Origin of the sequence: Bradyrhizobium sp. 17 (assembly GCF_023073515.1) — a bacterium.
In the GTDB taxonomy this organism is placed as follows: domain Bacteria; phylum Pseudomonadota; class Alphaproteobacteria; order Rhizobiales; family Xanthobacteraceae; genus Bradyrhizobium; species Bradyrhizobium canariense_D.
Map to the genome: position 1 here is coordinate 314209 of NZ_JADPJQ010000105.1, position 57671 is coordinate 371879.

The following is a 57671-nucleotide window of genomic DNA, read 5'->3' on the forward strand; positions in this document are numbered from 1 at the left end:
TCGCGCGCCACAACATGCTGATCTACAATCTCGCCAACGATCCCTATTCGCTGCGCCTGCGCAAGGGCAATGGCGCGCAGACTGTTCGCATCACGTCGACGCTCGACAGCAATGACGGCCAGGTCATCCGCGGCGCCGCGCTGGCGGGGCTCGGCATCCTCATCCAGCCGCTCTATATCGTGCAAAGCGACATCGCGGCGGGCCGCCTCGTCCCCGTTCTGATGGACTGGGAGCTGCCGCTGCTGACGATGAACATCGCCTACCAGAACCGTGCCGGACTGCCTGCCAAGATCAGGGTCTTTTCCGACTTCCTGGTCACCCACATCCGCGAGCATTCGCAGCCGGGGATCTGGATCGACGCGGCGAAGTGAGCGACATTTTCGAATTCAGGCGGCTTTGTAGAAGGCACATCCATTGAAAGCCAGGACATCCGGCACCGCATGGCGGCATGCCAACATCGGTCGGCTGCTCAACAACGCGGTGCGGCGCTTCGAAGGTCGTGTGCTCGAACTGATGAGCGAGAAGGGGCATGGCGAAACGAGGATCGCGCATGTCGGCCTCACACGTAATCTCGACGTGGAGGGGACCAGACTGACGGAGCTCGCCCGCCGCGCCTCCATGAGCAAGCAGGCGATGGGCGAGCTGGTCGATCAATGCGCCGAGCTCGGCCTGGTCGATCGGATCGCCGATCCGACCGATCGGCGCGCGCGCATCGTCATGTTCACGCCGGCCGGGCGCAAATGGCTCGATGCGTTCCGCGACGCCGTCGACGTTGCCGAGCAGGAGATGCGCGCCGAGCTCGGCAAGGCCACGATGGACGCGATCCTGAAGGGACTGGCGGTCTATGGCGCGACGTTCGATACGCTCGATACGCTCGACGACGCCAAGTAGTCAGGCTACTTGACGATATCGTCAGGCGAGCTTACCATGCGGAATAATGCTGGTAGGGAGAAGCGCCTTGGAAACATGTCTGACGGCCTCGGTGCTCATCGTGGGTGGGGGGCCCTGCGGCCTGATGCTCGCCAACGAGCTCGGCCGGCGCGGCGTGTCCGCGATCCTGGTCGATGAAAAGCCGGGCACAGCATTCAATCCGCAAGCCAATGCGACGCAAGCGCGCTCGATGGAGCACTATCGGCGGCTGGGTTTTGCCGACGAGATCCGACGCGAAGGTCTGCCTGCGGATTACCCGACCGACGTTGCGTATTTCACGCGCTACACCGGTTACGAGCTGGCCCGATTTCAGTTGCCGTCATCGTCACGCGCGGGCGAGCTCGTCAAGGGCATGTCGGGCTCCTGGAGCGCCGCCGAGCTGCCGCATCGGGTCTCGCAAAAATACGTCGAGGCGGTGCTGCGCCGCCACGCCGAACGGCTTCCCGGAATACGGCTCAGCTACGGTCATCGTCTGATCAGCTACGTCGAGAGCGATGACGGCGTTATCGCCGAGATCGAATGTCTCGATGACAACAGCCGCTTTCAGGTCCGGGCCGACTTCCTGGTCGGAGCCGACGGGCCGCGCTCGATGGTCCGGCAATCGCTCGGGATCGTCTACGGCGGCGAAACCGGAACGCAGCGCGATTTCATGGGCGGCCGCATGCTGGCGGTCTATCTCCGTTCGCCTGGCTTCTACGCGAGCATCCCGCATGCCAAGGCGTGGATGTACAATTGCTTCAACGGCGACCGCCGCGCCTTCATGGCATCGGTGAATGGGCGCGACGAATTTGCGTTTCACACGCAGCTTCGGCCCGGCGAAGACGAGAGTGCGATCACAATCAACGAGGCCAAAGCAGCGTTCCAGCGTGCTTGCGGCGCGCCGATCGACTGCGAAGTGCTGTCATTCGTGACCTGGACCGCCGGCCACGCGCTGGTCGCAAACGGAATGCAGCGGGGCAGAGTGTTCCTCGGCGGCGACGCGGCGCATCTGTTCACGCCGACCGGAGGCCTTGGCTACAACACCGCGATCGAGGATGCGGTCAACCTCGGCTGGAAGCTCGCAAGCGTCATCAATGGTGTGAGCCCGGCGGAGCTGCTCGACAGCTACGAGGTCGAGCGGCGTCCGGTGGCGCTGCGCAACACCGATTATGCGCGTCGCTTTGCCGACTCGCTCGGTCTGTTCGCGCCTGCGCCTGACATCGAGGACGCCACCGAGGCCGGCGACGAGGCGCGGCGGACGGCGGGCGTCTATCTCGAACAGCACGCCCGCGCGGAATTCAACATTCCCGGCGTCACCTTCGGTGGGCGCTACGACGGCTCGCCGATCATCGTCTCCGACGGCAGCCAGCCGCCGCCCGATGCCGCGAACGTCTACGTTCCGAGCGCCTGTCCCGGCGGCCGCGCCCCGCATACGTGGTTGGAGGACGGCGTCTCGCTGTACGACCTGTTCGGGTTCGAGTGGACGCTGCTCCAGTTCGGCGAGGTCATGACCTCTCATGCGTCAGTCGTCGAGACCATCCGTGCGATCGGGGTCGATGTGAAACTCGTCACGCTGCCGAAATCCCTGCGCGATCTCTATGAGGCGGATGTGGCTTTGATACGCCCCGACCAGATCGTGGCTTGGCGCGGCAGCGCGTCACAGGCTGGTACAATCGGGCGCGTCCTTGCCCGAGCACTCGGACACAACGCGAGCGACGGCGCACGGCTGGCAAGCTGATCGACTCTCGCCGTTGCATCCGACCAGCGGCTGCGGCGGCCAATAACAACAAGACAACAAAACGACAAATGACACCGGAGGAGGAAACCGTGACGACAAGAGCATTGGAGCACTACGACGACCATGCCGCCGCCGGCGCCACTGCCGAGCAGACGGCGAGCAGCCGCCGGCGTATCCTGATCGCCGGCACCATCGGCACCGCGATCGAATGGTACGACTTCTTCATCTACGGCCTGATCGCGCCGCTGGTGTTCGATCAATTGTTCTTTCCGAAGTTCGACCAGCTCACGGCGACGATTGCGGTGTTCGCGACGTTTGCCGTCGGATTTTTGGCGCGTCCGCTCGGCGGGCTTGTATTCGGCCATTTCGGTGACCGTCTCGGCCGAAAGTCCGTCTTGCTGTGTACGCTGCTCATGATGGGACTTGCGACCATGTCGATCGGGCTGTTGCCGACCTACGCCAGTGCAGGCGTGGCTGCGACCGTCGCGCTCGTGGCGTTGCGCTTCGTTCAGGGGTTTGCGCTCGGCGGCGAGTCGACCGCGGCGATCCTTATGGCGATCGAGACGGCGCCCGGGCACCGGCGCGGCTTCTCGGCCGCGGTGATCCAGGCCGCAGGACCCGTCGGTGTCGTGCTCGCCTCGTTTGCGGCGCTCACGATCGCGCGGCTGCCGGAAGCGGACCTGCTGTCATGGGGCTGGCGCGTGCCGTTCCTAATCAGCGCGGTTCTGGTCGCGCTCGGCGTCTATATGCGCCTGCGCATCGAGGAGAGCGCGACATTCCGAAAGGCGAAGGTGACGGAAGCAGCGCCTGTGGTCGAAGCGCTGCGGGAACATTGGCGGCCGATCCTCATCGTATTCTTCGCCGAGATGGCGCAGACGTCCTATTTCTATCTGACAGCCATCTTCACCATCTCCTTCGCGACCCGTCAGCTCGGCGTCCAGAAAGACGTCATCACGCAGGCCGTGCTGTTCGCCAATCTCGTCGGGCTCGTTGCGATGCCACTCATCGGAGCCTGGTCCGACCGTATCGGACGAAAGCGTCTGTTCTTGGCCGGCGTGGTGCTTGCAGCCATCTCGATGTTTGCATTCTACGGTGTGGTCGCGAGCCGCGACACGGTGCTGGTGACGGGCGCGGTGATCCTCGCCGCGGGGGTGATCCATCCGCTGATGTTCGGCAGCGAAGGAAGCTATTTTCCGGAATTGTTTCCGACCCGCATTCGCTTCACCGGCGTGTCGATCGGAAAGCAGCTCGGGACGGTGCTCGGCGGCGGCATTGCGCCGCTGGTCGCCACCAGCCTGTTTGCGCAGACGGGCTCCACCTACGCGATCACAGGATACTACGTTGCGCTCGCGCTCGCGGCGATGATTGCGCTCGGCTTTGCGCGTGAAACCGGAAAATCGCGGCTGCTCGGCTAGAGCGAGCGCCATTATCAACCCCAGGGAGGTTTTTCATGGACGTCAGTCTTCTCATCAACGGGCAGGATCAGGCCGCTTCCAGCGGCAAGGTGTTCGAGCGGCGCAATCCGCTGTCGCAGGAGGTCGCAAGCCGCGCGGCCGCCGCGACCGCTTCCGATGCCGACGCCGCGGTGGCGGCGGCCTCCGCCGCGTTTGCCGCATGGTCGGCGCTCGGCCCGAATGCGAGGCGAGCCCTGTTGCTGAAGGCCGCAGATGCGCTTGAGGCCAAGCGCCACGCCTTCGTCCGGATCATGATGGCCGAGATCGGCACGACGGAGATCTGGTCGGCCTTCAACGTCAAGCTCGCGACCGGCATGCTGCGCGAAGCGGCGTCGCTCACCACGCAGATCGCCGGCGAGGTGATCCCGTCGGACAAGCCGGGATGCCTCGCGATGTCCATTCGACAGCCCGCCGGCGTGTGCCTCGGCATCGCCCCGTGGAATGCGCCGATCATTCTCGGCGTTCGCGCCGTGGCGACGGCGCTCGCCTGCGGCAATTCCGTCGTGCTCAAGGCCTCCGAGATATGCCCGGGGACGCACCGGTTGATCGGCGAGGTCTTCAAGGACGCAGGCTTTCCGCCCGGTGTCGTAAATGTTCTGACCAACGCACCGGCCGATGCGCCCGCTCTGGTCGAGCGCCTGATCGCCAATCCGGCCGTGCGGCGGATCAATTTCACCGGCTCGACCCGCGTCGGGCGCGTCATCGCCGAGCTCGCCGGGCGCCACCTCAAACCGGTGCTGCTCGAGCTTGGCGGCAAGGCGCCTCTTGTCGTGCTCGACGATGCCGACCTCGATGCCGCCGTCGCGGCGGTCGCATTCGGCGCCTTCATCAATCAGGGCCAGGTCTGCATGCGACCGAGCGGGTGATCGTCGACGAGGCGGTAGCGGCGTCCTTTGTCGACAAGCTCGCGAAGAAGACAGCTGCGCTTCCGGCCGGCGACCCGCGCTCCGGTCCGGTCGTCATCGGCTCGATGATCGACGAAGCGCCGGCCAAGCATGTCGTTGCACTGATCGACGACGCGATCGCCAAAGGCGCCGTCAAGCTCGCGGGCGGCGACCGGGTTGGCACGGTCGTTCCGGCCACCGTGCTCGACCGCGTGGTGCCCGGCATGCGCATCTATACCGAGGAGAGCTTTGGTCCCGTCGTCTCGGTGATCCGGGCAAGTGGCGTGGATGACGCGGTGCGGCTCGCCAACGATACCGAGTACGGCCTCTCGGCCGCCGTGTTCGGCCGCGACGTCGCGCGCGCGCTGACGGTGGCGCAGCGGATCGAAAGCGGCATCTGCCACGTCAACGGCCCGACCGTGCATGACGAGGCGCAGATGCCGTTCGGCGGCATGAAGGGATCGGGCTACGGCCGCTTCGGAGGTCAGGCCGGGATCGCCGAGTTCACCGATCTGCGCTGGATCACCATCGAGACCCAGCCGCAGCACTATCCCTTCTGACCGCGCAACAAGCGAAGCCCATCAGGACGCTATTCATGAATTCGAAAGTTCTCACGGTTCGGGAAGCGACCCTCGGTGTGCTTCGCTCCTTTGGCGTCGATCGCGTTTTCGGCAACCCCGGCTCGACCGAGCTTGCCTTCCTTGGCGACTGGCCCGACGACATCGACTACGTGCTCGGATTGCAGGAAGCCTGCGTCGTCGGTATGGCAGACGGCTATGCGCAGGCCACGGGACGAGCGGCGTTCGTCAATCTGCACTCGGCGGCCGGGCTCGGTCATGCCCTCGGCAATCTCTTCACCGCATTCCGCAACAAGACACCGATGGTCGTGACAGCCGGGCAGCAGGCGCGCAGCCTATTGCGGATGCGACCCTATCTCTTCTCCGAGGACGCCGCACAGTTTCCAAAGCCCTATGTGAAATGGAGCGCCGAACCGGCGCGCGCCGAAGATGTTCCAGCGGCGATCGCGCAGGCCTTCCTCACCGCCATGCAGCATCCCCGCGGTCCGACATTCGTGTCGGTCCCGTCGGATGATTGGGCGCGGCCCGCAACCGCTCCACCGGTCCGCTGCATCGCGACGGAGTTTGCGCCCGATCCGGCGGCGATCGTTCGGCTCGGCGCGGCGATCCGAGCCGCCAAAAAACCTATCTTCGTTGTCGGACCCGAGATCGATCGCAGCGGCTGCGTCGACGCGATGGTCGCTGTGGCCGAGCAGGCGAGCGCGGCCGTTTGGGCAAGCCCGATGTCGAGCCGTTCGAGCTTTCCGGAATTGCATCCGCTGTTCGCCGGCTTCCTTCCGGCAGCACCGGGAGGGCTCGCCCGCGCATTGCGCGGCGCCGATCTGATCGTCGTGGTCGGCGCGCCGGTGTTTACTTTCCATGTCGAAGGACAATGTGAATTGCTCGACGACGGAACGCCGGTCTGGCAGATCACGGATGATCCGACGGAAGCCGCATCCGCTTCTGTCGGTGACACCATCATCAGCACGCTCCCAAAGGCGCTGGCTGGGCTGCTGTCGGCGATGCCAGGGATCGCGGAGGTGCCGGCCGCGCGGATGCGGCCTGCCGTTCCTGCCGCGCAAAATCCGCTTCCGCCCGCTTATGCGCTCGCCCGGCTCTCCGCGTTGATGCCGGCCGATGCGATCGTGGTCGAGGAGGCGCCGTCGCATCGTCCCGCCATCCAACAATTCCTACCACGGCCTGGCGCGGACAGCTTCTACACGATGGCGAGCGGCGGACTTGGTTATAGCCTGCCGGCCTCGGTCGGCGTGGCGCTGGCGCGGCCAGGCCGCCGCATCGTCGCCCTGATCGGTGACGGATCGGCGATGTATTGCATCCAGGCAATCTGGACCGCGGTGCAACGCCGCCTGCCGATCACTTTCGTGGCGCGCCTTCAGCCAGCTGATGCAGGCGCATCGCCCGCCCGGGATCGACCTGCCCGGGCTCGACTTCGTGGCGCTCGCAAGGGGAATGGGTTGTCCGGGGCAGCGCGTGACCGATGTCGGCGACGTCGACGCCATCTTGACCGAAGCGTTTGCATCAAGCGGTCCCGCGCTGGTCGATATCGCCGTCGACGACGCCACGACGGACCTGTTCAGCCATCCGCGCTAGCTGGCGGCAGAGGGGCTGGTCCGCGGCGACAAGACAGCCGATGGAAATTTGCCTCCGAAGGCACGGGTCTTGGGTTGGACACGCGACCCGTCGATCACCTCGAGTTGTCCGCAGCGATTCAAGGTATGCAACTTCCTGCCGGGCCATGCTGGCCCTGGCCGCAGAGAGTGGCGGATAATCTGCTTGAACGTCGTCGGCGACAGTTCGACGATTTCCGCCAGGGCGAGCGCTGCCCCATATCCGCCGGCACAATCCTGGACCGGGCGCCACAATTTGTCATTGATGGTGACGAAATTCCCCGCAGGCCGCGTGCTCGCGCGGTCGATCAGGACCGGGTTGCTGGCATGCGGCAACCACGGGCCCATGAGGTGCTCGGCGTGATAGATCGCCAACGAATCCGAATACCCGCCAGTGCCATCGCGCCAGGCTCCGAACAGATAGTGCAGGCCGTTGTGCCGCGTGATCGTCACATCGGCGAGTTCAAGTCCTGAAAGCAGCGTCGCGTGGCGCTCCCATTTGTCCGGGAACCGAACGCATTTATAGATGGCGACGTCCCCATTGGTCGAGCTCTCCGGGATCATCCACAATGCGCCATCGTCCTCGATCAGGAACGGATAGGAGAGGTGCCAGGGCTCGTCCAATACGGGCACGACCGCTCCGACCGGGCCCTTATCGTCGAACTCGATCGCGGAAATGATTCCTTTTCCAATCCGGTGATCGAGATCCTCAAAGAAGACGAATGTTCTTCCCTGCCATGTGATGGGGAAAGGATCGGCGTAGAAGTGGTTTCCGGGATCGGCAAGGACGTTCCAGCGAGGCCCTGACAGGTCTCCGGTCTGCCAGACGCCTGCGCCCTTGTTGATGCGCCATCCGACATGCCAATGCGGGGCATAGCAGCAGAGGCGATAGATCTCCTTGGCGATCGATATGGTGAGGCCGCGCGCGACATAAGCCGTTGGCGGGCGGCCGTTGTCCGCTCGGGCCGGTCGTGCCAGCTGCGGCACGATGCGCGGTCGTCCCGACAGGATGGCGGCCACCATGGTCAGGGTTCGCGCCATGACCGTTTCCAGGCCCCCGCTCAGACCGGCCGCGATTTCGGCGGAGGGATGGCCACGATCGAGGACTGCACCGTCGACCTCGTCGACGATTTCGATCACCGGCAGATCGCCGGCGAGAATGGCGGCAAGAGCTGCGTTTTCGCCTGCCACTCCATTGAACAGCGGGCGGAGATACTGCCGGGCGGAGCAGTTCGGATCCCGCGCGCCACCGGTGAAATCGACGATGACGTCTGCCGTGCCGGCGCGAGCCTGCATCCGGTCCGGACTGATCTTCAGCCTTTCGGTGCCGCTGTGTTTGCCCTTGTGCAACACCAAACGTTCGAGTTCGAACAGCATGTCGAGACCCGCCGGCCGCGGCTCCGCCGTTGCCGTCCACGCGATCTGGACCGGTACATCCCGCCCGTCGATCGACAGCGTCTCGCGGCCCATCCACCGCCGCGCATTCTCAATTTCACAGCGAAACTCGATGGTCATGTCGAGCCGATCCGTTTCCATGCGCCCCGATCAAATGACCTGGCCGAGAATTCGAACGTATTCCTCCACCATGGCGTCCACTGAATAGCGCAGCTTCAGGCCTTTGGCGTTTTGCCGCAGTTCGTCGCTCAGTTTTTGGTCCGTCAGGAGCCTGGAGACGGCGGCCGACAGCTTGGTATGATCGGAGGCATCGACGAACAGCGCTGTCGGCTTCCCTTCGACGGACAACACTTCGCGCAAGACCGGAAGATCGGTGACGACCGAGGGAACGCCGGCGTTTGCAGCCTCCACAGCGGCGAGGCCGAAGGTCTCCGCCTGCGTCGGAAATACGAACACGTCGAGAGCGGCGAGAAACTCCGCCATCTGGCGTGGGGTGATTTCGCCGAGCAGATGCAGCCTGTCCGATACTTTCAAGTCATCCGCCAACTGCCGCAGCCGGGCCTCGTCGGCTCCCTGCCCGGCCAGTGCGAGGTGCCAGGAGGGTTGATCCGGCAACAGACATATCGCCGCGTCGAGCCGCTTGTGCGGGTGTAATCTTGCTGCGCAGCCGAGCAGGGGGCTATCCGGCGGGAGATTGAACTTCTGTCGCGCAGCTTGCTTCGACAGGGTGAGCGCCTTGTCGTCGAAGCCGTGCGGGACATGCACCATGCGCGCGCGATAAGCCCTGGGGTAGCGCGAATACTCGCGCTGCATGTCCAGCGAGTTGAGCGTGATGCGGTCGAAGAAGCCGAGGCTGCCCATGACGATGTCGGCCGTACGGACCGGCCAGCTCATCGACAGCGCGGATGAAACCTGATTGGCGATGACAGGTGCGCGGCAGATCAGGCGCGCCACACCGGCGCCGATGACATTGCCGAAGTGCTGAAAGGTCAGAACGGCGTCAGGCCTGGTGGCCCTGATATGGCGGCCGAGCGTCCACAGCATTTGCAGCAGCGCCAGCGGATTTCCCGGCCGGCTCGACGCGCAATAGACCGTGTGGGGCGGCTCATCGAACGAATCCGACTTGCGGAAGAAGAAAAGATTGGTGACGCGATAGCCGCGGGCGGTCAGCCCGGCGCCAAGCAGGCGCGAGATCTCCTGCGCACCGGCGTTCTCAGCCTGGGTCTGTACGAGCAGCACGTGCGGCTTGCGTCCGCCACCGTTGGGCGACGGGAGTGCTGTCGCAGTCGTCTCGCCCAACGCCTTGTTTGGCTGGTAATGCAGCACGGATCCCGACCCATTAGAGAAGCGAATTTTTCACCTTCTTAACTCCGTATCTACCATGCGGGCATCGCGCGGACACCGACTAGCAACAAACGGAGTTAATGCGCCCTGCCAAGGGCATGAGGGAATTCCGCTGGTTCCCGACGAAGTGCAGAGGACGCGGGCAACCGCCGATTAACCATCGATATTTGGGTTGGAGCGGGCCCACTAAAGCATATGAAAACGACGCACATTCCGCCGGTGCGCCGACGGCTGCTGGTGCGCTCTCCTTCATGCGGGACACGCGCGACATATGCTGACGCTCTATTCGCCGGAGTCCGCGCCACGGACCGCGTAGGCGCTGGGCTTCGATGCGGAGAAGCGCAGAAGCCCTAGAATCGAAGGATCGACGCCGGTTCGCTGGCGACAGAGGATGTTGAGGACGATGGTCGCTAACGCGAGCGACACAGTGGCCGAGATCGCTGCGCCAAGAACGCCGAGCCAGGGAATGAGGACGAGAAATCCAACCAGCCGTAGCGCTACGTTCCCGGCAATCACGGGGACATACTCGCGCTCATGGCCGGTCAGTTGCAATATCGCCGCAGACGGACCGCCCGCCGCCTGGACCGCCGTTCCGATCGCGAGCACGATCAGGACCCAGTGCTGCGCAGCGAAATGTGGCCCGAACAAGTTGAGTAGATGGGGACCTCCAACCCAGATCAGGAGGAGTCCGCTGACCACGCACACCGCGGTCACTTCCGCCATGAGCCGCAACGTTCGCTCGAATTCCTGATGGTTCTTGCTGAAGTACAGCGAGGGGAGCCGACGTGCGCCAAAGCTGTACAATGCGGCCGACAGCATGGCGAAGATGTTGGCCAGGCGCGAAGCGGCAAAATAAATTCCGGCGGTTGCCGGGTCCAGCATCCAGTAGACCAGAATGACGTCGAAATACTGGTTCGCGGCTTCGAGAATGGATGCGACCCAGAAATGAAGCGCGCTCGATCTCCAGCGCGACGGCTCGGAACGCACCGCCGTGCCGCGGAAATCCGGTAGAACTCGCGCAATCGCGATGATCTGTGCGACCAGTCCGACCGACATGGCAATCGTCATCACGGCGATCAATTCGGCGGGATCAAGCTGCCGATGGCCGAACATGATTGCGAGCAGAAACAGCACCACGCTGACTCGCCAGAAGAACTCCCTGTTTCCTTCCCCCATGAGAATGCTGACCAGCGAGCGTGCGATCTGGCTGCCAAGCATCAGTCCGGCATTCACGGCTGTGTAGGCCGACACCGCGACAACCAGCAGCCACGAGGCGCCTTTGATGTTCGCGCCGATCGCGATTGCGCCGATCGCAATCAGCATCGCGACGGAGGAAATCTTGAAGCTCGATAGCAGCACGCCCTTGGTGAGATCAGGCTGATTTCCCACCCGATACTCGTTCAGAAATCGCACCAGCAGCGATTCCTGGCCCACCAGACCGACGACCGCTGCCATCTGGGCGACCGAAAGCCAGGTCGCAAAGATGCCAAACCCATCGGGCGACATCGTTCGTGCCGCAAGCGAGAACAACGCGAACGCAAGCGCGCCGCTACCAACCTTGAGAAGGATGGTTCCGGCAACACCGCGCGTCACGTCGCGCCGCATGAATTGGACGATGGATTCGATCATGGAGATTTAAGGGGCAACTTCCCCTGAAGAGACATTTTCCGATTACCTGCGACAGCCTAGCATGCCGAAAAACCGCGAGTGTTAATGGACGGCCTCCATGATCCCGCCCTCCGCGGCGACGTCGCGGCCATGCCTGTTGCTTCACTATGGAACATCGCTGACCCCATTGTCCCAGATAGAGCAAAGTGCGGCCCGGTCGCGTGGCGGCAGAGCGCCGCATCGACGGCCGATGAGGCGAGATGAGCCATTGGAATGCGGACCGGCTCAACGGGAATGGCCATCCCGAGCAAGGCGCGTGCCGGATCTCATCGGGCCGGGCAGGTCTCCGCTGCGTTAACCGAGATATCGAGAAATGATCGCGTTTGGTCCTACGATGCGACATCAGGCGAGAGAATTGCACGGGCAACCATCGTTGACCGTGGGAGCCTGAACCATGACGGCGGATAGCAACGTGACCGAGCCGAGCGCTGGATCTGCGACCGCGGCGATCGTCGTCGACATCGCGATCGTCGGCGGCGGCCTTGCGGGCTCGCTCGCGGCGGCCGTGCTCGCGCGGGCAGGGCATCGTGTCGCTCTCGTCGACAAGCGCGCGGTCCATCCGGACGAGTTTCGGGTCGAAAAAATAGGCGGCCGTCAGCTGGAGATGTTGCGCAAGCTGGGCTTCCTCGATGCGCTCGACAACGTGGCCTGTCGATATGATCAGGTGCTCAACATCAGGGAAGGCAAGGTGGTCGATGTCAGCGTCGGCCGGGCTTACGGGCTTCCATATGCCGATCTCGTCGCCATGGCGCGCAGCCAGCTGCCTGATCCGTCCAGCCTCATTGTCGATGAGGTCACTGCGGTCAATTGTCGCGACGATCTCCAACATGTCGAGCTCGCGTCAGGGGGGCGCATAACTGCGCGCCTCGTCGTGCTGGCCACGGGCATGGCGGGCGTGCTCGGCTACAAGCTCGCCATCAAGCGGCGCGTGCTGGCCGAGCGCCATTCGGTTTCGTTCGGCTTCACGATCGCCCGCCGCGACCACGCGCCGTTCGATTTCGAGGCGTTGACCTGTTATGGGGAGCGCACAGCGGACGGCATCGATTATCTCAGCCTGTTTCCCGTGCGTGCCGGCATGCGGGCAAATCTCTTCATGTTCCGAGACCCGACCGATCCGATCATGCGCGAGCTGCGCCGTGAACCGGAGGCGACGGTCTTGCGCCTGCTTCCGGGATTGCGGCCCTACCTTGGCGATTTCCACGTGATCGACCGGGTGCAGAATTGGGTGATGGACCTGTCCGTCGTGGAAGGACATCTCCAGCCCGGAGTCGTGCTCATCGGTGATGCGTTCCAAACGAATTGTCCGGCCGCCGGCACGGGCGTCGCCCGTCTGCTGGTCGACGTCGAGCGCCTCTGCACCGAATATGCGCCGCGTTGGCTCGGGACCGAGGGCATGGGCCGGGAGAAGATTTCTGAATTCTATTCCGATCCCGACAAGGTCGCGGCGGACCAGCAGTCACTGAAGATGGCGCGCTTCCGGCAGGCCCTGACGTCCCGCAACGATATTGGCTGGGACGTGCGGCGGCGGCTGCACTTCCTGCGACGCAGTATCACCCACCGGCTCGATCAGATGCGGCCCGGCTGGCTCGCCCAGGTTCGAAGCGCGCTACGCGCCTGAGAGCGGCACCCGGTCGGCCCCTCGCACCGGTCAGCGCGTCGGCGTTGAGGTCCGGGTCGGCAGGAACCTGAACTCCGACATCCGCTTGGCGGCCAGCTTGAGCCAAGGCGCCTGTTTCAGTGCGAACAAGGAGATGGCGCCCGTGGTGCTGCCCGCCTGCGTGACCGTCCACATCGGTGAAGGCTGAGCGCCGAACTGCTTCTTGTAGGGCTCGTCGCCGATGGTGAAATCGAGCATCTGATCCCCGCGCTCGATGCAATCCTTCGCCACCTGCTCGAACATCAGCGCGCCCAAGGACTGGCTTTTGTATCCGGCAATGTCGAAGGCGCCCATGATCACGAGGAAGCTGCCGTGATGGCTGAGTCCGAGCACGGCTGCGATGACCTCGCCGTTCATCTTCATCGCATAGAGCCGGACAAAGGAGCCGAGGCCGCGCTGCGCCACGTCGGAATAGAAGCCGTAATATTCGGGGCGCTGGAGCAGATCTCCGTCGCCATGTGCCTGAAAGCGCGGCCCGCGAAATTTCTTCATCACGTCCAGCACCTCCAAGACAGCGGCACTGTCGCGGCAGCATGAAAAACTCAAGTCCCCCTTCTTCTGGAGCTGCCGGGCTTTCTTTGCGAGCTCCTTCTGGTAGGAACGGTCCAGCGCACTGGCGCGCCATTGCTCGAAGGGCGCGACCAGAACGGTCGCATAGGCATTGGTGTCCATCGCTATGCGGCGGGGCGCAGCCAGCAGGTTCTCGATCGGAAGCCGTCCATCCGGCAGCTTGGTCATCCGGAGCAGATCGAACGGGCGGACGAGGCACCGGATTTCTGCGCAGGCACTCTCGTCCTTGAGCAGCTCGGAAAATACCTGCGGGCTGCATACGGGCGCGAGGTAGTCGGAAACGCGGAGGTCGGCGAATTCGACGGTCCGTATCGGGCCGCGCCGGATCCGCAGCAAGGGCAACACCATCGCAAGGGCGCCCGTCGCGCGGTGGCGGACCACGACAACCAGAGGAGTTGCGCCCACATGAGACGCGAGCCTGGTGTAGAGGGTGTCGAGCCAGAGCGGATGCTGGAACGCGGTGGCGGCCGAGTTGTCGAACAGCTCCGCGTAGTCCGGCGACAGGAAGTCGAATCCCTGCTCGATGGCGATGTCGAATGTGTTGCTAGGTCTGTTCATACGCAACCAAGAAAGCAGATGGCTCGGGACGAATTGATGGAGCCGGATCTACGCTCTATAGCAGGGTCGTTACGGGGGAGACACCGGCGGCGTATGATTTGCATTAATCCTTCGAGCGAGGCGCGTATGGTTACCAAACCGTTAATTCCTCATCGAGCGGCCTCGCAGCCGAAACAGCCACGACCGCGTCAACCCCCCTCGTCAAATATAATTCCGCTTTACCGAAATTCGGAAACGGCGTATGTGTCGTCCATCCCGGCTCATCCTTGAGGGGCGATCTTGTGGTCGTCATGTTCGCGAGCCGGGCTTGCGGTGGACGCGGCAGCGTTCGGGTGCGAGAGGCCAAGGGCAGGGCGGATTGCTCTCCGTGAGCCCAAGGCTGCGTTCCGACGAGCGGCGCTGCTAGGCTTCGTCTCGTCTGTAAGTTTCCGGCTCCGTCGACAGGGCTGGAAAAACTGCGGCGAAATGGCGAGCGCGTACGGCAAAACCGTGTGGTCCTGGCCGTCGTTGCTACGGTCAAGCTCTTGCGGATGCGGCAGTCGCGTCAACCGGCGCGGTGCCGGTGACTTTCGCAGGGGTGAGGGAGGCCAGCAGGAACTCGGCTCCCGGGAGAGCACGGCATAAGCCGTCCAACCATCGCGCAGGGAAGGCCGAGTGATTGGCTACACCTGTATGCTGCTGTGCGGTTCTCTCTGCGTGTGCTTTTCGCGCAGCGGACCGCGGGTGCCAGCCGGCACCCGGCCTTCCCTGCGCCCTCTTGGACAAGAGGGTGGAGCGATCAAGCAAAGCTCGGGCGAAATCAGCCGCGAGAACGCGACGGCGTGTCGGCCTACCTCGAGATTCCGGTTCGAGCACCGATGTCTTGTCCCTAACGCTAGGGACAGACACGTTGCCGCGATCCGCTTAGCATGATCCGCCCGCTTGCTCGGGACCGCAGGAGGGAACGCGTATGTCGGACGACATGCCTTCTGGGCAGCGTCGGTGCGTCCCGGAGAGCAGTGCAAGCTCGAGCCGGGGCGCCCGATGCAGCCGGCGGAGTCATCAAAGCGGACAGGGAGGAACGGGACATGAAGATCGGTTTCGCGCGAGCCTCGCTTCTTGTGGCATGCGTCCTTTTTGGAAATGCTGCTCACGCGGACATCAAAATTGGAATTGTGATTTCGGCAAGCGGCCCGGGATCCGCTCTGGGACAACCGCAGCTCAAGACGGTTGCAGCTCTTCCGAAAGAGATCGGTGGAGAGAAGGTGACCTATATCGTCCTGGACGACGAGTCGGATTCGACCAAAGGGGTCCAGAACGCACGCCGGCTGGTGATCCAGGACAAGGTCGACGTGCTGGTCGGCTCCTCTCTGACCCCGGTGACCATGCCGATGCTGGATGTTGCACTCGAATCGAAGACGCCGCTGCTGTCGCTCGCTGCCGCTACCGCCATCGTTCAACCGATGGATGAGAAGCGCGTCTGGGCTTTCAAGGTCGTTCCCAATGACGACCTCATGGCGGCCGCCATCCTCAAGCATATCGCGACATCAGGCGTGAAGACGCTCGGCTATATCGGCGTTTCGGATGGCTACGGCGAGGGCTACTACAAGGAGGTGAGCCGCATCGCGCCTGCGTTGGGGCTGACCGTAACCACACATGAGGTCTACGCGCGCGCCGACACCAGCGTCACCGGTCAGGCGCTGAAGGTGATGTCGACCAATCCCGATGCCGTCTTCATCGCGTCCGCAGGAACTCCGGCCGTCCTGCCGCAGCAGGCGCTCCGCGAGCGCGGATACGCCGGGAAGATATTTCAGACACACGGCGTGGCCAGTGAGGAGTTCATCAAGCTCGGCGGCGCGAACGTCGAAGGTGCGGTATTCGCGGGCGAAGCTTTTACCATTGCCGCCGATCTTCCCGCAGGAGATCCGTTCCGTCGTTCGACGGAGGAGTTCGTGACCGCGTATGAAGCGGCGAACGGACAAAAGCCCAACATGTTCGCTGCTCACCTCTGGGATGTCGTGGCACTGATCGGAAAAGCTGCACCGGATGCGCTGAAGACGGCAAAGCCTGGCACAATCGAATTTCGCGCGGCGCTGCGGGACGCACTCGAGCGTGGGCAGAACATCTATCTCAACAATGGGCTGTCGAACATGAGCAAGGCCGATCACAACGGCTATGATGAGCGCTCGGCCTTTCTCATCAAGGTCGAAGGCGGGAAGTTCCGCCTGGCAAAGTAGCGGCGCGCCGATGCACGATCTGGTCTGGTCCGCCTCAGACCCAGCCGCCATCGACGATGTAGTGCTGGGCTGTGCAGGCAGAAGCCTCGTCGGAAGCGAGGAAGATGGTGAACTTCGCGACCTCGTCGGGCATGAGCTTGCGCTTCAGGCATTGTCGTTGCATGAGCTCGACCTCGCCCTGGGGTGTCATCCATTTATCGAGCTGGCGCTCAGTCATGATCCATCCAGGCGCTATCGCGTTCACGCGGATATTGTAGGCGCCGTAATCGCGCGCCAGAGAGCGTGTGAGACCGATCACACCCGATTTGCTGGCGGTGTAGGCGGCCATGCCGCCTTGTCCGGCGATCCACGATACCGAGCCGAAATTGATGATAGCGCCGGCGTTCGCCGCCTTCATGTCCGGCAACACGGCCTGCGCAGCAAAGAACTGGTGCTTCAAGTTGACCCCGATGCGGTCGTCCCAATATTCCGGTGTCATTTCCTCGGTGCTGTGCCGCTCGTCATGCGCGGCATTGTTGACGAGGATGTTGATCGCGCCGCGCACATTGCGCGCCTCCGCGACACCGGCACGTAACGCGGCAATATCGGTCAAGTCGACACGCATGAAACGCGCGCTAAGACCTTGATCCGAGAGCTCGCGTGCCAGCGATTGGCCCGCGTCGACATTGATGTCGAAGAACACGACATTGGATTTCTGCTGTGCGAAGCGCCGCACGATCGCAGCGCCAATTCCCGATGCGCCTCCGGTGACGAGAACGACCTTGCCGGCGAGGTCGGAATAAACGGCAGCCATGGATATCCCTCGATTTGCGTTGGGGGCAGCGCGACGCGGCCCGACTCTCCCGCTCACCTTAGCGACCTCCCTCGTGAGGTGCATAGGTCAGAATTTCAGTTGCGTACCTCAAAAATCGAAGGCAGGATTGCATCAAAGAATAAGAGCCCTTGGGAGGAATGTGATGAGACTGCTCGGGAAACTGGGACTAGCCGTTGTCGCATGCCTGTTCGGAGCGAAACTCGCTGCGGCCGAAACGACGGTCAAGTGGCTGCACATCGAGGCCAACCCGGCCCAGGTCAAAATCTGGGAGGAGGTTGCGCGCGCCTATGAGGGGTCGCATCCCGGCGTCAAGGTCGAGATGCAGTTCCTCGAGAACGAGGCCTACAAGGCCAAGCTGCCGACCATCCTGCAATCCAAAGACCGGCCCAACATCATCTATAGCTGGGCCGGCGGTGTCCTGAAGACGCAGATCGAGGCCGGTGTGCTCGACGACATCACCGATTCTGTGAAGGGCTACAGCGACAGTCTCACACCGGCGGCGCTCGCCGCCTTCACCAGCAACGGCCGTGTTTATGGTCTGCCCACGGCGCTCTCGCAGGTCGGCTTCCTCTGCAACAAGGAGCTGATGGCCAAGGCGAAGGTCGACCCTGCCGGGATCAAGAGCTGGGACGATCTGCTTGCTGCCGTGAAGACGTTGAAATCCGCCGGCGTGACCCCGATCGTGGTCGGCGGCGCCGATAAGTGGCCACTGCACTTCTACTGGACGCATCTTGCTGTGCGCATCGGCGGCAAGGCGGCGTTCGATGCGGCGCTGCGTGGCGAGAACGGCGGCTTTGCCGGGGGAACCTTCCAGAAATCCGGCGAGCTGTTCAAGCAACTCGTGGATCTCCAACCGTTCCAGAATGGCTTCCTGGGTTTCAAGAACCCGCAGGCGGTCGGCTATTTCGGCGACGGCAAGGCGGCGATGACGCTCGCGATCAGCACGGTCTATCATCTGCAGCGCGCTCTCGCCGCCGACAAGATCGGATTGACCGAGGACAAGATGTGCTGGTTCGACTTCCCGGTCGTGACCGGCGGTAAGGGCGCGCCGACCGATACGCTCGGGGGCATCACCGGTTGGCTGATTACGAAAGGCTCGCCGAAGGAGGCTGTCGATTTCCTGAAGTACTTCGTCTCCAAAGAGGTGCAGACGCGGCTTGCCGCCGGCAACTTCATCATCCCGGTGGTGCAGGGCGCGGATGTCGGCCTCAACAACGGCTTCATGAAGCTGATCGCCGCCAATCTGGCGAAGTCGAACTACCACCAGAACTTCTATGACCAGAGCCTGGGTCCGTCCGTCGGCCGCGTCGTCAACGACGTCACGGCCGAGATCGCCGGCGGCAGCATGAGCCCGCAAGAGGCTGCCAAGGCGATCGAGGCGGCGTGGAAACAGGGCAACTGACGGTGACGCGGCGGACCGCGAGCGTGTCGGCGATCGGCGCTGCTGGCGAGATGGTCCCGCAGGTCACGGTCCGTGGCCCGAGTTGGGACGGCAGGCTGACGGTGCTCATCCTGTTCCTGCCGCCGGCGCTGCTGTTGTTCACGTTGTTCGTTGTGCTGCCGATCGGCGAAGCAGCTTGGTACTCGGGCTTCAATTGGAACGGATTCGGCAGGCCGACCAACTGGATTGGCCTGGACAATTACCGCTTTGTGCTGGAGACCCGCGCCTTCTGGCTCGCTCTGCGCAACAACGGCCTGATCATCGCTGTTTCGCTCGCCATCCAGCTGCCGCTTGCGCTCACCCTGGCCTTGATGCTCGCCGAACGCTTTCGAGGGGCGGTGGCGCTGCGCATGCTGTTCTTCATGCCCTATATCCTGGCGGAGATCGCAACCGGGCTGATCTTCAGCTTCGTCTATGATGGCGACTACGGCCTTGTGGCCTCGATCTGGCGCAGCTTCGGCGCCGAGCCGCCGCATCTGCTTGCATCGACGGATACGGCCATGCTGGCGGTGCTGATCGTGGTCGTCTGGAAGTACTTTGGCTTCCACATGATGCTATTCATCGCAGCGCTCCAGGGCCTCGACAAGAGCCTGGTCGAGGCGGCGCGTATCGACGGCGCGACCCGATCGCAAGCCTTGCGACATGTGGTCATCCCCTTGCTCTATCCGACGATAAGGCTATCCGTGTTCTTCGCCATCGTCGGCTCGCTGCAGCTGTTCGACCTCGTCATGCCGCTGACGCGCGGGGGGCCAGCGGACTCCTCGAACACGATGGTGAGCTTTCTCTACAACAACGGCATCTCGCGCATGCGGGTCGGCTACGGCAGTGCCATCGGCGTCATTTTGTTTGCGATCTGCGTGACCTTTGCCTTCACGTACAAGCGATGGTTCATGCGCGATGAGTAACGTCAGGACCATCCGAGCGCCGTTCGATCCCTCAGTATTGTTCAAGCTGGTGTTCCTGGCCGTTGTTGCCATCATCGTAATGGTGCCGCTGCTCGCGACCTTGTTCGGTGGTTTCAAGTCGCTCGGCGAACTGCGCGTCAATCCGTTCGGCCTGCCACGTCACTGGGAGTGGCAGAACTATGCCGACATCCTGTTCTCGGCACGCTACTGGCAGCTCTTGCGCAACTCGCTGATCATCTCGACCCTCACGGTAGCCTTGACCCTGATCGTCGCCTCGATGGCGGCGTTCACCTTCGCCCATATCAGGTTCTACGGCAGCTCGATGCTGCTGAGCTACCTGACGCTGGGCCTGCTGTTTCCGGCCGCGACGGCGGTGCTGCCGCTCTTCATCAAGGTACGCGATCTCGGGCTGCTCGATACATATTTTGGCGTTGCCCTGCCGCAGACGGCTTTCAGTCTCGCCATGAGCGTGCTGCTGCTGCGGCGTTTCTTCAAGGACATCCCGTACGAATTGCTGGAGGCCGCGCTGGTCGACGGCTGCAGCTATATCAAATTCTTCCGCTATGTGACCTTGCCTTTGTCCCGGCCGATCCTGGCGACCGTCGGTACCATCACCTTCGTCAACAGCTGGAACGCCTATCTGCTGCCGCTGGTGATGCTCAACACCGACGCGCTCTATCCCTGGCCGCTCGGTATCATGATTTATCAGGGCGAGTATTCGTCCGAGTGGCATCTGATCCTGGCCTTCATCACGTTGACCATCCTGCCGACGATCATTCTCTTCCTCCTGGCGCAGAAGCACATAGTCGCAGGCCTCACCGCCGGCGCGGTCAAGGGATGAACGGTACCTCACGGAGATCACAATGAGAAAAGTCGGCATCGGCATCATCGGCTGCGGCAATATCAGCACCGCTTATCTGAAGGCGGCCCAGCGCTTCGCGGTCATGGAAATCAAGGCGCTCGCCGATATGCGCAGCGATGCGGCAGAGCGGCAGGGCGCCGCCTTCGGGTTGCCGGCGATGCGGGTTGATCAGCTGCTCAAGCGAGACGACGTCGAGATCGTCATCAATCTCACTGTGCCACTCGCCCACACCGACGTCAGTCTCGCAGTGCTGAACGCCGGCAAGCACGTTCATTCCGAGAAGCCGCTCGGCATTAACGTCGCCGAAGCCCGCAAGGTGATGGAGCTCGCCGCGCAGAAGAATCTTCGCGTCGGTTGCGCGCCCGATACGTTCCTGGGCGGTGGGCACCAGACCGCGCGCAAGCTGATCGACGATGACGCGATCGGCACGCCCGTGGCCGGCAGCGCGTTCTTCGGCTGCCCCGGCCATGAGCGCTGGCATCCGGCGCCGGGTTTCTATTATTTGCGCGGCGGCGGCCCTATGCTTGACATGGGCCCGTACTACATCACCGATCTCGTGCAGCTGCTCGGCCCGGTGGCGAGCGTGATGGGCTCGACCGCGCGTCCGAAATCCGAGCGGCTGGTCACCAGCCAGCCGATGAACGGAACGCTGATCCCGGTCGAAGTTTCGACCCATGTCGCCGGCACGCTCGAATTCGAGGGCGGGGCGGTCGTCTCGATCGCGATGAGCTTTGACGTGCCCAAGCACCGGCACGCGCCGATCGAGATCTATGGCGACAAGGGCAGCATGCTCGTGCCCGATCCGAACCGCTTCGGTGGCGAGGTGCAGGTCGCCAAGACCGGCGGCGACTGGGAACCGGTGTCGCTGACCCACGGTCATGTCGATGGCGAGTTCCGTTCCATTGGCGCCGCCGATATGGCCTCCGCGATACTGAACAACCGGCCGCATCGTGCGAGCGGCGCGCTCGCTTTCCACGTGCTGGAGGTGATGGAGGCGTTCCAGATCTCTGCCGAGGAAGGCCGGCGCGTCAAGATCGAGAGCCGCGTCGAGCGGCCGGCGATGCTGCCGGCCGGGCGTGAAACCGGACAGATCGACTGAGGACAGAAACATGCGCAAGGCAATGATTGTATGGGGCGGTTGGCCCGGGCACGATCCCGATCTCTGTGCTTCGATGATCCGTGGTTGGCTGAAGGCTGAAGGCTTCGAGGTGCGGACTGAAACCACCACCGCCGCGTTCGCCGATCCCGCGATTCACGACCTGTCGCTGATCATCCCGATCTACACCATGTCGACAATCGAGAAGGCGGAAGCGCTCAATCTCTGCGCTGCGGTCCGGAGCGGCGTCGGGCTCGCCGGCCATCATGGCGGCATGGGCGACGCATTCCGCGATTCCGTCGACTACCAGTTCCTGTGCGGCGGGCAGTGGGTTGCGCATCCCGGCAACATCATCGACTACAAGGTCGACTTGACGAAGCCGGATGATCCCATCATGAAGGGCCTGAAGAGTTTCGAGCATCGTTCCGAGCAGTACTACATGCATGTCGACCCCGCCAACGAGGTGTTGGCGACGACGACCTTCACCGGCGAGCACGCGCCCTGGATCGAGGGCGTGGTAATGCCCGTGGTCTGGAAGAAGCGATACGGCGCGGGCAGGGTGTTCTATTCCTCGCTCGGCCACCGCGCTTACGAACTCGACGTACCGGAAATCCGAACGTTGATGACCCGCGGCATGCTGTGGGCGGCGCGCGAATGAATGCTGGTGCGAGCCAGCCGGTGATTCGTGCCACGCTTGAGGACGTTGCGCGCACGGCGGGTGTTTCGCTCGCCACGGTCGACCGCGTCGTCAACCGGCGCGAGGGCGTGCGCGCCAAGACCGTCGCGCGGGTCGAGGCCGCGGTGGCAAAACTCGGCTATCGAGCCGACGTCGCGGCCGCGCGGCTTGCCCGCGGGCAGACGTTCCGCTTTGCCTTTGTGCTGCCGACGGGCAGCAACAGCTTCATGACCAACCTGACCGAGCAGGTCCAGCGCACCGCAGACTGGCTCGCCGGCCAGCGCGGCTTCATTGATATCCTGCGTGTCGACGTGTTCGATCCGGACGTACTCGCCGCCGCGCTGGAAAATCTCTCGCCTGCCTATCAGGGCGTCGCCGTGATCGCGCTCGACCATCCCAGGGTGCGCGCCGCGATCGACGAACTCACTGCGCGCGGGGTCGCTGTGGTGACCCTCGTGTCGGACGCGCCGAGCTCGCGCCGGCTGCACTATGTCGGCATCGACAACCCGGCGGCAGGCCGCACCGCTGCAACGCTGATGGGACGGTTCCTCACTGGTCGCAAGGGGACGGTGGCCGTCATCGCGGGATCGTTGTCGCTGCGCGATCACACCGAACGGCAATTCGGCTTCCACCAGATCCTGTCCAGCGAGTATCCGAACCTGCACGCGCTGCCCGTGATCGAGGGCCGCGACGACAGCGAGCGCACCCGGGAGCTCACTGCGGCACTGCTCGCGCGCCAGCCCGATCTGCGCGGCATATACTGCTGCGGCGCCGGGAACCGTGGCATCGCCGACGCGCTCGAGGCCTCGGGACGGTCGCGCGAGGTGGTCTGGATTGCCCATGAGCTGACCCAATACACGCGGCGTTTCCTGGTCCGCGGCACGCTCGATGCCATCATCAACCAGGATCCCGGCCACGAGGCACGGTCTGCGGCGCGAGTCCTGCTCGCGCATTGTTCGGGTGAGCCGATCAGCCCCGACCAGGAGCGCATCCGCATCGACATTTTTCTGCGGGACAATCTGCCGTAGCCTCGACTGACCTGCGGGGCGCATCAGAAGCTCTCGGCCATTGCGGCCAGACGTTGGTGGGCTCTTTCGCGGGACGCCTCGATGGGCTGTTGTGGTCCAGTGGTTGGTCCGATCGGAATGAAACGGACATTGCTGATGCCGACAAAACGCAAAATTTCGCGCAGGTAAGGCGTTGCCATGTCGATGCGCCCGCGGTTCATTCCGGTGGCGAAATCGCTGCCACTGGCAATGATGACGATGGTCGGCCGGTCCTTCAGCAACGGGATATACCCCAGCGACGGATCGAACCGAAAGGTGAGCCCGGGCTGGACGATGATGTCGAACCATTGCTTGAGCTTATAGGGAATACCGAAGTTCCACATCGGCGTCGAAATCAGCACCCGCTCGGCGAGCGCTAAGCGCACCGCCATCCGCTCGGCTTCCGCGAAGCTGTCGCGCTGCGCGTCGTTGAAGGCCTGCGCCTTCATCCGTGCATATTTGGCTTCGACAATGGGGCCTGAAAATTCCGGCAAGCGCTCGCGCCAGAGATCCATAACGTCCACGTCCCAGTCGGGCCGAGCTTGGCGAAAGCCGTCGAGGAAAACGCGTGCGCCGGCGCCTGACCAGGAGTCGTCGCGGGGCGAGCAGGACAGGTGCAGGAGCTTCGCCACCGTTCATCCCAGCGCTTTGATGACCGCATCGGCCTTGGTCACGACGGCGACGTTCTGCATGGCGAAATTGATCGACGCGGCGTGCCAATCGGCGTTCATGGTCGAGCAGCAATCCTCGGGAACGATCATGAAGTAGCCCTTGTCGGCACCGGTCCGCGCCGTGTGCTCGACCGACATGTTGGTCCAGGCGCCGGTGTTGATGATCATGTCGCGGCCGGTGGCTTTCAGGATCGTTTCGAGCCTCGTGCCCTCCCAGGCGCTCATTCGTACCTTCTCGACCACGAAATCGCCGGGCCGTGGTTCGAGACCTGACACCGGTGCCGCCCCCCAGCTTCCGCGCACCATCGCCTTGCTGTCGACGAGACCCTCGAACAGCGGCGCATTCAGCGTCACGCCGGGCGCGCCGGGCTCGACGACGAACCAGACATGAATGATAGCGACGCCGCGCACCCGCGCCGATTCGGCCAGGCGGCGGACATTCTCGACGACGCGCTGCTGCTTCGCGTGACCTGGCGCGCCGGAATCGGCAAAGGCGCCGCCGTCCATGATGACGTCGTTCTGGAGATCCTGGATGATCATGGCGCAGCGTCGCGGGTCGAGCTGCATTTCGCCGTCGGCAAGGATGGGGGCAGCGGAAGCAGAGCCCGCGGCCGCCGTGCCGCTGCCTCGCTTGCCGCTCATATAGGGCTCGTGGCGCGGTCCGACCCTGGTGGGAATGGCATAGACCGAGTGCGTCGAAGTCAGATACAGCGTGCGGAAATCCGGCCCGCCCCAGGTAAGGTTGGCGACGAGTTCGGGCAAGCGGAGCTTGCCGAGCAGCTCGCTCCGCGGCGAATAGACCCAGACCCCGCCGGGTGCCGTAACCCAGACGTTGCCGTGCTGGTCGCACTTCATGCCGTCGGGCAAGCCGGGCTCGAGCTCGGAGCGGATACCGCTCGCGAACACACGCGCACTCGACAGCGAGCCGTCGCCGTTGACGTCGAATACACGGATGAGTGCCTGTACGGTGTCGTTGACATAGAGCAATTTCTCGTCGGGCGAGAAGCACAGCCCATTCGGCTGGTCGAACAGATTGCGATCCACGACCAGCTTCGGCTCGGCGCCGGGCACGACGCGATAGACGCCCTGGAAACCGAGCTGCCTCGGCCGCTCGACGCCATAGACCGGCATGCGGCCATACCAGGGGTCCGAGAAATAGATCGCGCCGGAGGAGTGCACGCAGACGTCGTTGGGGCTGTTGAGCTCCTGTCCCCCAAAGTGCGAGGCCAGCACCTCGCGCCGCCCGTCCGGCCGCTCGCGGATCAACGACGATGTCGCGTGCTCGCAAACGACCAAATTAAGTTCGGCGTCATAGGTCATGCCGTTGCATTTGTTCGACGGGCGTTTGACCTCGGCAATGCCGTGCCGCGAATCCCAGCGCCGGCGCACGTCGCCCGGCATGTCTGAGAACAGCAGATAATGATCGACCGGATGCCAGATCGGTCCCTCCGTGAAGTCAAAACCGGTGCCGATTTGCGCGACTGGTGCGTAGGGATCGATCAGGGTCTCGAATTCGGAGCGCAAGGTGACGTGGGTCATCGGTCGATCCTCTGGCGTCTAGGCCGGAAACCAGTTGCGCTGGGGCAGAGACTGCACGACCGGCCCAGGCACCTGGTCGTGCAGCCGGCCGACGACGTTGCCGCCTTCGATCTTGGCGGGGCGGTCGTGGACCGGCAGCAGATAGCGCGAATTGCTGAGCAGCTTTTTGATGGCGGCCTTCTCGGCCCGCTTGGTGGTGCCGTGGTTGCCAGTGGTGCGTGGCTCCCAGTCGTGGATCTCGTTGAAGGGCGTCACGATCTGATCGTTGAAATCGTAGATCACGTCGCCGCAGATGGTGGCGATGCCGTCGGCGGTTTCGACGATGATGTTCATCGAGCCCTCGGTATGCGCATTCGCAGCGTCGCAGTAGACGCCCGGCATCAGCTCGATGGGACCTGTAATCTCGAGGTCGAGAAAGCGCAGCGCACTCTTGGTGTGCAGACGGTCGATCAGATGCTTGATATCCGGCGCCGGATATTGCGGATGCATCAGGCCGGACACGGAATATTCAAGCTCCCGGCGGTTGAGGACGACGGTCGTGTTCATCGGAAACAGATCGTCCTTGCCGGCGTGGTCGATGTGCAGATGGGTGTGGCAGACGAAACGCACATCGCCCATCCGCACGCCGTGCCGCGCAAGCTGGTTCTCGATCATGTGCTCGTGATACTGCAGGCCGCGCATCCCCAGCGTTTCCATGATCTGGTTGGAACGGTAACCGGTGTCTACCACGACCGGATACTTGCCGCCGAGGATCAGGAAACCGAGGGTGAGGACGCGGCGGGTGCGGCCGCAATCGCGGCCGAGAACCAAAAAGCTCGATTCCAGCTCAATATCGCCATAGTCCAAAATCTTGATCTCCAGCGGCATTCCGTCCCTCCCTGTGTCCGTTCTCGTTGTTTCCTCGGCGCTCAGAGCCGATAGACGCGCATAGCGGTGGTCTTGAAAATGGCTTCGCGCTGATCATCGCGTAGCGGCGCCGCGGCGGCACGGAATGCATCGATCAACGCGCGATAGCTGGTCCACAATTTCTCGATCGGAAAATTCGAGCCGAACAGGCAGCGTTCGGCGCCGAAGATCGCAATCGTATCGGTCAGGACGGATGCGACATGCGCGGGGTCGTTGCGGTGGATGAAGGTTCCGAGCCCCGATAGTTTCGACACGACGTTCGGGCATGCGGCGAGGCGGGCCATCCCGGCGCGCCACGCGGCGCGGCCTGCCGGTGAAAGGTCCTCCAGCATGCCGGCGTGCTGGAGGATAAAGGTCACCTTAGGGCAGGATTCCGCAAGGCGCGCAGCGTCAGGCATCTGTGGCGTGAACACCTGAAGGTCAAAGCTCCAGCCATAATCCGCAAGGCGGGCGATATTGCGCTGGATCACGGGATCGGTGCAAAGGTCCGGCCGCGCGGCAAAGCGATAAAGCGGGTTCTCGTGCCAATGCAGTTGCATGCGAACGCCGCGTACGAGGGCATAGCGCTTCAGGCGGTCGAGCTGTGGACGCACGTCGTCCACCGAAAAGTCGGCGTAAGCTACGATGGCATGCGGCCAGCCGTGCTCCTCGGCGGTCTGCTGCACCCAAGCGGCCTCGTCCTCGAAGCGGTCATTGGCCCAGTTGGTCTGGACATAGACCGAGCGGGTAACGCCGCTGCCCTCGATGTCGCCGAGATATTCCTCGATCGGGTAATCGCGCCGGATCGGCTCGTATGGACCGAAGATGCGCGGCTGCATCGGACCCACCAGCCAGGGCAGGTCGGTCTGGCGCCAGATATGATGGTGTCCATCGACGACGTCGGTCACGCAACTCTCCTTTGTCCCAGCGCCAGCACGTGCGCGACGATCGACGCGCTCGAGCCACCATCGACGAGGTCGTCGACGAAGCGTTCGATCGCGACCAGCGCTTCGGTCTGCGGGCGAAAGTCGGGACCAGACGCGAGCGGCGTCAGCCAGCTCACGCGCCACGCACGGCGCGATAGTTTCGCGACCGCATCGCGCAGCGCATCGGGTTCGCCCCGTTCCAGGCCGTCGGAAACGATGATCACGGCAGCGCCCCGAGCGTATCCGCCGAAGCGGGGCACGGCGAGAAAGGCCTGAAGGGCGTCACCGATTCGGGTGCCGCCGTCCCAGTCGCTGACCGCATGGGCCGCCGCCCTGAGCGCCTGCTCTCGGCGTTTGAGTCGCAACGGGCGGGTGATGCGGGTCAGCCGCGTGCCGAAGGTGAAGACCTCGACGTTGGGCGCCGCCTGCACCAACGTGTGCGCGAACTTCATATTCTCTTCGGTGCGGGTCTTCATCGAGCCGGAGACGTCAATCAGAAGCAACACCTTGCGTGGGCGCTGCCGCCGCTTCAAACGCCCCATCCGGAGGATTTCGCCATCGCTGCGAACGGAGTCGCGCAGGGTGCGGCGCAAATCCGCGTAGGGTCCGCTGCGAGCCCGCATGCGGCGATGGCCGCGCCGCTTCGGCAGGCGCCTCGGCGCCTCGCGGGACAGCCGGCGCAGCGCATCGGTGGTCGAGAGCTGCGCAAAGCGGCGCTCGACCAGGGCTTCGGCGCGCGCAGCTGCGAGACCGGACTCGTTGGCCTCGTCCGACAACAGCGGCTCGTCGTTTCCACGGGCCTCCTCTTGCAGCCGAACAGTCTCGTCGTCCTCACCGTCATTGACGCGGTCGATTGCCTCGTTCCCGCGAAAATGCAGATCGAACAGCCGGTCGAACGTTGCGCGACGCTCTGGTGGAGGGGCTAGTGTTGCGAGGGCTGCCTGCCGAATGTCCTCCAGGCTGCGGGGACCGAGCAACTGGATTGCGGCCAGGAACGACGTCGTCTGTTCCGGTGCGACGGCAAATCCGTTCGTTCGCAACAATCCGACGAACGAGATGAATACACGCGCAGCGCGCGGCAATTCGGGTTCGGCGCTCATGCAGAGGCCTCCGCCAGCAGGGCATCGAGGCGCGGCGAAATGAAGTGCAGATCCTCCTCGTCTTTCAAGGCAACGCCGATCGAGCGCCTGAAGGCATCAGGCCACCGTGCGCCGCCCTTGTGCAGCAGCGTGGCGGCCTCGGCCCAGTCGACGGCCTCGGCGATCCCGGGCGCCTTGCTGAGTGGTTCGCGTCGCAGCTTCTCGACGGCGGCGACGACGGCCCGCGCGGTGCCCTCGGCGACGCTGGAGGCCCGCATCATCACGATGCGCGCTTCGCGCTCGGCGGAGGGATAGTCGATCCAGTGATAGACGCATCGCCTCCGCAACGCTTCATGAAGATCCCGCGTGCGGTTCGAGGTCAGGACGACAACCGGGCGCTCAGAGGCGCGAACCGTACCGCGCTCCGGAATCGAGATCTGGAAGTCGGACAGGAACTCGAGCAGGAAGGCTTCGAATTCTTGGTCGGCGCGGTCGATTTCGTCGATCAGCAGCACAGTTGAGTCAGGTGCGCGCAGCGTCGCCAGCATCGGTCGCTCGATTAAAAACGTTTCGCCGTAGATGTCGACGCTCTCATCGCCGGCCTGGCGGATTGCGAGCATCTGGCGCGGATAGTTCCATTCGTAGAGTGCGGCAGATGCGTCGATGCCTTCGTAGCATTGCAGGCGGATCAGGCGGCGGCCGAGGACCGCGGCAATGGCTTTGGCGGCCTCGGTCTTGCCGACGCCCGGCGCGCCCTCGAGCAGCAATGGCTTGCCGAGTGCCAGCCCGAGATAGGCTGCGGTCGCCAGTCCCTCGTCGGCAAGGTAATAGGCTGCCCGAAGCGCTTTCTCCAGTGCCTCTGGGCTGTCGATGCCGACGATGTTGCTGCGGACGGCCATCGAGACCTCAGCGCCGCGCCTGAGGGCGCGCGCCGCCCTCCTTGATCGCGCGCAGCACCTTCTCCGGCGTAATCGGCAGATCGTCGATGCGCACGCCGACGGCGTTGAAGATGGCGTTCGCAACCGCCGGCAATACGGGATTCGCGCACATTTCGCCGGGCCCCTTGGCGCCGAAGGGGCCATCGGGAGCGGGGCGTTCCAATACGGCGATGTCGTGCGGGCAGATATCGCCAGGACCGGGCATGACATATTCGACGAAGTCGCGAGGGCCGTGGACCGGGTCGGGATAATAGGGTTCTGGCGTCTCGTAGAGCGCGTGACTGACGCCCATCCAGGCGCCGCCGACGAGCTGTTGCTCGACCAGGCGCGGGTTGAGCGCACGGCCGAGCTCATAGGCAGAATCCATGCGGATCATCGTGACCTCGCCGGTCTCGTCGTCAACCTCGACCTCGGCGACGAGACAGGCATGGGCGTAACAGGTCGCCGGCGACATCTCGCCGGTTTCCGGATCGACATTGGACAGAGGAACCAGGAAGATGCCACGGCCGGCGATGGTCTTGCCTTGCTTGAACTGCGCGGCGATGGCGACGTCCTTGGTGGAGATCGAGCGGTGCGGCGCGCCCTTGACGTGGATGTTGCCACGCCCGTCGGTTTCAAGATCGGCGGCGTTGACCTCCAGTTCCTCCGCGGCGGCCTCCATCATCACGCCGCGGGCCTCGCGCGCCGCCGCCATCACGGCATTGCCGACGCGATGGGTGCCGCGCGAGGCGAACGAGCCCATGCAGTGCGGGCCGGTGTCGGAATCGGCGGTGTCGACATAGACGTCCTCGACGGGCACGCCGAGCGTCTCTGCGCAAATCTGCCGCGTTACCGACTTCATGCCCTGGCCGAGGTCGATCGAGGATAGCGCCACGGTGAACTTGCCGCTTGGATTGGAATGAACCAGGGCTTGGCTGGGATCGCCGCCGAGGTTCATGCCGATGGGATAGTTGACCGACGCGATGCCGCGTCCGCGATGTCGGGTCATCTCAACGTCTCCTGGTGCCGAACACGGATGAGAAGCGGCCCGCCCCATGCGAGGGCGATGCCGGCCGCGGTGGCTGCGGCGGGGGCGGAGCGGGTGGTGGGGGCTCGCGCGGCGGTTCCCGTAACCCGGCCGTCGGCAGGCGATCATAGCTCGTGCGCTGCTGCGCCGGCGCAGCTGTCCTCGCGGAGGTGTCGGAAGGCGTCCGCGGGATGGCGGCGCGGCTGCCGCCACCGTCCTTGCGCGAGGAGGCGCGCTTGAACTCGTCGCGGATCGGCCATTTGGCTTTCTCCGCGGCGACCTGGACGCACTCGATCAGCGCCGTGTTCTTGGCCTCGCGCCGATGCGCCTTCATGTCGCCGTCGCGATAGGCATTGAGAATGCGGAACTCCATCGGATCCATGCCAATGAGATTCGCGAGCTTGTCCATCTGGCACTCAATCGCAAAATCCATTGCGGTGACGCCGAAGCCGCGCATCGCGGTCGCCGGCGTACGGTTGGTGAAGACGCAGTAGACGTCGCCATAGACGTTCGGGATGGTGTAGGGCCCTGGCAGGTGGGCTGCGCATTTCACGGCTGCATAACTGGAGAGCCGCGTATATGCGCCGCTGTCGAAATATGCGCGGATCTTTCTCGCGACGACCCGGCCATCGCGCATCACGCCGTCCTTGATGTAGATGCGCTCGGCGCCGCGCGGCGGGCCGTATTGCATCTCTTCTTCGCGTCCGAACACGTAGCGCACGGGACGTCCCGTTAGCATCGCACCTAGGATGCATAAAGGTTCGGTCAGCGTGTCCACCTTGCCGCCAAAGCCGCCGCCGACGGTGCCGCCGATGAAATGGAAGGTGTTGGAGGGGACGTCGAGAATCTTGGCGCAGGTGTCAACCGAGAAGAACAGCGCCTGCGTCGACGTATAGACGACATAGCGACCGTTGGTGTCGGGCGCCGCGATCGACCCGTTGGTTTCAGTCGGCGCGTGCTCGATTGGTGACATCTGGTAGCGTTGTTCGAGCACGTGATCGGCAGTCGCGAGTGCGGCATCGGCATCGCCGAAGCGGAGCTTTTGGTGGTCGTATCTGTCGTGATAAATGAAGGCATTCTTCGGATAGGTATCGTTGACGACGGGCGCGCCCGCCTTCAGCGCATCTTCCACGTCGAACACGGCCGGCAGCGGCTCATAGTCGATCCGTACCTTCGCAATGGCCTCAAAAGCCTCGCGCTCGCTGTCGGCGACGATGGCTAGGATCGGCTCACCCTTGTAGCGGACCTTGTCGACGGCCAGCGACGGCTCGTCGTCCTTGCCGAAATTGATCAGGCTCAAAAGTGTGTTGAGGTTGCGGGGCACGTCCGAGCCGCGGATGATCCGGCGCACGCCGGCTGAGCGTTCAGCGTCGGTTGTGTCGATCCGCCGGATCCTTGCGTGCGAATGGGTCGAGCGAACGACTTTCAGGTGCAGCATGCCCTGGAGCTTGTGGTCGTTGAAATAGCTCGATGTGCCCGTGACATGGCCGAGCATGTCCTGGCGCTGTGTGCCCTTGCCGATCTCCTTGAGATCGTCGTCGCGCTCGTCGGCGAAAATGTCTTTGCGCAGTTCCAGCATGATCTGGTCCTTCAGGCGCTCACCCGGCCGCCGGAGGCAGCGAGGATGGCGTTGATGATCGGCTCGTAGCCGGTGCACCGGCAGATGTTGCCGGAGATCGCCTCGACGACTTCAGCGCGGCTCGGGGAGGGATTGCGATCGAGCAATGCCTTGGCAGCCATCAGCATGCCCGGCGTGCAATATCCGCACTGGGCAGCAAAATTCTCGGCAAAGGCGCGTTGCAGCGGATGGAGGTTCGGTCCCTGCTTCAGGCTATCCAGCGTCTCGACGGAGCGGCCCGCGACCGTCTCGGCCAGCGTCAGACAGGAGAGATGAAGCTCGCCATCGATCAGAACGCTGCACGTGCCGCAGCCGCCCTGGCCGCAACCGAATTTCGGCGTTATGTCGCCGATCAATTCGCGGAGGGCGACGAGCAGGTTGGTGCCGCCATCGACGAAAATGGCGACCTCGCTGCCGTTGTGACGAAATTGCAGGGCAGTCTTGGCCATACGATCTATTCCTGACCCAAGAGAAGACGACGCAGATGTACGCCGACGATCTCGCGGCGATACCAGGCGCTGCCGAGCGCGTTGTCGGATGGCGATGTTCCTTCCGCGGCTGCGGAGGCTGCGGCCGCAACGGTCGCGGCATCGAGCGATCGGCCTTCCAAAGCGCGTTCGGCCGCCCGCGCACGTATTTGCGTCGGCGCCATCGATCCCAATGCAATTCGTGCCCCGGCGATCCGTCCGCCACTGATTGGTAGATGTGCGGCGAGCGTGATGACCGAGCCGCCTTTGGGCTTGATCCGCGCGATCTTGCGGTAGCGGAAAGCCTCCGGGCTTGTCGGTCGCGTGCAGGACACCGACAGCACGAGCATGCCCGCCTGCCTTTCACGCGACTGCAAAAACTCCTCAATTGGAATGTCGCGCGATCCAAAGCCGCCTTGCAGGGCCACGGTGGCATCGAGCGCAAGCAGGGCGACGGTGAAATCGCCATAGGGATTAGGCGCAAACAGATTGCCGCCCACCGTACCCATGTTGCGCACCGCCGGGCCGCCAATCGAGCGGGCAGGGGCGTGCAGGAAAGCGAGGTCACGCTCGCCCAGAATCCGGGCGAAAGTTACGCCAGCACCCAAGGTGATCCGCGGACCAGATGGGTCGATGCGCGTCAAGGCTTGGTCATTGGCGCGCACGATGGTCGAGAGCGAGATATCGCCTTCGTTCAGAGCGCGCATCACGAGCGTGCCGCCACCGAGATAGCGAGCGGTGCGATCGGACGACAGCGCGGCGGCGGCCTCGCTCGAGCTTGCGAAGGTCTTCACCGTCACAGTCATGTTGACACAGCCTCCTTGAGGTGTCGGCGGATCGCTACGAATCCCGCTTGGTAGATATCTTCCGCGACCATGTGGGTGATACGATCCTTGTCCTCCGGCCGCGTCGAGAAGCGCGATTCCCAGTGCCAGAAGGTACGGTCGCCGTCCGTCACGGGCAGCAGGCGGACGTGGGCTACGTAGTTGAACATCGGGACCGGCGTATCGAGCAGGCAGTAGCTGAAGGTCTGCTCCAGATCCGACAGCGTCAGCAATTGCTCGCGCAGCTCCGAGCCGTCCTGCAGCTTGAACCGCCTGACGCAGCCGATCTTGTCCGAGGCCTGCGCCCGCTCGATGGTGGAGGCCGCGACCGCCGGATGCCAGCGATCGTGCCCGTTGAAATCGCGCAGCACCGCCCACACGGACCCGGTCGGCGCATCCAGGATCGTGCTCTTGACGATATGCGGCACTGCGCTCAGCCTCCGAACTGGCGTTTGAGGGCGTCGAAGCCGCCCTGGAACACGCCGCCGCCGATATTCGCGACAAGCTCCGCCTCCCGCTCGGGTGCGCATTCGAACTCAGCGGTCCATTCCATGAAGGTCTGGTCGCCATCCGTGACCGGCGTCAGCCGAAGCGTCGCGACGTAGTCCTCGACCCCCATCGGGGATTCGAGGATCGAGTAGGTGCAGAACATGTCGTAATCGGACAGGCCAAGCAGCTTTTCCCGGATGCGATCGCCGTTGCGGAGGCGAAAATCCCTGACGCAGCCGATCTTGTCGGAGGGCTCGCCACCCTCGATGCGGCTTTCCGCAATCGCGGGATGCCAGTTCGGCAGACCGTTGAAGTCGCGTACCCGCGCCCAGACGCGATCGTTGCGTGCGTTGACGACGGTTGAGACGTAGACGCGGGCCATGGTGCGACCTCAACTCTTCTTCCGGGGGCTGCGCTCGGCGGGCGGCTCGCCGTCGGCTGCAGGCGAGGGTGCAGCGGCTGGCTTCTCGCCACCGCCGCCGCTCTTGCGCGCGGAGTCCTTGATGCCCTGCATGTCGCGAGCTTCCCGGATCAGGCCTGGCATCTTGGCGAGGCTGCCGCCTTCGACGCCGATGTCCGCCAGGAGCGAGTCGATCAGCGGCGCCTGGACGCGGTAGCGCAGCGCCGAGTCGATCACCTCGTCGGTGGCGCTACGGCCGCCATTGCCGCCATGGCCGTTGCCGTTGAGACCATCGACTTGCAGGATGCGGATGCCCTCGATCTTCTCCATCGGCTTGACGCTCTCACGGACGATGCCCTCGATGCGGTCGAGCAGCTTTCTACGGAATAGCGAGTAGCGCGCCTGGTCGGTCAGCACGTTCTCGGCCTCGTTGAGCATACGCTGCGCCTCGGCCTCGACTGCAGCGCGGATCCGTTCGGCTTCCGCGGCAATTCGCGTCTCCTCGGCCTGCTTCTCGGCGATCAGGATCTCCACGGTCTTGCGACGCTTCGCGATCTCGCTCTCGCGCGCGGTTATGACGCGCTCGGTGGCTTCAGTGGCATGCACCCGCGCTTCCTCAGCCGAGGTCTTGGCCGCGGATTCCTCCAGCGACTTGAGGTGGATAGCAATCGCCTTTTCCATCAAGACGGTCTCGACCTCCTTCTCGCGATTGATTTCGAGCTTGCGCAACTCGCGCTCGCGGCCGATGCGGGCCTCGTCGAGGCCGCGATCGGAGGCGATGCGGGAGCGCTCAACCTCTTCCCGCGCGGCAATCTCGGCTTCCTGGAGCGACTGGACGCGAGCGACTTCGAGCTGTTCGATCGAACGGCGGCGCTCGATTCGCGCCGCCTCCAGCGCATGCTCGCGCGAGACGTCGGTGGTCTCGACCTCCTTGCGCGCGACAATCTCGGCCTGCCTGACCTGGCGGTCGGCGTCGATGCGCTCGGACTTCTTGGTCGAGAGCGCGATGACGCGGTCCTCATCCGCGATCTCGATCGCCTTCTTGTGCTCGATATTGAGGACTTCGCGCTTCTTGGAGGACGTGATCCGCTCGGCCTCGAGCGCGAGATCGACGCCGATGCGCTGGCGCTCGATGGCGTCGCGGCGCTTCAACTCGGCCGCCTCGAGCACGGCTGAGCGCTCGATCTCGAGCGCGCGTGTGTCACGCTCGGCCTGGATACGCTCGGCTGCAACGGACTTCTCCTGCGCGATCCGGGCGGCTTCGATGGCTTCCCGCGAGGCAATGTCGGCTTCCTCGACGGCGCGGTTGCGGGCGATTTCCAGCGACCGCACGCGCTCTTGCTGGGTGATGCGGGCAGCTTCGGTGGCTTCGCGCGCCGCGACCTCTGCGACTTCCAGCGTCTGATTTCGCTCGATTTCCAACTGCCGGGTATTCTGCTCGACCGCGATGCGCTCGACGGCGAGCCTGTGCTCCCGGTCGATTCGCGCCGCCTCGACCGCGCGCTGCGCCTCAATCTCGGCTTCCTGGATGTTACGCACCTGCTGGATCTCCAGCGCACGGGTGCGCTCATCGGATGCGATGCGCTCGACATTGACAATCATGGTCTGGGCGATGCGGGCCTTTTCGGTCGTCTCGCGGGCAGCAATCTCGGCTTCGTCCACGGCGCGGGTCCGGTCGATCTCGCGGCGCCGGGTCTCCTCTTCGTTAGCGATGCGGGCGTCGGTCACGACGCGGTCCTGCTGGATACGCGCTTTCTCGATCGCTTCGCGGGCGGTGATCTCGGCTTCCTCGACGGTCCGCATCCGCTCGATTTCGCGCTGGCGCACCTCGCGCTCGGAAGCGATGCGGCTGGTATCGATCGAGCGCTGGTTGGCGATCCGGGCTTTTTCGATTTCCTCCCGTGCGAGCAGTTCCTTCTCCTCGATGGTGCGGGTGCGCTCGATCTCCCGCTGGCGGGTCTCACGCTCCGAGGCGATACGGGCTTCGGCGATCGCCTGGTCGTTGGCGATTCGCGCCTTCTCGATGGTTTCACGGGCGGAAATCTGCGCCTGCTCAGCTTCGGTCTCGCGCAGGGCCCGTTCGCGTGCGACCTCGGTGCGTTGCAGGGCGCGGCGCATCTCGATGTCACGCTCCTGTTCGAGGCGCGCCGTCTCGCTTTCGCGTTCGATCTCGAGAGCCTGCCGCTCGGCCTCCAGGTTGCGGGAGCGGATCTTGATCATCGAATCCTGCTCGATGTCGTTGCGCAGTTTGCGCTTGGCCTCGATGTCCTCCATCAGGCGGGTCAGACCTTCGGCGTCGAAGCGGTTCGAGGGGTTGAAGAATTCGAGATCGGTCTGGTCGAGATCGGTGATCGCGACTGATTCCAGCTCGAGCCCGTTCTGGGCGAGGGCCTCTGCGGCGTTCGCCTTGAGGCGGGCGACGTACTCACCGCGCTGCTCGTGCATCTGCTCGAGGGTCATCTCCGAGGCAACGGAACGAATGGCCGAGATGAATTTGCCGGCGAGGAGGGCGTGGAGCTGTTCGGGCTCCATGGTGCGGCGGCCGAGTGTGGCGGCCGCGATAGACACGGCTTCGCGGGTCGCCTGCACGCGGACATAGAAATCGGCCTCGATGTCGACGCGCATGCGGTCACGGGTGATCACGGCGTCCTGGCGGGAGCGCACGATGCCCATCGGCTGCACGTTCATGTTGACGGGCGTGTAGTCGTGGATGAACGGCAGCACGAAGGCGCCGCCGTTGATCACAACGCGCTCGCCGAGCAGGCCGGTCCGGACGAATGAGGTCTCCTTGGACGAGCGGTGATAGAGCCAGTTCACGATGTAGACGCCGACCACGATCACCACGACGGCGACGATCAGCCAGAGGATCAATTCACCGACCAGAGTCCCTGACATGTTTCTCTCCCTCGACCTTTCGGCGTTATCGCGCGCCGATCGCCTTGAATTTGCGAACCTGATCCGTCAGCGCCCGCTCGACCGGCAGCCGTTCCATTGAGGAGGCGCCGTAGAAGCCGTGGCAGTTGCGTGTGTTCCTCATGATGAAATCGGCATCGTCCGGATCGGAGATTGGTCCGCCGTGAGCGAGCACCAGAATGTCCGGATTGACGCCGAGCGCGGCGGAGGCCCAGGTGTCGATGTGCGCTGGGCAATCGGTCAGCTTGAGTGCGGTCTGCGCGCCGATGCTGCCCCCGGTCGTCAGGCCCAGATGACAGACGATGATATCCGCGCCTGCGATCGCCATCGCGGCAGCTTCCTTCTCGCTAAAGACGTAGGGCGTCGTCAGCAGGTCCTTCTCGCGCGCCTTTGCGATCATGTCGATCTCGAGGGCATAGGACATACCGGTCTCTTCGAGATTGGCGCGGAACACGCCGTCGATTAGGCCGACGGTCGGAAAGTTTTGTACGCCAGCGAATCCGAGCGCTTTCAATTGGTCCAGGAAAAGATCCATGTCGCGGAACGGATCCGTGCCATTGACGCCGGCGAGCACTGGCGTCCTGGTCACCACGGGCAGCACTTCGCCGGCCATCTCCAGCACGATGGCGTTGGCGTCGCCGTAAGCCATCAATCCCGCGAGCGAGCCTCGGCCGGCCATGCGGTAGCGGCCGGAATTGTAGACGACGATGAGGTCGACACCGCCGGCCTCCTCGCACTTGGCCGACAGGCCGGTGCCGGCGCCGCCGCCGACGATGGGCTCGCCGCGCCTTGCCATCTCGCGGAAGCGATTCAACAGTGCAGCGCGTTCAAACCGGGCCATCGGTCACCTCGCTAGTCTCCGGCGCGCCCCAATGCGGCCGAACAATGTTCGGAACGCGCTGACGATGGTGGAGGCGAACTCGGGGTCATTGATATTCTTGGGAATGCGGATGAGCTGACGGTTGGCGGTCTGCCGCACGTTGCGCTCCAGCGTGCGGAACAGCGCCGCATCGGCGTCCGGATCCCAGAATGGCTGTCCTCGCGCGTCGAGCGCGGAGACACCGCCCTCAGGCAGGAAGAAGCGCACCGGGCCGTCCATCCGGTTGAGCCGGTCGGCGATCCAGTGCCCCATGCGCTCGTTCTCCTCTGCAGTGGTGCGCATCAGCGTGACCTGCGGGTTGTGGACGTGGAATTTCCTGCCGCGGTAGCGCTCCGGGATGGTCTCGGGGGCGCCGAAATTCACCATGTCCAGAGCGCCCACCGAGCCGACATAAGGCACCCGGCTGCGGATGATGGCGCCAAAGCGGTCGTCGATGGCCGGGAACACGCCGCCCATCAGGAGATCGCCGACCTCCGTGGTCGTGAGGTCGATGACGCCTGCGAGCTGTCCGGAATCGACGAGCTTCTCCATTGAGCGTCCTCCGACGCCGGTGGCGTGGAAGACCAGGCACTCGAAATCCTCGCGCAAGTCGGCCGCGATTTTCTGCCCCGCCGGCGTGGTGACACCAAACATGGTGATGCCGACCGACGGCAATCCGCTGTCGCCGCGATCCTTCCGCGAATGCTGATCAAGGCGCGCCTTGACCATGCCGGCCAGCGCGTTGGCGCCGTTGGCCAGCACGGCGCGCGAGATCGAGTTGAGGCCCTGAACGTCGGTAACCGAATGCATCATGGTGATGTCCGCGGGGCCGACATAGGGCCCGACGTCGCCAGAGGCGACGGACGAGACGATGAGCTTCGGCACCCCGACAGGAAGCATCCGCATACCGGGCGCGACCAGCGACGCTGCGCCCGAGCCACCGGCAGAAATCACGCCGGCAACATTGTTCTGGCGTCGCAACCAGCTGGCGAAGGCCTCGGCCATCGCGGCGACGGCGGCGCCGCGGTCGGGTCCGAGTACCGCCGATCCGCCGCGACCATGGTTCAAGGCAATCTCCTGGGCGGAGACGTCGCTGGCCGCGTGCCTGCCGCTGGTGGAGACATCGACCAATCGGGTTCGCAGGCCGGTCCCGGCGATGATGTCGCGGATGAAGCGGAGCTCCGTGCCCTTGGTGTCCAGCGTACCGACGACGAGGACGACCGGAGGGCCCTGCGTTTGTGCGGCGACCGGTTCGCGCCGTCGCCGTGCCGTCTCGTCGAGTCGCATCACCTGTGTCGAGAACATGCGGGCCGCAGCCTCGATGCGGGCGATCGGCACAGGTTGCGACCACCGTGTCGGCGGCGTCGGGTTTGACATGTAGATGCGGATCGCGCCGCCTGGACGCGTCTGCTGCGGAGGAGGCTTCGCTTCCGTATCCGCCGGTGGCACGTCGAGGTCGAGCTCGAGTCCGGCGTGCATTCCGACACCGAGCAGGCGCTGCTGCAGTTCGCGATCGGCGGCAAGCCGCACCGAATCGATGATGCGGTTGACGCGGCCGTTGACCACGATCGCGACATTGCGCGACACGGCGGTCGCCACGCCGATATTCTGCTCGATCACGAGCACGGACATGTCGCCGTCCTCGCCAAGTCGTAGCAGCATCTCCTCGACCTGGGCCACGATGACGGGCGCGAGCCCCTCAGTGGGCTCGTCCATGATCAGGAGCCGCGGGTTGGTGAGCAACGCGCGCGAGATCGCAAGCATCTGTTGCTCGCCGCCGGAGAGCTGGCCGCCGCCGTGATCCTTGCGCTCGGCCAACCGCGGAAACGTCTTGTAGATGCGCTCGACCGTCCAGGCGCCGCGGCGCAAGCCGGCGGCAAGCCGCAGATGCTCATCGACGCTGAGTGAACGCCACAGCCGCCGTCCCTGCGGAACGTAGCCGACGCCGAGTCGGGCTATGTGGGCAGGCGGCTGTCGGGTGATCTCATCCCCGCGGATGCGGATCGAGCCGCCGCTGACCGGCACCAGCCCCATGATGGCCTTGCATAGCGTGGTCTTGCCCATGCCGTTGCGGCCAACGACCGAGAACACGCCGGCCTCGAGCGTCAGATCCACGCCCTGCAGCGCATGCGAATGGCCGTAATAGACGTCCAGGCCGCGGACTTCGAGCGCGGCGGCGGTACGGCGGACCTCATTCATGGCCGCCTCCGAGGTAAAGCTCCTGCACTTCGGGATCGGACTCGATCTCTTGCGGACGGCCTTCCTTGAAGATCCGCCCGTTGTGCATCATCGTGACGCTCTCGACGACGCGCAGGGCGACGTCCATGTCGTGCTCGATGATGATGTAGCCGATATGCGCGGGCAGGGAGGTCAATATCTCGATCAGCTCGGCACGCTCGGTCGGCGACAGCCCCGCGGCGGGTTCATCGAACAGGACGAATCGCGGCGCGCCGGCAAGCGCAAGTGCGATCTCGAGCTGGCGCTGCTGGCCATGCGCGAGCTCGGCAACGCGCTGATCCTTCACGCCCGAGAGATGGACGGCCTGCACGAGATTTTCGGCCGCGTGCATCAACGCATCGTTCTGACCGGGGCGGAGAAACGAGAAGCGTCCCCGTGAGACGCCACGGCAGGCGAGGTAGACATTGTCCTGGACGGTAAGGCCCGGAAACAGCGCGGAGATCTGGTAAGTCCGGCGCAGGCCACGGCGGATGCGCTCATAGGGCGGGAAGTGCGTGACGTCCTCGCCGAAGAAGCGGATGGTGCCGGAAGAAGGTGGGAAGTCGCCGGTGATGCAGTTGAACAGCGTAGTCTTGCCGGCGCCGTTAGAGCCAAGCACGGCGCGCCGTTCGCCGGGGCGGACGGTAATGGTGATGTCGGTGAGTGCCGCCAGCGCGCCGAACAGACGTGTCACGCCGCGCAGCTCCAGCGCCGCGCCGGCGCCCACGACAGAGAGGCGTTGCGCGACGCTATCCATGGTGGGATCCTTGGCTGGATCCTTGGTCAGATTCTCGGCCACGTCGTCCGCTTGAACTTGCCGCGCCGGAGCGTTGGCGGCGCCGCCAGCTCTGCCAGAGTCCGATGACGCCGTCCGAGGACCAGAACACGATAGCGAGGAAGCCGAGGCCGATCAGGAGCCGAAAGCGGTTGCCGTCGAGCCCCAGCTTGACCAGGAAGTCGAGTGCGAAGGTCCGCAGCAGTACGAAGATCAGCGCGCCGATAAAGGGTCCGATGGGACGCGTGATGCCGCCGACGACTGCGATGATGAGGATATCGATGCAGGCCCCAACGCTCACGGATCCCGGCGAAATCTGCCGGTAATTCCAGACCTGGAGTACCCCTGCCAGCGCCGCGACGAAGGACGCGAAGACGTAGGCCGCGACGCGATGCGCATTGACGTTGAAGCCGAGTGCCGCCATGCGGCGGGGATTGTCGCGGACACCTTGCAACGCGAGGCCGAACGGTGCGCGGGAGATGTAGTCGACGGCGAAGTAGCACAGCGCGGCTACTGCGAGGACGATATAGTAGAATGGAATGTCGGCGCGCCAGTTGACGCCCCAGAAATGCGGTGTGGCAACGGTATTGATGCCGGTATGACCGTTGAAGATCGCCCAGTTCTGGTTAGTGAAATAATAGAACGCCGCGCCGATCGCGAGCGTGATCATGATGGTGTAGATGCCCTCGGTGCGCACCGCCAGCGCGCCGCCGAGCGTGCCGAATATGGTCGCGAGCGCGAGCGCCATTGGGACCGCAAGCCACCACGGCCAGCCCAGGCTGATATTGGCGTTGCCGCTGACGCCAAACACCGCGACCATATAGGCGGAGAAACCCGCGATGGTGAGCTGCATCAGGCTGACCATGCCGCCATAGCCGGCAAGAAACATCAGACTCAGCGCCATGGTTCCGAGGATCAGCGTGGTCGCAAAGATCTCGATCAGGAAGAAGCCGTTGGCGATCAGGGGCATGATTAGGAGAATGGCCGCGACGGCCCAGGCCGCCGGATTGTCGATCTCCGGCCATCCGCGCAATTTCGAGCGCTGCACCGCAGTGGCGGGACGAACCGGGACGCGGGCGTCGTGGGCGAGGGACATGTCAGCGCCTCGCCAACAGGCCCTGCGGCCGAATTGCCAACACCAAAACCATGATCAGGAAGGTCACGACGATGGCGTAGGTCGGGATGTAGACCGAGCCGAGCTGTTCGGCGAGGCCGATGATGAGCGCGCCCAGCGCAGCCCCTGGGATCGAGCCCATGCCACCGACGATCACAACGACGAGGGAGGCGAGCAGGAAGCGGATATCCTCGCCGGGTGAGAGCGACTGGAACGTTCCGCCGACAACGCCCGCAACGCCAGCGAGGCCGGCGCCGAGCGCAAACACCACCACGAAAACGAGTTGGATCCGTACTCCGGTCGCAGCCAGGATGTCGCGATCGTCGACCCCGGCGCGGATGATCATGCCGATGCGCGTGCGGTTGAGCGCCAGCCACATCGCCACGCCGATCACGACGGAGGCGACGAAGATCACGAGTCGGACCAGGGGATAGCGGAGATAGACCGGCTCACCTGAGGACTTGACCGCAGTGACCAGCGGCAGCTCCACAGGTCCGATCAGCCAGTTCGGGGTCTGGATCTGATAGAAATCGCCACCGCATGCCCACAGCATCAAATCGGCGAACACGATCGAGAGTCCGATCGTCACCATGGTCTGGCGCAGGTCCTGGCCTTCCATGCGGCGGAAGACGAGGACCTGGAGCAGGACGCCGACCAGTGCCGTCAGGATGAAAGCGACGATGAAGCTGAGGACCCATGAACCGGTCGCGACGCTGATGGCGTAGCCGACATAGCCGCCGAACAAATAGAGCGAGCCGTGCGCGAGGTTGACGTTACGCATTAAGCCGAAGATCAGCGTAAAGCCGCTGGCGACAAGGAAATAGAGACCGCCGAGCGTGATGCCGTTGAAGAGCGCGTTGAGGAAGACCCGCTTGCGGCCGAACGCATCTTCGACGCTCTGCGGCCACACTGCGAAAATCAGCCAGAGTGCTACCGCGATTGCGATGATGACAATCAGTGCCCAGGCGGGATGGCGTTCGACAAAGCGGGTCATTATCGCCGCTCCGTCTTCGCGTCACCCCATCTCTCACCCCGCAAGCGGGGCGGAGGGGCACGCAGACCGTCGCCGGCCGCAAGCCCTGCCATGAACGTGCGCTCCCTATCGCGCGCGATCCTCGTTTCGGGATCGCGTTTGTCGCATCCTAATGCGGCTGTAACGGAGGCGCTTGATCGTGAGTATCTTTTCGCGTGACCTCAGGCGCGCAAAACCTTGGCCGCGCGGCGATAATCGGTCGGCGCCATGCCGACATTGGCAGCGAAGAAGCGGGTGAATCCGCTCTGCGACGAGAAGCCGAGATCGAAGCCGATATCGGCGATCGGCGCTTCGCTCGCCACCAGCGCCTCCAGCGCCTGCTCCATCATCAGCGTGTTGAGATAGAGGTGTGGCGTGACGCCGGTCTGGATGCGGAAGAGCCGGTAGAAATGCGGCCGGGAAAGGCCAGATTCGCGCGCGATGGTATCGAGCTCGATCTCGGCGCCAGGACTCTCCGACATCATCTTGATGCACTTGCGCACGCGAAAATCCGTGACGGAACCGTTTGCGCGCGGATCGCGCGCGGTTGCCGCCTGTTGCCAGCTTTCGTCATAACAGATGTCGATCAGGCTTCTCAGCTCGCCATCGAGGCTGTTGAGCGAGGGAGCGCCGCACACGAGGGCGGCTGCGTGCCTGATGTGCTTGTCCAGCGCAACGGACCGCGTGAACTGGGTGCGGCCGAAGCGCAGGCGGTCGGCGCCGGGCGCGTCGGGCGCAAACCACTCCGCATTGACGTAGAGCACGAAGAAAACGGCGCCGCCTTCGAGATCGGACGGCAGGAAATTATGCGGCTCCCACGGATTGACCGCGACGACGGAACCTTCGGTGAGCTCGTAACGTCCGTCACTGACATCGATGCATGCGGAACGCCCGCCGACATGGAAGATCAAATGACCTTCGCGATGTGCGTGGATGTTGAAAGGGCGGTTCAACTGATAGACCGTCGCCCGACCAAAGCGGCCGTGGAAGACGGCGAGCGCCCGGCTCATGCCTCTCCTCCCAAAAGCTCTTGGTATTTTTTGGTAGCGTTCAACAACCGAGGAGAGAATGCAAGGGCGCACGTGTCGCGCTTCTGGCAAATCTCTCCCCGGCCGGTCATCGCTCGCGAATGAGACTAGGTCAGTATTTCTTACATTCCGGTACTGTGCGGCTCGGCAAACCGATCTTGGCGAACACCGCGGGATCGTAGCCCAGCGTTTGGTTGACGTCCGGGATCACCTTCACGACCTTTGAGAACAGCGCGCCCTTGCCGTCGTCGACGACCTCGGTGACAAAGTTGGTGCCGATCGCCTGGCGGTTGGAGTCCAGCTTGATCTTGCCGTTGGGTGCGTCGATCTCGATCTTGGCAAGGGCCTCCTTGTACTTGGCCTGATTGTTGGAGAGATCGCCATTGACTTGGCGGAGCGCCTGGATCAGCGCCATGGTCGAGCCGTAATAGTTGGTGGCGAGCAGCGATGGGCTCGGGAAGCGCTTGTTGGGCGGGAAGGCGTCCTGATAGTCCTTCACGAACTTCTGCCAACTTGGGTTCTCCCAAGTGTCGGCCTGGCCGCTCGCGGCCAGCGTGCCGATCAGGGCATTCTTGGCGTTTCCCTTGGACGACAGGATGGTCTGGTCGATCATGATCGAGCCGCCCATCAGATGCGCCTTGCCGCCGGCCTGCTGGTACTGATTCAGGAAGTTGACGGCGTCGGCGCCGCCGAGGCCGAGATAGATTGCGTCGACGTCGTCGGGCAGTGCGGCGATGACCGAGGCAAAGTCCTTGGTGCCGAGCGGCACCCATTGCCGGTTGGTGACCTGTCCGCCGGCACCGCAGAACTCGAGCACGAGGCCGAACACCTGCGTATAGATGAAGGAGTAGTCTTCGCCGACGGTCGCGATCTTGCGATACTTCTTTTCGTCATAAGCATATTTGCCGAGGCCCACCTGCCACTGCGCACCGTCCATGTTGTAGCGGAAAAAGTTCGGAGCCGGATCGACATAGGTCGTTTCCTGGGCCCCGGAGGCGGCGTTGATGAAGGTCAGTTCGGGATGGGTCTTTGCAAAATTTTTGACCGCGATGCCTTCGTCACCAGAGAGCGGCGACAGCAGGATCTGTACCTTGTCCTGCTCGATCAGCTTGCGCACGGCTCGTACGGCGGAGTCCGGCGTCGCGTCGGTCGAGGCGATGACAAATTCGAGTTCCTTGTCGCCGACCTTCTTGCCGAGGACGTTGAGGGCCGTCTGGAAGCCGCGGATGCCGTCCTCGCCGAGTACGGTGTAGGTGCCTTCGAGCGTCGCGGTGACGCCGACCTTGATCTTCTCCTGTGCGAAGGCGGTGCCCGAAAGTAACAGGCTGCTCAACGCGATCAGTCCTAGACTGCCTTTCAACATTGCTCTCCTCCCTGGGCGTTCTTGTCACTGTTTTTCACCGCGCCTTGACGCGCCCGCCGCGCGGTGCGGCGTTCGGACAAGGCTAACGGTTCTTGAAACGGAGGCTAACCGAACTCCGATGCAGCGCACGTGCTGGAGCCGTGCGCGGCTTAACGGGCAGTCTCATTTTGAATGTTGCGTCGCGATTAACATCGCGGTGCAACAGGCGTCAGGCTTCCCGATTTGCACCCGCCAGCCGCATGGCGGCCGCCGCTTGAATTGGATCGCTCGAATAGAGGAGAAATCAATCGTAGGCGTTGCGTCATTTCGCGGCGCGCCGCACTCGCTGGTTATACGTTGTGGCAGGCGATCGTCCGACCGTCCGCACCGACAGATCGAAGTTGTGGCACATCGACGAGACAGCGATCGCTGGCCATAGGGCAGCGGGGCGCATATGCACAGCCGTGCGGTCGCGTGAAGAGGCTTGGCGGTTCACCCATTTCGATCGCGCCCTGGATCCGTTTCGATGGATCGGGCTTCGGAATTGCCGCCACCAACGCGCGCGTATAGGGATGGAGCGGATGATCCAGGACCGTCCGCGTCCCGGCCTGCTCCACGATGCGGCCCATATACATGACAGCAACGCGGCTGCTGATCTGCCCGATCACGCCAAGGTCGTGCGAGATGAAGAGCATCGACAGTCTCAATTGGTCACGCAGATCCATCATCAGATTGAGCACTTGGGCCTGCACGGACACGTCGAGGGCCGAGACCGGCTCGTCGGCGACGATGATGCACGGCGTGGGAAGAATGGCGCGTGCGATTCCGACCCGTTGCCGTTGCCCGCCACTCAGTTCGTAGGGGTAGCGAGCGGCGAAAGACGGGTTCAACCCGACGGCCGTCAAGGTGGCAGCTATGGCCGCGCTGCGCTCGGCGCGGTTCTTGAAGAAGCCGCTGATGTCGGCCGCCTCCACCACCGAATCTCCAATTGCGCGCCGCGGGTTGAGCGATGCATTGGGGTCCTGGAAAACCATCCGGACGCTCAGACGCATCTCGCGGAGGCCGGAGCCGCGGGCTCCGATCATTTCGGTTCCCTTCAAATTGAAGTTGCCGCTGTCGGGCTGGACCAGCCCGACGAGGGCTCGGCCCAGCGTGGTCTTGCCGCAGCCGGACTCGCCCACGATCCCGAGGACCTCGCCTTCGGCCAGCGACAGCGATACACCATCCACCGCCTGCACCCGGTATTTCCGACCGGCCCGCCTGGCACTGAACGAGACCATCATGTCCCGGACCTCGAGGATTACATTGCCGCTCATGGCAGCTCTCCGCCGGCCAGCGGAAACGCGCAGAGCACCTCGTGCCCTTGGGAAGCCTCCAGGCGGGGCGGGGTCGCCACGCGGCACTCATCGCGCACCGCTGCGCAACGCAAGGCAAACACGCAGCCAGCGGCGACCGAACCTGGCAGCGGCGGCTGACCAGAAATGGTCGGCAGCCGGCGCGCGCCGGAATTTCGCGACGGCATGCAATCCATCAGTCCGCGGGTGTAATGATGACGGGGTGCGCCGAACAGCGCATCGACTGAAGCGGTTTCCACGATCTGGCCGGCGTACATGACAGCGACACGATCGGCGAGCTGCGCAATGACTCCCATGTCGTGAGTGATGAACAATATCGCCATATCGAGCCGATTGCAGAGCTCGCGCAAGAGCCCGAGAATCTGAACCTGTATGGTGACATCCAGCGCAGTGGTCGGTTCGTCGGCGACCAGCACCTGTGGCCTGCAGGCCAGCGCAATCGCGATCATGACCCGCTGGCGTTGGCCTCCGGACAACTGATGGGGATACGCGGACAGCTGCATTTTGGGGTCGGGCATACGTACCAGTTCGAGCAGTTCGCGCGCACGGACCAGCGCCGCTGCGCCCGAAATTCCCTCATGCACGCGTACGGCTTCGGCGATCTGATCGCCGATCCGACGAACAGGGTTCAGTGAGGTCATCGGCTCCTGAAAGATCATTGCCATGCGGCCGTGGCCCGCTTCGACACGTTGCCAGGGCTGCAGCTGCGTTACGTCGCAGCCCTCCAACAGGACGCGCCCGGCCCGGACTCGGGGACCGGGCTGCGGCAGCAATCCCATGACCGCAAGCGAGGTCATGCTCTTTCCGCAGCCGGACTCGCCGACGAGGCCGAGGATTTCGCCCTTGGCCAAGCCGAAGGACACGCCCGCGACGATGTCGACCGGCGCGGTTTCCGGCCCCACTGACACCGTAAGGTCGCAAACTGTCAGCACGGCCTAACCCTTCTCACCAAAGACTTGACGGAACCGCGGATCGAGTCGATCGCGCAATGCATCGCCGACCAGGTTCAGAGAAAATGCCGTCGCCACGATCATCATGCCCGGGAAGAAGAGCAGCCACGGCGCGCGGATGATGAAGGTCCGTGACTCCGCCAGCATATTGCCCCAGCTCGGAATGTCGGGAGGGGCGCCGAGGCCCAGGAAATCGAGTGAAGCCGCGCCGAGCTGCGCGAACGCGAAGACGAAGCTGGCCTGCACGAGAAGTGGTGAGACCAGGTTCGGCAAGATGTGCCGACTGATGAGCCATGCCGCTCCGGCGCCCATGCTGCGGGACGCCTCGACATAGGTTTCCGCGCGCAAGCGCAGCGTCAGTCCGTAGACGATGCGGGTCGTCGTCGTCATGTAGCCGATCCCAATGGCCAGAATGACGGTGGCCACACTCGGGCTCAAGATGACAATCAGGCCAAGTGCGAGAAGCAGAGTCGGGAAGGCCATCAGCACGTCGACCATGCGCATCAGCAGGTGACCCAGCCGCGGGAACAGTGCGGAAAGTACGCCGGCCGGAACGCCTGTCGCGAGAGCGAAGACGACCACGCCCGAGCCGATCAAAAGTGCCATGCGTGCTGAATGAATGGTGCGCGACAGGGTATCCCGGCCGAATTGGTCGGTGCCGAACCAGTGGGTCATGTTCGGGGGCGTCAGGCGGATCAGGGGATCGATGGCATACGGATCGTAAGGCGACAGCCAGGGTGCGAAGACCGCGGCGAGCACAGTCGCCAGAAGGACGCCGAGCCCGGCCAGCGCGATCGGGCGGGCGATGAACGGCTTGAGCCACAATGTCACGCTGTTGCTGCTCATTGAAGTTCAACCCGCGAATCGAGCAGACGATAGCTCAGATCGACGATCAGATTGATCAGGAGATAAACCACCACGATGACCAGGATGACGCCCTGGATCACAGGGTAGTCTCGGCGAAGGATCGACTGAACGACGAGGCGTCCGATGCCGGGCAGGGCAAACACGGTTTCGGTCACCACCGCCTCGGACAGCAGCGCGGCGAAGGTGAAGCCGAAGGCCGAGACGACCGCCAGGAGTGCATTGCGCCAGATGTGGCGGCGCACGACCTGCCACGGCCGGATTCCCTTTGCCCGCGCCGTGCGCACGTAGTCCTCCCGGGAGACGTCGAGCATGCTGGCGCGCGTCAGCCGCAGGATCAAAGCAGCATTCGGAGCCGCAAGCGCCAGGCTGGGGAGGACGAGATAGCGGAGATTGACGACACCGCCTTCGAAGATCGACGGATAGCCGGAGCTCGGAAACCAGCCGAGCCACGCGGCGAAGATCAGGATCAGATAGAGCCCGACCCAGAACGTGGGTATCGAGGCCATCAGCATCGCCCCACCGGACAATCCCTGATCGAGCCACGTGCCGTGCCGGACCGCCGCAATCATTCCGATCGGCACGCCGATGACGGCAACCCAGATCATCGTCATGGTGGCGAGCAAGGTGCTGGTCTCGGCGCCATCGGCAATCACCGACAGCACGGGCGCCTGGAAGAAGATCGACCGCCCGAGGTCGCCCTCGAGCACATGGCCGGCCCAAGTGAGATATTGCAGGATGATCGGCTGGTCGAGACCGAGCTGGTGTCGCAAGGCGTCGATCTGGTCGGGAGTCGCGGTATCACCGAGCAAAACATAGATCGGGTCACCCGGCACGATATGGATGAACGCGAAGATGATGATGGACGCTGCCAGCAGCGTCACCGCCGTCGTTCCTGCGCGCTTGAATGCGTAAGACCACATGTGATTGGGCGCCTGTCAGCGGCAACGATGCGCGCCGGCGCCGGCGCTCGACAGTCCTCGCGGCCTCATTGCCCGTCCTTATTTCGTGGACACATTCCAGAACACCGGACCGTTTGGGTTGAGCCCCTTGAGCTTGGGAGAAGCAATGTCGTAGGTGTAGGCATCGCCTACTTTCATCACCGGTACCTGCTCATAGATCAGCGACTGGATCTTGTCCCATGTCGACTTGCGCGCGGCTGGATCGGTCGTGTTGATCAACTCGGCCCGAAGCGAGCCGATCTCGGGGCTGTCCCACCAGCCGGGATAGCTCGCATTCAGGAACGTGAGCAGCAGCGGGTCCGGCGCGAAGGAATGGTGCGTGACGAAGATGTCCCACTGTTCCGGCTGGCCGCGCATCTTCAGAAGGGTCGCCCAATCGACGACCATCATCTGAACATTGATTCCGGCGTCGGCCAGCTGACGGGTGAAGACGGAGGCTTCGTCATAGTGTGCCTGATAGTTCGTCGAGACCAGCAGGCGAATCGGCGTCCCCGTGTAGTCCGCCTCCTTTGCGAGCTCCTTGGCCTTCTTCGGATCGTGCGCACTATAATTTGAGGCGCCTTCCGTCGAGTACCAGGGGGTGCCATTGGGAAAGATCGATCCTTCGGCATTCCACAGGTCTTTGGGACCGAAGGCGACGCGCAGCGCCTGCGACTTGTCCAGCGCGGTCTGGATGGCGCGGCGGAGCTTGTAATTGTCCTTCAGGATTCCCTGCTTCGAGTTCATGAAGAAAAGGCCGAAGATCGGCGCGTTGGTACGCTGCACCTGGACCGATGGATCTTTGCTCAGGGACTCGTACAGATCGCCGGAGATCATTTCCGCATAGTCGTAGTCACCCGCCTGCACGCCGCTCACGCGCGTGCCGACGTCAGGCACCGGAATGAACCGGATCTTGTCGAAGCTCGCAACGCGGGCGCCGGCGAAGCCGTCACCCTTTTCCTTCACCGGCTTGTAGCCCTCGAACCTCTCCACCTCGACATAGCGGTTCGGCCGCCACTCCACGAACTTGTAGGGCCCGGTGCCGATATAGTCCTTCTGCTCGATCGGCCGGTTCCCCGCTTTGGCGGCTATGTCTTCCGGATAGATCGCAAGACCGCCATTGACGTCCGCAATGAGAGCCTTCCAGGCGCCGTTCGGCGCGGACAATTTCAGCGTGACTTCATACTTTCCGGTCGCCTCGACCGACGTAGCCGCCGCCATCAGGAGCTTGCCGCGTGCACCGAAACTGCCCCATCGCGTCATCGAGGCGACTACGTCCTTGGCGGTCATCTCCTTGCCGTTGTGGAAGAGGACTCCTTCGCGGAGCTTGATGACGATGGTCCGACCGCCGTCTTCCGTGCGATCGCTCTCGGCCAGCATCGGACGCGGCGTATAGGTCGAGTCTAGCGCATACAGGGTCTCGAAGATGTGGCGGCCGATGACCGATGCGACGTCGGCGGTCGTCAGCATGACATCGAGCGGCGGCGGTTCTCCGATGGTGGCTTCGCGTAGCAGGGTGGCGGCACTGGCCTGCGCAATCAAAAATGACGCGGTGGCCAGCCGCACGACGCCACGCATCAAGACACTTGGACCGTATCTCATGATCGCCCTCCCGCCTTGTTGAGCCGCCTGCTTCCCGGTGCAGGGATGTGCCTTTCAGCTGTTGGGCTGACGGCACGCTATTGCTTGTTTGAAAGTTACATACACAATTTGGCAATTATCAAGCAGAAAATGCTGTTATTGATGTGGCATGCCGATATACGTTTGGTCGATGCTGAAGGTTTCTTACGGCAGCTTCTTGCCAAGGGCGCAGGTTGATCTGACCTGGGAAAGGGCGGGCAATGGCGCGTGCAAAGCGAAATCACCCGGCGAGAGCCGTTGGTGCAGCAATCTCGAAGCCGCCCGGCGACGACAATGTCGTGGCCGGCGACATCATCTCCCTCATCAGGCAGAGCGCTCTAAGCCTCAGCCCGTCCGAGCAACGCGTTGCCACGGTGCTGCTGGCCGATATGGAGTTTGCCGTTCACGCCAGCAATTCCGAGTTGGCCCGTCGGGCGCGCGTCAGCGAGCCGACGGTAACCCGGTTCAGCCGCTCCGTCGGTTGCCGGGGCGTCCGCGACCTCAAGGTGAGGCTGGCTCAAGCAATGGCGGTCGGGCGGATTTACGTTGAGCTTCCCCCGCATGTCGGGACCGATCTGGCGCGCCCCGCGCTCTGGCGGTCGGTGTTTCAGGAAATTCGCCGTGCAATTGCCGCTGCCGAGGAGGGACTTCGCAAGGAGGACATCGAGCGGGCTGCCGAAGCTATCTCCCGCTGTTCGAAGCTTGCAGCGTTCGGGGTGGGGGGCGGTTCCACTCTTGCGGCGGCGGAGGTTCAGAACCGGTTCTTTCGTCTTGGGATTGCCGTCTCGCATGCCTCCGATCCGAGCTTGATGCGCATGATTGCCGCGACCTTCGGACGGGATGATGTCGTCGTTGCCATCTCGACCACCGGTGCAGCGAACGAGGTGATCGAGGCAGCCAGTATCGCCAAGCAATACGGCGCCTTGGTCGTCGCAATTACCAAGCCGCAAAGCAGGCTGGCCTCAATCGCCGATATTGCGCTTGGCGTACACGTGCCCGAAGCGCCCGACGCGCTCAAGCCGACGGCGTCGCGCTATGCATTTCTCGCCACCATCGATCTGCTTGCGGCGTCAACTGCCTATTGCAAACCGCTCGAAGCCCAGGCGCGCATGCGGCGGATCAAATACGAGTTGCTGAAGGGGAGCGACGGGGACGCCAAAGGGCCGCTGGGAGACTGAGCGGGCAATTAGCCCACCGCCCGCCTCTCGGGATTATGTTCGCAATATGGCCTCGATCTCTTGCGCTGCTTCAAGCAGCGTGCGGTCTTGTCCGCGCGCGGCGATGACCTGAAGGCCGAATGGAAGTTCGCACCGATCCGTTCCGCACGGCAGCGAAATCGCCGGCAGACGAGCATGATTGACAAAGGGCGTTAACGCCGCGTGCGCGCGCGGGCTCGCCGCGCGGCCACCAATCATGTCGGGTCCGAGCTGGGTGAATGGCCAGGCGACACAGGGAACGGTTGGCGCCAGCAGCAGATCAACCTCGGTGAAGAATGCCGCGAAAGCATTGGCGATTGCGGCGCTTGCCAGCAGCGCACCGGCAACGTCGGCGCCCGACCACGACAGCCCTCGCTCGATCTGTCTGGCGATGTCAGAATCGAACACGGTCGGATCCTCGCGGAAGGCATCTCGATAGAGTGCGGCGAGGCCGGCCTGCTGAAGCGGCATGATAGCCTCTTCCGTCGCGCCCGCCGGCCAGACGGGATCGCGCTGCGCGATGCTGAGGCCAGCGGCGGAGAGACGCGCGATGGCGAAAGCGAGCCCTTCAGCGACAACATCGTCGACGGCGACGTCGAGCCCAAGGCGCGGCGAGAACGCGATGCGCAGACCGGCGATGTTTTTGGCCTCTTGAGCGATGCCGGCTGAATCCGGATCGCGCGGATCGACGGCGGCCATGGCCTCGAACGCCAGCGCGATATCGGCAACGTCAGTGGCGATCGGCGCGATGACGGAGAGGCCGAAAAACGGTTCGGCGAAGCCTGGCCCATAGGGGATCGCGCCATAGGACGGTTTGAACCCCGCGACGCCGACATGGGCCGGCGGCCTGCGGCTCGAGCCGCCCGCATCGGTGCCGATCGCTAGCGGCACGAGGCCGGCCGCAACCGCCGTGGCAGGGCCGCCCGACGAGCCGCCGGGCGTCAACGTGGGATCCAGCGGATGCCGCGTTGGCCCATACAGCGGCGAGGTGGTCACGCCCTTGCAGGCGAATTCCGACGTTGCGCCGATGCCGACGACGACGGCGCCGGCCTTGCGCAGCTGCTCGATCGCAATCGCATCCTGCGGCGCGACGAATTCGGCGAACAGGCGCGAGCCCTGTGTCACACGCCAGTCACGGACCCAGATGTTGTCCTTGACGACGACGGGGACACCGGCGAGCGGCATCGTCTCGCCGGCACGCAGGCGATCATCGACCGCTGCGGCGTCGGCAAGCGTACGCGCAGGAGCGGTCGTCACCACTGCGTTCAGCGCCTTGGCGGCCTCGATGCGCGCAAGCGCGGCCTTGGCGGTCTCGACCGCACTCGTTCGTCCGGCGGAGACGTCGGCCGCAATCTCGCACGCGCTACTTCTTCCCTTTGTCATGGCCTCCCCAGACCAGTGCCAATGTGCCGCAGAGGGCGAGGCAAGCCAAGGCGAAGAAGGCGGCACCGAGACTGGCTGCGCTGTCCAGGAAGGACACCAGCGCCGGTGCTGCCAAGAGGCCGGCGTAGGATGCGGTCAGCACCGCGCCGGTGGTTTCGCCAATCCTGTCCTGCGGGGCGAGGCGTGCGATCTCGGCGACGAAGACACCGTTCCACCCGGAGGCCGTCAGGCCGAACAGAGTTGCAATCGCGAACTGGCCGGTCCGCCCGAGCGATACGCCATCGAGACCCAGCAGCGCGGCGCAGAACGTCATACCGAGGCCGATGACGACGAGAACTCCGCGCGAGGCATTGAGGCGCGTTGCGACGAAGCCCCAGCCGAGCCGGCCGATCAGGCCGCCGGCCTGGGCGCAGGCAAGCGCCATGCCGGCCTCGACATGGCTGAGGCCGAGCTCGCGGGTGCCGAGCGTGACGAAGACCGTATTGAGCGACACCTGCATCGCGCTGAAGGGCATCGAGGCCAGCGCCAGCATTGCGATGCGCCGGTCCGCGGTCACCAGTGCCAGCCGCGTGCGAAGGCTAAGCTCCGGCAGTGGCACGACCTTGACGGCGTAGGCGGGCCGCAGGCGCTCGAACCACGCTATCGCCAGCAGCGCACAGGCGCCCACGGCGGCATAGCACCAGGCGGGCCCGAGCGAGATTGCGATCGCGGGCAGAACCAGCGAGCCGCAGACGGCGCCGATCTGGTTTCCGGTCTGGCGAACCGAGAACACGAACGCGCGCCGCTCGGCCGTCACGAGCCGCGCCAGCAGCACCGCGCTTGCGGGCGTCTCCGGTCCGAAGGCGAGGCCAAGACAGAGGCCGGCTGCGAGCAGGGCCGCCGTCGAGCCGAGCGAAGCCAGCGCCATGCTGGCGATGATCGCCGCCGCGCAGAGGCTCGCGATCCGCATCGAGCCCAGGCGGGCGATGAAGCCGCCGCCCCAGAACGAGGCGGGAATGCCGACCGCGAACACGGCGCAGGAGAACATCGAGAGCTGCCAGACCTCGATATGGGCGCGCGGTGCCACCACGCCGGCGCGAACAGAGCCAGAGCCACCAGCGCCTGCAATGAGGTCGTGGCGCCAAGCGCGGGCAGCAATGCGGGCGCTGGTCGAACGGCCGTGTTTGCGTCTACCATGGTGCAGCGCTCTCGGGGGGAACATTGTGGCAGGTGGCATTTCCATTCACGCGGTCGATGTGGCGAGCGGACGCCCGGCGCAGGGTCTGCGCGTCGAGATCTGGCGGATCGATCCGGACTCGCTGCGCGTCGCCGACGGACGGCTTGGTGTCAACGGCGTGCTCGATCATCCCGTTGCGCAGGGGGCGGGCGTGACGGCGGGCGAGTATGAGGTCCTGTTTCATCTCGGCGAGTTCTTTGGCGAGCGCGACGGGTTTCTCACGGTGACGCCGTTCCGCTTTCGCATCAAGAATGTTGACGAGCATTTTCACCTGCCGCTGAAATTCACGCGCTGGGGCTATTCGCTGTTCCGCGGCGCCTGATCAGTTGGTCAGCCGCCGCGATAACCCCGTGACGCGCTCCATAATCGCGACCAACGCGACGGTTGCAATGATCAGCACGCCCGACAGCGCGGCGATGGTGACGTCGAGCTTGCCCTCGAGGTCCTGCCACATCCGGATCGGCAGCATGTCGGTGGCGGCATCACGCAGGAACAGCGACACCGGCACGTTGTCGAAGGACGACATGAAGGCGATGAAGGCGCCCGCGATGATGCCCGGCCGGATCAGCGGCAGCACGATGCGCCGGAACGTGTAGATGCGGCCGGCGCCCAGCACGGCCGAGCTCTCCAGCAGGGTCGGCTCCAGCTGGGCAAGCGCCGCAATCGTATTGCGCACGACATAGGGCACGCAGACCACGGTGTGGCCGATTACCAGCGTCAACGGCGACACCGGCAGGCCGACCAGCGAGAACAGCATCAACGCGGCAAGGCCAAAGGCCAGCGCCGGCAGAACCAGCGGCGACATGAAGAGGGAATCGAGCAGCCGCGCCGACAGCGTCGGTGAGCGCGAGATCGCGAGCGCGGCGGCAACGCCGAGCACCACGGACAGGCCCGTCGCCCACAGTGCCACGATGAGGCTGTTCTTGGCTGCGAAGTGCAGCTGCCAGGCGTTCCACAATTCGGCGTACCAGCGCAGCGAATAGCCCGGCGGCGGAAAACGCAGCGAGAAGCCGCTGGTGAACGAGACGATCAGCACCACCAGCGACGGCGCGATGATGATGATCAGCGCAATCGCGGCGATCAGGCTCATGACCAGCTCGAAACTGAACGCCTCCAGGGTGCGCTTGCGCCCGCTCATCACGCACCTCCATAGCCGCGCGACAGGCGGCCGAGCGTGGTGAAGACGGAGACGACCGCGAGCACCGCGAGCAAAAAGATGATCGAGATTGCGGAGGCAAACGGCCAGTTCTGCAGGGTCGAAGCCTGCTGGTAAAGATACATCGGCATGAACAGCATCTGTCCGCCGCCGATCAGCGACTGGGTGATGAAGGCCGTGATCGCGGCGGCATAGGTCAGCGTGCAGCCGGCGATCACGCCGGGCAGCGACAGCGGCAGCACGATCCGGAAGAACGTGCGCCAGCTTCCAGCGCCGAGCGAGCAGGAGGCGTCGTCGAGATTGGAATCGATCCGGCCGAGCGCGGTGATCAGCGGCAGCGTCGTCAGCGGCATCTGCACCTGCGCCAGCGCGAGGACGACGCCGAACTGGGTGTAGAGCAGTTTCAGGGGCGTCTCGATGATGCCGAGCGATTGCAGCGTCGCGTTGATGATTCCCTGGCGGCCCAGGATGACGATCCAGGCGAAGGTACGGACCACGACGCTGGTCAAAAGCGGCAGCAGCACGATCAGGATGATGATGGTCTGAAGCCGCGACCCGACCCGCTGGTAAAGCCAGGCGATGGGAAAGCCGAGCACGAGGCAGACGGCCGTCACCTCGGCCCCAAGCAGCAGCGTCGAGCCGAGCACGCTGAGGCTGAAGGGATCGGTGAGGAAGTGCAGATACTGGCCGAGTCCCCAATGGAGCGCGGCCGTGTCGTTGTGCAACGAGAGCCACAGTAATTGCAGCAGCGGCACCACGAAGAACACTAGGAAGAACAGCGCCAGCGGCGCTGCCAATCCCATCCCGTAGGACGTGACGTCTCGTGATGCCGGTGCTGTGCCCATCATGAGTCCTTGAAGCTCTAGATCTTGATCTCGCGGTTGAAACGCTCGATCCAGGCCGAGCGCTGCTCGTTGATCTTCTTCCAGTCCTGGAACACGAATTTCTGCTTCAGCTCGGCCGTGTCCTTGGCGAGCACGCGCGCGATCTCGCCGCCCATCGCCACCTTGGAATTGGTCGGCACGATCAGGTAGGGCGGGTTCATCAGCGTGGTCTGCACTTCCGGGGTCAACGACGCCTCGATCAGCTTGAAGGCGAGCTCGCGGTTGGGCGAGTTCTTGACGATGTGGATCGTGGTCTTGAAGGCGATGGCACCTTCCTTCGGGGCCACGAACTCGACCGGCACGCCGCGCGCTTTCAGGATCTGGATGGCGTTGAAATTGCCGGGCGAGATATCGATCTGGCCCTGCTGGAACAGGGTGGCGAGCGCGCCGGGATTGGCGGCGACCGCGGCGAGGTTGGGCTTCAGCTCCTCGATCGCCTTGAAGCCGGGATCGACATTGGCTTCCGAACCGCCGCGCATCTTGGCGATCTCGACTAGCCAGCCGGTGCCGAGCGTCGAGTTAAGGTTGGTGATGCCAACGCGGCCCTTGAACTCGGGCTTCCACAGATCGGCCCAGGAGGTCGGCG

49 protein-coding genes and 3 pseudogenes (1 of these 52 running past the window's edge) are annotated in these 57671 nt (G+C 64.0%); 17 read left to right on the forward strand and 35 right to left on the reverse strand.

All coding sequences use genetic code 11. The features are described from left to right. The 6 genes and pseudogenes from IVB13_RS20445 to mdlC all read left to right on the forward strand — a co-directional run. On the forward strand, positions 1-371 hold a 371-nt coding region (locus IVB13_RS20445; RefSeq protein WP_247490194.1), incomplete at its 5' end, for a LysR substrate-binding domain-containing protein. A gap of 43 nt (positions 372-414) precedes the next feature. After that, a complete protein-coding gene (locus IVB13_RS20450) occupies positions 415-891 on the forward strand; it encodes a MarR family transcriptional regulator (protein WP_085352402.1) in 477 nt (158 codons plus the stop codon). A 46-nt stretch (positions 892-937) separates the two neighbouring features. Beyond that, positions 938-2647, forward strand: a complete 1710-nt coding sequence (locus IVB13_RS20455; RefSeq protein WP_247404324.1) for an FAD-dependent oxidoreductase — start codon at positions 938-940, stop codon at positions 2645-2647. Positions 2648-2736: 89 nt separating this feature from the next. Beyond that, a complete protein-coding gene (locus tag IVB13_RS20460; RefSeq protein WP_085352450.1) occupies positions 2737-4062 on the forward strand; it encodes an MFS transporter in 1326 nt (441 codons plus the stop codon). 35 nt (positions 4063-4097) lie between these two features. After that, positions 4098-5545, forward strand: a pseudogene (locus IVB13_RS20465) (aldehyde dehydrogenase). A 35-nt stretch (positions 5546-5580) separates the two neighbouring features. Beyond that, positions 5581-7153: pseudogene (gene mdlC, locus IVB13_RS20470) on the forward strand (benzoylformate decarboxylase). Here the strand turns inward: mdlC and IVB13_RS20475 are convergent. From IVB13_RS20475 to IVB13_RS20485, 3 genes are all read right to left on the reverse strand, one after another. Next, positions 7150-8685 (reverse strand): hypothetical protein, encoded by a 1536-nt coding sequence (locus IVB13_RS20475; RefSeq protein ID WP_085395552.1) that lies wholly within the window; start codon positions 8683-8685, stop codon positions 7150-7152. The pseudogene mdlC and the gene IVB13_RS20475 overlap by 4 nt on opposite strands. A 30-nt stretch (positions 8686-8715) precedes the next feature. Then, a complete protein-coding gene (locus IVB13_RS20480) occupies positions 8716-9891 on the reverse strand; it encodes a glycosyltransferase family 4 protein (protein ID WP_247412964.1) in 1176 nt (391 codons plus the stop codon). A gap of 300 nt (positions 9892-10191) precedes the next feature. Next, complete coding sequence (locus IVB13_RS20485) at positions 10192-11538, reverse strand: polysaccharide biosynthesis C-terminal domain-containing protein (protein ID WP_247490196.1); 1347 nt, start codon at positions 11536-11538, stop codon at positions 10192-10194. Between the two features lie 433 nt (positions 11539-11971). Between IVB13_RS20485 and IVB13_RS20490 the strand changes: the two genes are divergently transcribed. Further along, complete coding sequence (locus IVB13_RS20490) at positions 11972-13195, forward strand: NAD(P)/FAD-dependent oxidoreductase (protein ID WP_085395443.1); 1224 nt, start codon at positions 11972-11974, stop codon at positions 13193-13195. Positions 13196-13225: 30 nt separating this feature from the next. Here IVB13_RS20490 and IVB13_RS20495 read toward each other — a convergent pair whose 3' ends face one another. Beyond that, positions 13226-14362 (reverse strand): GNAT family N-acetyltransferase, encoded by a 1137-nt coding sequence (locus tag IVB13_RS20495; protein ID WP_204510800.1) that lies wholly within the window; start codon positions 14360-14362, stop codon positions 13226-13228. A gap of 1067 nt (positions 14363-15429) precedes the next feature. Here IVB13_RS20495 and IVB13_RS20500 point away from each other — a divergent pair. Further along, the gene (locus tag IVB13_RS20500; RefSeq protein ID WP_247404714.1) at positions 15430-16578 is read left to right on the forward strand and encodes an ABC transporter substrate-binding protein; all 1149 of its coding nucleotides are present in this window, start codon (positions 15430-15432) and stop codon (positions 16576-16578) included. Between the two features lie 34 nt (positions 16579-16612). On the opposite strand, the gene IVB13_RS20505 is transcribed toward IVB13_RS20500, so the two are convergent. Next, the gene (locus IVB13_RS20505) at positions 16613-17371 is read right to left on the reverse strand and encodes an SDR family NAD(P)-dependent oxidoreductase (RefSeq protein ID WP_018458719.1); all 759 of its coding nucleotides are present in this window, start codon (positions 17369-17371) and stop codon (positions 16613-16615) included. Between the two features lie 163 nt (positions 17372-17534). Between IVB13_RS20505 and IVB13_RS20510 the strand changes: the two genes are divergently transcribed. Genes IVB13_RS20510 through IVB13_RS20535 form a run of 6 tightly spaced genes read left to right on the forward strand, consistent with a single transcriptional unit; the run spans position 17535 to position 23400 of the window. Then, positions 17535-18794 (forward strand): extracellular solute-binding protein, encoded by a 1260-nt coding sequence (locus IVB13_RS20510; RefSeq protein WP_247393733.1) that lies wholly within the window; start codon positions 17535-17537, stop codon positions 18792-18794. A gap of 50 nt (positions 18795-18844) precedes the next feature. After that, on the forward strand, positions 18845-19738 hold the full coding sequence (locus IVB13_RS20515) for a sugar ABC transporter permease (RefSeq protein WP_247338721.1): 894 nt from the start codon (positions 18845-18847) through the stop codon (positions 19736-19738). Then, entirely contained in the window at positions 19731-20579 is an 849-nt protein-coding gene (locus tag IVB13_RS20520) for a carbohydrate ABC transporter permease (RefSeq protein WP_247370710.1), read from the forward strand. Before IVB13_RS20515 ends, IVB13_RS20520 begins: the two co-directional genes overlap by 8 nt. Positions 20580-20601: 22 nt before the next feature. Then, on the forward strand, positions 20602-21699 hold the full coding sequence (locus tag IVB13_RS20525; protein WP_247393731.1) for a Gfo/Idh/MocA family oxidoreductase: 1098 nt from the start codon (positions 20602-20604) through the stop codon (positions 21697-21699). Positions 21700-21709: 10 nt separating this feature from the next. Then, positions 21710-22354: a ThuA domain-containing protein gene (locus tag IVB13_RS20530; protein ID WP_027517159.1), complete on the forward strand. Its 645-nt coding sequence runs from the start codon at positions 21710-21712 to the stop codon at positions 22352-22354. Further along, positions 22351-23400, forward strand: coding sequence for a LacI family DNA-binding transcriptional regulator (locus tag IVB13_RS20535; RefSeq protein WP_247338701.1), 1050 nt, complete (start codon positions 22351-22353; stop codon positions 23398-23400). The genes IVB13_RS20530 and IVB13_RS20535 overlap by 4 nt, the downstream gene beginning before the upstream one ends. A gap of 23 nt (positions 23401-23423) precedes the next feature. Here IVB13_RS20535 and IVB13_RS20540 read toward each other — a convergent pair whose 3' ends face one another. From IVB13_RS20540 to IVB13_RS20660, 25 genes are all read right to left on the reverse strand, one after another. After that, entirely contained in the window at positions 23424-24050 is a 627-nt protein-coding gene (locus IVB13_RS20540; protein WP_247338704.1) for an NAD(P)H-dependent oxidoreductase, read from the reverse strand. Between the two features lie 3 nt (positions 24051-24053). After that, positions 24054-25628, reverse strand: coding sequence for an isochorismatase family protein (locus IVB13_RS20545; protein WP_204510803.1), 1575 nt, complete (start codon positions 25626-25628; stop codon positions 24054-24056). An 18-nt stretch (positions 25629-25646) separates the two neighbouring features. Beyond that, complete coding sequence (locus tag IVB13_RS20550; RefSeq protein ID WP_007593031.1) at positions 25647-26495, reverse strand: MBL fold metallo-hydrolase; 849 nt, start codon at positions 26493-26495, stop codon at positions 25647-25649. 41 nt (positions 26496-26536) lie between these two features. Next, positions 26537-27421, reverse strand: coding sequence for an amidohydrolase family protein (locus IVB13_RS20555; protein WP_247370694.1), 885 nt, complete (start codon positions 27419-27421; stop codon positions 26537-26539). Next, positions 27418-28539: a VWA domain-containing protein gene (locus IVB13_RS20560; protein WP_247412970.1), complete on the reverse strand. Its 1122-nt coding sequence runs from the start codon at positions 28537-28539 to the stop codon at positions 27418-27420. The genes IVB13_RS20555 and IVB13_RS20560 overlap by 4 nt, the downstream gene beginning before the upstream one ends. Next, positions 28536-29417, reverse strand: a complete 882-nt coding sequence (locus IVB13_RS20565; protein WP_018458729.1) for a MoxR family ATPase — start codon at positions 29415-29417, stop codon at positions 28536-28538. Before IVB13_RS20565 ends, IVB13_RS20560 begins: the two co-directional genes overlap by 4 nt. Positions 29418-29424: 7 nt before the next feature. Continuing rightward, positions 29425-30444 carry a molybdopterin cofactor-binding domain-containing protein gene (locus IVB13_RS20570; protein WP_247338708.1) on the reverse strand — a complete coding sequence of 340 codons (1020 nt, stop codon included), beginning with the start codon at positions 30442-30444 and terminating at the stop codon, positions 29425-29427. A gap of 1 nt (position 30445) precedes the next feature. Continuing rightward, positions 30446-32041, reverse strand: coding sequence for a molybdopterin cofactor-binding domain-containing protein (locus IVB13_RS20575; protein ID WP_247412971.1), 1596 nt, complete (start codon positions 32039-32041; stop codon positions 30446-30448). Between the two features lie 11 nt (positions 32042-32052). Beyond that, positions 32053-32529: a (2Fe-2S)-binding protein gene (locus tag IVB13_RS20580; RefSeq protein WP_085350838.1), complete on the reverse strand. Its 477-nt coding sequence runs from the start codon at positions 32527-32529 to the stop codon at positions 32053-32055. A 5-nt stretch (positions 32530-32534) separates the two neighbouring features. Then, positions 32535-33353, reverse strand: coding sequence for an FAD binding domain-containing protein (locus IVB13_RS20585; RefSeq protein WP_247490198.1), 819 nt, complete (start codon positions 33351-33353; stop codon positions 32535-32537). After that, the gene (locus IVB13_RS20590) at positions 33350-33799 is read right to left on the reverse strand and encodes an SRPBCC family protein (protein WP_018458733.1); all 450 of its coding nucleotides are present in this window, start codon (positions 33797-33799) and stop codon (positions 33350-33352) included. The genes IVB13_RS20585 and IVB13_RS20590 overlap by 4 nt, the downstream gene beginning before the upstream one ends. 5 nt (positions 33800-33804) lie before the next feature. After that, positions 33805-34242: an SRPBCC family protein gene (locus IVB13_RS20595; RefSeq protein WP_247393709.1), complete on the reverse strand. Its 438-nt coding sequence runs from the start codon at positions 34240-34242 to the stop codon at positions 33805-33807. A 9-nt stretch (positions 34243-34251) separates the two neighbouring features. Further along, on the reverse strand, positions 34252-37155 hold the full coding sequence (locus tag IVB13_RS20600) for a flotillin family protein (protein ID WP_247490200.1): 2904 nt from the start codon (positions 37153-37155) through the stop codon (positions 34252-34254). Positions 37156-37180: 25 nt separating this feature from the next. Next, complete coding sequence (locus IVB13_RS20605) at positions 37181-38014, reverse strand: phosphoenolpyruvate hydrolase family protein (RefSeq protein ID WP_018458736.1); 834 nt, start codon at positions 38012-38014, stop codon at positions 37181-37183. A 3-nt stretch (positions 38015-38017) separates the two neighbouring features. Continuing rightward, positions 38018-40231, reverse strand: coding sequence for an ABC transporter permease (locus tag IVB13_RS20610; RefSeq protein WP_247490202.1), 2214 nt, complete (start codon positions 40229-40231; stop codon positions 38018-38020). After that, complete coding sequence (locus IVB13_RS20615) at positions 40224-41006, reverse strand: ABC transporter ATP-binding protein (protein ID WP_007593014.1); 783 nt, start codon at positions 41004-41006, stop codon at positions 40224-40226. Before IVB13_RS20615 ends, IVB13_RS20610 begins: the two co-directional genes overlap by 8 nt. After that, complete coding sequence (locus IVB13_RS20620) at positions 40999-42120, reverse strand: branched-chain amino acid ABC transporter permease (RefSeq protein ID WP_018458739.1); 1122 nt, start codon at positions 42118-42120, stop codon at positions 40999-41001. The genes IVB13_RS20615 and IVB13_RS20620 overlap by 8 nt, the downstream gene beginning before the upstream one ends. 1 nt (position 42121) lies before the next feature. Beyond that, entirely contained in the window at positions 42122-43132 is a 1011-nt protein-coding gene (locus IVB13_RS20625; protein ID WP_085350842.1) for a branched-chain amino acid ABC transporter permease, read from the reverse strand. 200 nt (positions 43133-43332) lie between these two features. Then, positions 43333-44160 carry an AraC family transcriptional regulator gene (locus IVB13_RS20630; protein ID WP_247490204.1) on the reverse strand — a complete coding sequence of 276 codons (828 nt, stop codon included), beginning with the start codon at positions 44158-44160 and terminating at the stop codon, positions 43333-43335. A gap of 130 nt (positions 44161-44290) precedes the next feature. Then, the gene (locus IVB13_RS20635) at positions 44291-45541 is read right to left on the reverse strand and encodes an ABC transporter substrate-binding protein (protein WP_026233649.1); all 1251 of its coding nucleotides are present in this window, start codon (positions 45539-45541) and stop codon (positions 44291-44293) included. Positions 45542-45870: 329 nt separating this feature from the next. After that, positions 45871-46836, reverse strand: a complete 966-nt coding sequence (locus IVB13_RS20640) for an ABC transporter ATP-binding protein (RefSeq protein ID WP_247474395.1) — start codon at positions 46834-46836, stop codon at positions 45871-45873. After that, entirely contained in the window at positions 46833-47807 is a 975-nt protein-coding gene (locus IVB13_RS20645) for an ABC transporter ATP-binding protein (protein ID WP_026233650.1), read from the reverse strand. The genes IVB13_RS20640 and IVB13_RS20645 overlap by 4 nt, the downstream gene beginning before the upstream one ends. Before the next feature lie 3 nt (positions 47808-47810). Beyond that, positions 47811-48671: an ABC transporter permease gene (locus IVB13_RS20650; RefSeq protein WP_247490208.1), complete on the reverse strand. Its 861-nt coding sequence runs from the start codon at positions 48669-48671 to the stop codon at positions 47811-47813. Then, complete coding sequence (locus IVB13_RS20655; protein WP_085350845.1) at positions 48668-49612, reverse strand: ABC transporter permease; 945 nt, start codon at positions 49610-49612, stop codon at positions 48668-48670. Before IVB13_RS20655 ends, IVB13_RS20650 begins: the two co-directional genes overlap by 4 nt. Positions 49613-49690: 78 nt before the next feature. After that, positions 49691-51232 carry an ABC transporter substrate-binding protein gene (locus IVB13_RS20660; protein WP_247404286.1) on the reverse strand — a complete coding sequence of 514 codons (1542 nt, stop codon included), beginning with the start codon at positions 51230-51232 and terminating at the stop codon, positions 49691-49693. A gap of 18 nt (positions 51233-51250) precedes the next feature. Here IVB13_RS20660 and IVB13_RS20665 point away from each other — a divergent pair, with 18 nt between their 5' ends. Both IVB13_RS20665 and IVB13_RS20670 read left to right on the forward strand, forming a co-directional pair. Next, the gene (locus IVB13_RS20665; RefSeq protein ID WP_247337525.1) at positions 51251-51448 is read left to right on the forward strand and encodes a hypothetical protein; all 198 of its coding nucleotides are present in this window, start codon (positions 51251-51253) and stop codon (positions 51446-51448) included. A 23-nt stretch (positions 51449-51471) separates the two neighbouring features. Next, positions 51472-52428, forward strand: a complete 957-nt coding sequence (locus tag IVB13_RS20670) for a MurR/RpiR family transcriptional regulator (protein WP_247370671.1) — start codon at positions 51472-51474, stop codon at positions 52426-52428. 33 nt (positions 52429-52461) lie between these two features. Here IVB13_RS20670 and IVB13_RS20675 read toward each other — a convergent pair whose 3' ends face one another. Both IVB13_RS20675 and IVB13_RS20680 read right to left on the reverse strand, forming a co-directional pair. Continuing rightward, entirely contained in the window at positions 52462-53829 is a 1368-nt protein-coding gene (locus IVB13_RS20675; RefSeq protein ID WP_247455078.1) for an amidase, read from the reverse strand. Then, positions 53810-55005: pseudogene (locus tag IVB13_RS20680) on the reverse strand (MFS transporter). Before IVB13_RS20680 ends, IVB13_RS20675 begins: the two are co-directional and overlap by 20 nt. A gap of 26 nt (positions 55006-55031) precedes the next feature. Between IVB13_RS20680 and IVB13_RS20685 the strand changes: the two are divergent. Beyond that, a complete protein-coding gene (locus IVB13_RS20685; protein WP_026233653.1) occupies positions 55032-55367 on the forward strand; it encodes a hydroxyisourate hydrolase in 336 nt (111 codons plus the stop codon). Here the strand turns inward: IVB13_RS20685 and IVB13_RS20690 are convergent, their stop codons facing one another. The 3 genes in view from IVB13_RS20690 to IVB13_RS20700 are tightly spaced (at most 17 nt apart) and all read right to left on the reverse strand, a layout consistent with a single transcriptional unit that may run on beyond the window. After that, complete coding sequence (locus tag IVB13_RS20690; RefSeq protein ID WP_018458752.1) at positions 55368-56183, reverse strand: ABC transporter permease; 816 nt, start codon at positions 56181-56183, stop codon at positions 55368-55370. Continuing rightward, positions 56183-57046 (reverse strand): ABC transporter permease, encoded by an 864-nt coding sequence (locus tag IVB13_RS20695; protein WP_247404711.1) that lies wholly within the window; start codon positions 57044-57046, stop codon positions 56183-56185. The genes IVB13_RS20690 and IVB13_RS20695 overlap by 1 nt, the downstream gene beginning before the upstream one ends. Positions 57047-57063: 17 nt before the next feature. Then, on the reverse strand, positions 57064-57671 hold the 3' portion of the coding sequence (locus IVB13_RS20700) for an ABC transporter substrate-binding protein (protein WP_007608710.1). The gene runs 439 nt beyond the window's last position; the window shows 608 of its 1047 coding nt (coding positions 440-1047); its start codon lies off the right edge, out of view — the gene reads right to left on this strand; its stop codon occupies positions 57064-57066.

Coding starts and splice junctions, on each gene's coding strand:
- IVB13_RS20595 (WP_247393709.1), bottom strand. CDS start 34,242: ATGGCCCGCGTCTACGTCTCAACCGTCGTCAACGCACGCAACGATCGC.
- IVB13_RS20485 (WP_247490196.1), bottom strand. CDS start 11,538: ATGATCGAATCCATCGTCCAATTCATGCGGCGCGACGTGACGCGCGGT.
- IVB13_RS20660 (WP_247404286.1), bottom strand. CDS start 51,232: ATGAGATACGGTCCAAGTGTCTTGATGCGTGGCGTCGTGCGGCTGGCC.
- IVB13_RS20575 (WP_247412971.1), bottom strand. CDS start 32,041: ATGCTGGAACTGCGCAAAGACATTTTCGCCGACGAGCGCGACGACGAT.
- IVB13_RS20495 (WP_204510800.1), bottom strand. CDS start 14,362: ATGAACAGACCTAGCAACACATTCGACATCGCCATCGAGCAGGGATTC.
- IVB13_RS20545 (WP_204510803.1), bottom strand. CDS start 25,628: ATGACCCACGTCACCTTGCGCTCCGAATTCGAGACCCTGATCGATCCC.
- IVB13_RS20655 (WP_085350845.1), bottom strand. CDS start 49,612: ATGTGGTCTTACGCATTCAAGCGCGCAGGAACGACGGCGGTGACGCTG.
- IVB13_RS20570 (WP_247338708.1), bottom strand. CDS start 30,444: ATGACCCGACATCGCGGACGCGGCATCGCGTCGGTCAACTATCCCATC.
- IVB13_RS20635 (WP_026233649.1), bottom strand. CDS start 45,541: ATGTTGAAAGGCAGTCTAGGACTGATCGCGTTGAGCAGCCTGTTACTT.
- IVB13_RS20625 (WP_085350842.1), bottom strand. CDS start 43,132: ATGACCCGCTTTGTCGAACGCCATCCCGCCTGGGCACTGATTGTCATC.
- IVB13_RS20490 (WP_085395443.1), top strand. CDS start 11,972: ATGACGGCGGATAGCAACGTGACCGAGCCGAGCGCTGGATCTGCGACC.
- IVB13_RS20560 (WP_247412970.1), bottom strand. CDS start 28,539: ATGAGCGCCGAACCCGAATTGCCGCGCGCTGCGCGTGTATTCATCTCG.
- IVB13_RS20690 (WP_018458752.1), bottom strand. CDS start 56,183: ATGAGCGGGCGCAAGCGCACCCTGGAGGCGTTCAGTTTCGAGCTGGTC.
- IVB13_RS20630 (WP_247490204.1), bottom strand. CDS start 44,160: ATGAGCCGGGCGCTCGCCGTCTTCCACGGCCGCTTTGGTCGGGCGACG.
- IVB13_RS20620 (WP_018458739.1), bottom strand. CDS start 42,120: ATGTCCCTCGCCCACGACGCCCGCGTCCCGGTTCGTCCCGCCACTGCG.
- IVB13_RS20525 (WP_247393731.1), top strand. CDS start 20,602: ATGAGAAAAGTCGGCATCGGCATCATCGGCTGCGGCAATATCAGCACC.
- IVB13_RS20455 (WP_247404324.1), top strand. CDS start 938: ATGCTGGTAGGGAGAAGCGCCTTGGAAACATGTCTGACGGCCTCGGTG.
- IVB13_RS20675 (WP_247455078.1), bottom strand. CDS start 53,829: ATGACAAAGGGAAGAAGTAGCGCGTGCGAGATTGCGGCCGACGTCTCC.
- IVB13_RS20585 (WP_247490198.1), bottom strand. CDS start 33,353: ATGACTGTGACGGTGAAGACCTTCGCAAGCTCGAGCGAGGCCGCCGCC.
- IVB13_RS20500 (WP_247404714.1), top strand. CDS start 15,430: ATGAAGATCGGTTTCGCGCGAGCCTCGCTTCTTGTGGCATGCGTCCTT.
- IVB13_RS20550 (WP_007593031.1), bottom strand. CDS start 26,495: ATGCCGCTGGAGATCAAGATTTTGGACTATGGCGATATTGAGCTGGAA.
- IVB13_RS20515 (WP_247338721.1), top strand. CDS start 18,845: ATGGTCCCGCAGGTCACGGTCCGTGGCCCGAGTTGGGACGGCAGGCTG.
- IVB13_RS20520 (WP_247370710.1), top strand. CDS start 19,731: ATGAGTAACGTCAGGACCATCCGAGCGCCGTTCGATCCCTCAGTATTG.
- IVB13_RS20610 (WP_247490202.1), bottom strand. CDS start 40,231: ATGAATGAGGTCCGCCGTACCGCCGCCGCGCTCGAAGTCCGCGGCCTG.
- IVB13_RS20510 (WP_247393733.1), top strand. CDS start 17,535: ATGAGACTGCTCGGGAAACTGGGACTAGCCGTTGTCGCATGCCTGTTC.
- IVB13_RS20475 (WP_085395552.1), bottom strand. CDS start 8,685: ATGACCATCGAGTTTCGCTGTGAAATTGAGAATGCGCGGCGGTGGATG.
- IVB13_RS20605 (WP_018458736.1), bottom strand. CDS start 38,014: ATGGCCCGGTTTGAACGCGCTGCACTGTTGAATCGCTTCCGCGAGATG.
- IVB13_RS20670 (WP_247370671.1), top strand. CDS start 51,472: ATGGCGCGTGCAAAGCGAAATCACCCGGCGAGAGCCGTTGGTGCAGCA.
- IVB13_RS20530 (WP_027517159.1), top strand. CDS start 21,710: ATGCGCAAGGCAATGATTGTATGGGGCGGTTGGCCCGGGCACGATCCC.
- IVB13_RS20650 (WP_247490208.1), bottom strand. CDS start 48,671: ATGAGCAGCAACAGCGTGACATTGTGGCTCAAGCCGTTCATCGCCCGC.
- IVB13_RS20535 (WP_247338701.1), top strand. CDS start 22,351: ATGAATGCTGGTGCGAGCCAGCCGGTGATTCGTGCCACGCTTGAGGAC.
- IVB13_RS20580 (WP_085350838.1), bottom strand. CDS start 32,529: ATGGCCAAGACTGCCCTGCAATTTCGTCACAACGGCAGCGAGGTCGCC.
- IVB13_RS20600 (WP_247490200.1), bottom strand. CDS start 37,155: ATGTCAGGGACTCTGGTCGGTGAATTGATCCTCTGGCTGATCGTCGCC.
- IVB13_RS20695 (WP_247404711.1), bottom strand. CDS start 57,046: ATGGGCACAGCACCGGCATCACGAGACGTCACGTCCTACGGGATGGGA.
- IVB13_RS20505 (WP_018458719.1), bottom strand. CDS start 17,371: ATGGCTGCCGTTTATTCCGACCTCGCCGGCAAGGTCGTTCTCGTCACC.
- IVB13_RS20640 (WP_247474395.1), bottom strand. CDS start 46,836: ATGAGCGGCAATGTAATCCTCGAGGTCCGGGACATGATGGTCTCGTTC.
- IVB13_RS20615 (WP_007593014.1), bottom strand. CDS start 41,006: ATGGATAGCGTCGCGCAACGCCTCTCTGTCGTGGGCGCCGGCGCGGCG.
- IVB13_RS20565 (WP_018458729.1), bottom strand. CDS start 29,417: ATGGCCGTCCGCAGCAACATCGTCGGCATCGACAGCCCAGAGGCACTG.